The sequence below is a fragment of the Clostridium sp. NkU-1 genome (genome assembly GCA_001312405.1).
This window is the reverse complement of sequence record BBDR01000023.1, coordinates 1-57,671: the sequence shown is the minus strand read 5'-3', so window position 1 is coordinate 57,671 and position 57,671 is coordinate 1. Positions and strand designations below refer to the sequence as shown.

Annotated in this window: 47 protein-coding genes, 12 pseudogenes and 1 riboswitch (1 of these 60 running past the window's edge); of the genes and pseudogenes, 6 read left to right on the top strand and 53 right to left on the bottom strand. The window is 44.1% G+C overall.

Going from position 1 to position 57,671, the window contains the following annotated elements:
- The 7 genes and pseudogenes from JCM10519_RS22835 to JCM10519_RS22800 all read right to left on the bottom strand — a co-directional run.
- Window positions 1-285: pseudogene (locus JCM10519_RS22835) on the bottom strand (NAD(P)/FAD-dependent oxidoreductase) (it extends 948 nt beyond the left edge of the window).
- Window positions 286-485: 200 nt separating this feature from the next.
- On the bottom strand, window positions 486-1,064 hold the full coding sequence (locus tag JCM10519_RS22830) for an MgtC/SapB family protein (RefSeq protein ID WP_347845201.1): 579 nt from the start codon (window positions 1,062-1,064) through the stop codon (window positions 486-488).
- A gap of 130 nt (window positions 1,065-1,194) precedes the next feature.
- Window positions 1,195-2,679 carry a glycerol kinase GlpK gene (gene glpK / locus JCM10519_RS22825; protein ID WP_054742122.1) on the bottom strand — a complete coding sequence of 495 codons (1,485 nt, stop codon included), beginning with the start codon at window positions 2,677-2,679 and terminating at the stop codon, window positions 1,195-1,197.
- A 263-nt stretch (window positions 2,680-2,942) separates the two neighbouring features.
- Window positions 2,943-5,550, bottom strand: a pseudogene (locus tag JCM10519_RS22820) (cation-translocating P-type ATPase).
- A gap of 200 nt (window positions 5,551-5,750) precedes the next feature.
- A complete protein-coding gene (locus JCM10519_RS33150; RefSeq protein WP_347845200.1) occupies window positions 5,751-7,538 on the bottom strand; it encodes an iron chelate uptake ABC transporter family permease subunit in 1,788 nt (595 codons plus the stop codon).
- Window positions 7,535-8,545 (bottom strand): iron chelate uptake ABC transporter family permease subunit, encoded by a 1,011-nt coding sequence (locus JCM10519_RS22805; RefSeq protein WP_054742119.1) that lies wholly within the window; start codon window positions 8,543-8,545, stop codon window positions 7,535-7,537. The genes JCM10519_RS33150 and JCM10519_RS22805 overlap by 4 nt, the downstream gene beginning before the upstream one ends.
- Window positions 8,546-8,567: 22 nt before the next feature.
- Window positions 8,568-9,617: an ABC transporter substrate-binding protein gene (locus JCM10519_RS22800; protein ID WP_054742117.1), complete on the bottom strand. Its 1,050-nt coding sequence runs from the start codon at window positions 9,615-9,617 to the stop codon at window positions 8,568-8,570.
- A 348-nt stretch (window positions 9,618-9,965) separates the two neighbouring features.
- Between JCM10519_RS22800 and JCM10519_RS22795 the strand changes: the two genes are divergently transcribed.
- Complete coding sequence (locus JCM10519_RS22795; protein WP_054742136.1) at window positions 9,966-10,448, top strand: S-ribosylhomocysteine lyase; 483 nt, start codon at window positions 9,966-9,968, stop codon at window positions 10,446-10,448.
- A 182-nt stretch (window positions 10,449-10,630) separates the two neighbouring features.
- On the opposite strand, the gene JCM10519_RS22790 is transcribed toward JCM10519_RS22795, so the two are convergent.
- The 12 genes and pseudogenes from JCM10519_RS22790 to JCM10519_RS22750 all read right to left on the bottom strand — a co-directional run bounded on the left by JCM10519_RS22790 (window position 10,631) and on the right by JCM10519_RS22750 (window position 23,320).
- Window positions 10,631-11,341, bottom strand: a complete 711-nt coding sequence (locus tag JCM10519_RS22790; RefSeq protein WP_054742115.1) for a response regulator — start codon at window positions 11,339-11,341, stop codon at window positions 10,631-10,633.
- Window positions 11,342-11,343: 2 nt separating this feature from the next.
- Entirely contained in the window at window positions 11,344-11,691 is a 348-nt protein-coding gene (locus JCM10519_RS33145) for an ATP-binding protein (protein WP_347845199.1), read from the bottom strand.
- A gap of 8 nt (window positions 11,692-11,699) precedes the next feature.
- Entirely contained in the window at window positions 11,700-12,230 is a 531-nt protein-coding gene (locus JCM10519_RS33140; RefSeq protein ID WP_347845198.1) for a histidine kinase dimerization/phospho-acceptor domain-containing protein, read from the bottom strand.
- Between the two features lie 77 nt (window positions 12,231-12,307).
- Entirely contained in the window at window positions 12,308-12,538 is a 231-nt protein-coding gene (locus JCM10519_RS33135; protein ID WP_347845197.1) for a hypothetical protein, read from the bottom strand.
- 27 nt (window positions 12,539-12,565) lie between these two features.
- Window positions 12,566-12,613, bottom strand: a pseudogene (locus JCM10519_RS33130) (hypothetical protein); the annotation flags it as partial.
- Between the two features lie 97 nt (window positions 12,614-12,710).
- Window positions 12,711-13,907 (bottom strand): annotated as a pseudogene (locus JCM10519_RS33125) (two-component sensor histidine kinase); the annotation flags it as partial.
- A 158-nt stretch (window positions 13,908-14,065) separates the two neighbouring features.
- Window positions 14,066-14,632, bottom strand: coding sequence for a potassium-transporting ATPase subunit C (locus JCM10519_RS22780; protein ID WP_347845207.1), 567 nt, complete (start codon window positions 14,630-14,632; stop codon window positions 14,066-14,068).
- 23 nt (window positions 14,633-14,655) lie between these two features.
- Window positions 14,656-16,716: pseudogene (gene kdpB, locus JCM10519_RS22775) on the bottom strand (potassium-transporting ATPase subunit KdpB).
- Window positions 16,717-16,731: 15 nt separating this feature from the next.
- The gene (gene kdpA, locus JCM10519_RS22770) at window positions 16,732-18,417 is read right to left on the bottom strand and encodes a potassium-transporting ATPase subunit KdpA (RefSeq protein WP_054742112.1); all 1,686 of its coding nucleotides are present in this window, start codon (window positions 18,415-18,417) and stop codon (window positions 16,732-16,734) included.
- A 400-nt stretch (window positions 18,418-18,817) separates the two neighbouring features.
- Window positions 18,818-20,653 (bottom strand): alpha amylase C-terminal domain-containing protein, encoded by a 1,836-nt coding sequence (locus JCM10519_RS22760; RefSeq protein ID WP_054742106.1) that lies wholly within the window; start codon window positions 20,651-20,653, stop codon window positions 18,818-18,820.
- Between the two features lie 65 nt (window positions 20,654-20,718).
- Window positions 20,719-22,533: pseudogene (locus JCM10519_RS22755) on the bottom strand (ABC-F family ATP-binding cassette domain-containing protein).
- A 30-nt stretch (window positions 22,534-22,563) separates the two neighbouring features.
- Window positions 22,564-23,320: pseudogene (locus JCM10519_RS22750) on the bottom strand (exodeoxyribonuclease III).
- Window positions 23,321-23,472: 152 nt separating this feature from the next.
- On the opposite strand from JCM10519_RS22750, the gene JCM10519_RS22745 reads away from it, so the two are divergent.
- Window positions 23,473-23,784: a hypothetical protein gene (locus JCM10519_RS22745; protein ID WP_054742105.1), complete on the top strand. Its 312-nt coding sequence runs from the start codon at window positions 23,473-23,475 to the stop codon at window positions 23,782-23,784.
- A 235-nt stretch (window positions 23,785-24,019) separates the two neighbouring features.
- Here the strand turns inward: JCM10519_RS22745 and JCM10519_RS22740 are convergent, their stop codons facing one another.
- The 13 genes and pseudogenes from JCM10519_RS22740 to JCM10519_RS22690 form a co-directional block, all read right to left on the bottom strand.
- The gene (locus JCM10519_RS22740) at window positions 24,020-24,352 is read right to left on the bottom strand and encodes an energy-coupling factor ABC transporter substrate-binding protein (RefSeq protein WP_054742104.1); all 333 of its coding nucleotides are present in this window, start codon (window positions 24,350-24,352) and stop codon (window positions 24,020-24,022) included.
- A gap of 1 nt (window position 24,353) precedes the next feature.
- Entirely contained in the window at window positions 24,354-25,079 is a 726-nt protein-coding gene (locus tag JCM10519_RS22735) for an energy-coupling factor ABC transporter permease (protein WP_054742103.1), read from the bottom strand.
- 283 nt (window positions 25,080-25,362) lie between these two features.
- A riboswitch (cobalamin riboswitch) is annotated at window positions 25,363-25,549 on the bottom strand.
- 26 nt (window positions 25,550-25,575) lie between these two features.
- Window positions 25,576-26,412: an ATP-binding cassette domain-containing protein gene (locus JCM10519_RS22730; protein WP_054742102.1), complete on the bottom strand. Its 837-nt coding sequence runs from the start codon at window positions 26,410-26,412 to the stop codon at window positions 25,576-25,578.
- Between the two features lie 107 nt (window positions 26,413-26,519).
- The gene (gene cbiQ, locus JCM10519_RS22725) at window positions 26,520-27,227 is read right to left on the bottom strand and encodes a cobalt ECF transporter T component CbiQ (RefSeq protein ID WP_347845196.1); all 708 of its coding nucleotides are present in this window, start codon (window positions 27,225-27,227) and stop codon (window positions 26,520-26,522) included.
- 168 nt (window positions 27,228-27,395) lie between these two features.
- A pseudogene (locus JCM10519_RS22720) lies at window positions 27,396-29,035 on the bottom strand (ATP-binding cassette domain-containing protein).
- 233 nt (window positions 29,036-29,268) lie between these two features.
- A complete protein-coding gene (locus JCM10519_RS22715; RefSeq protein WP_054742100.1) occupies window positions 29,269-29,904 on the bottom strand; it encodes a hypothetical protein in 636 nt (211 codons plus the stop codon).
- Window positions 29,905-30,166: 262 nt separating this feature from the next.
- A complete protein-coding gene (locus JCM10519_RS22710; RefSeq protein ID WP_054742093.1) occupies window positions 30,167-32,161 on the bottom strand; it encodes a hypothetical protein in 1,995 nt (664 codons plus the stop codon).
- Window positions 32,162-32,405: 244 nt separating this feature from the next.
- Window positions 32,406-32,897 carry a carbohydrate ABC transporter permease gene (locus JCM10519_RS33120; protein ID WP_347845195.1) on the bottom strand — a complete coding sequence of 164 codons (492 nt, stop codon included), beginning with the start codon at window positions 32,895-32,897 and terminating at the stop codon, window positions 32,406-32,408.
- Window positions 32,898-32,961: 64 nt separating this feature from the next.
- Window positions 32,962-33,291 (bottom strand): hypothetical protein, encoded by a 330-nt coding sequence (locus JCM10519_RS33115; RefSeq protein ID WP_347845194.1) that lies wholly within the window; start codon window positions 33,289-33,291, stop codon window positions 32,962-32,964.
- A gap of 15 nt (window positions 33,292-33,306) precedes the next feature.
- Window positions 33,307-33,594 carry a hypothetical protein gene (locus JCM10519_RS33110; RefSeq protein WP_347845193.1) on the bottom strand — a complete coding sequence of 96 codons (288 nt, stop codon included), beginning with the start codon at window positions 33,592-33,594 and terminating at the stop codon, window positions 33,307-33,309.
- Between the two features lie 147 nt (window positions 33,595-33,741).
- Entirely contained in the window at window positions 33,742-34,245 is a 504-nt protein-coding gene (locus JCM10519_RS33105; RefSeq protein WP_347845192.1) for a hypothetical protein, read from the bottom strand.
- Window positions 34,246-34,355: 110 nt separating this feature from the next.
- A complete protein-coding gene (locus JCM10519_RS22695; RefSeq protein WP_054742091.1) occupies window positions 34,356-34,799 on the bottom strand; it encodes a hypothetical protein in 444 nt (147 codons plus the stop codon).
- Entirely contained in the window at window positions 34,756-36,066 is a 1,311-nt protein-coding gene (locus tag JCM10519_RS22690; protein ID WP_054742089.1) for an extracellular solute-binding protein, read from the bottom strand. Before JCM10519_RS22690 ends, JCM10519_RS22695 begins: the two co-directional genes overlap by 44 nt.
- 1,312 nt (window positions 36,067-37,378) lie before the next feature.
- Between JCM10519_RS22690 and JCM10519_RS22675 the strand changes: the two genes are divergently transcribed.
- From JCM10519_RS22675 to JCM10519_RS22665, 3 genes are all read left to right on the top strand, one after another.
- Window positions 37,379-38,185 carry a histidine kinase gene (locus JCM10519_RS22675; RefSeq protein ID WP_347845191.1) on the top strand — a complete coding sequence of 269 codons (807 nt, stop codon included), beginning with the start codon at window positions 37,379-37,381 and terminating at the stop codon, window positions 38,183-38,185.
- Window positions 38,157-38,873 carry a response regulator gene (locus JCM10519_RS22670; protein WP_347845190.1) on the top strand — a complete coding sequence of 239 codons (717 nt, stop codon included), beginning with the start codon at window positions 38,157-38,159 and terminating at the stop codon, window positions 38,871-38,873. Before JCM10519_RS22675 ends, JCM10519_RS22670 begins: the two co-directional genes overlap by 29 nt.
- A gap of 133 nt (window positions 38,874-39,006) precedes the next feature.
- Window positions 39,007-39,336, top strand: a complete 330-nt coding sequence (locus JCM10519_RS22665; protein ID WP_347845189.1) for a PH domain-containing protein — start codon at window positions 39,007-39,009, stop codon at window positions 39,334-39,336.
- Between the two features lie 110 nt (window positions 39,337-39,446).
- Here the strand turns inward: JCM10519_RS22665 and JCM10519_RS22660 are convergent.
- The 11 genes and pseudogenes from JCM10519_RS22660 to JCM10519_RS22615 all read right to left on the bottom strand — a co-directional run bounded on the left by JCM10519_RS22660 (window position 39,447) and on the right by JCM10519_RS22615 (window position 48,021).
- Window positions 39,447-40,207: pseudogene (locus tag JCM10519_RS22660) on the bottom strand (amino acid ABC transporter ATP-binding protein).
- Between the two features lie 12 nt (window positions 40,208-40,219).
- Window positions 40,220-40,871 (bottom strand): annotated as a pseudogene (locus JCM10519_RS22655) (amino acid ABC transporter permease).
- Between the two features lie 67 nt (window positions 40,872-40,938).
- Window positions 40,939-41,784 carry a transporter substrate-binding domain-containing protein gene (locus JCM10519_RS22650; protein WP_054742079.1) on the bottom strand — a complete coding sequence of 282 codons (846 nt, stop codon included), beginning with the start codon at window positions 41,782-41,784 and terminating at the stop codon, window positions 40,939-40,941.
- Window positions 41,785-42,119: 335 nt separating this feature from the next.
- Entirely contained in the window at window positions 42,120-43,496 is a 1,377-nt protein-coding gene (locus JCM10519_RS22645; protein ID WP_347845188.1) for a hypothetical protein, read from the bottom strand.
- Between the two features lie 52 nt (window positions 43,497-43,548).
- A pseudogene (locus JCM10519_RS22640) lies at window positions 43,549-44,839 on the bottom strand (dihydroorotase).
- A gap of 62 nt (window positions 44,840-44,901) precedes the next feature.
- Window positions 44,902-45,318 carry a threonine/serine exporter family protein gene (locus JCM10519_RS22635; protein WP_054742075.1) on the bottom strand — a complete coding sequence of 139 codons (417 nt, stop codon included), beginning with the start codon at window positions 45,316-45,318 and terminating at the stop codon, window positions 44,902-44,904.
- Window positions 45,315-46,127: a threonine/serine exporter family protein gene (locus JCM10519_RS22630; RefSeq protein ID WP_054742073.1), complete on the bottom strand. Its 813-nt coding sequence runs from the start codon at window positions 46,125-46,127 to the stop codon at window positions 45,315-45,317. The genes JCM10519_RS22635 and JCM10519_RS22630 overlap by 4 nt, the downstream gene beginning before the upstream one ends.
- A 172-nt stretch (window positions 46,128-46,299) precedes the next feature.
- The gene (locus JCM10519_RS33100) at window positions 46,300-46,767 is read right to left on the bottom strand and encodes a hypothetical protein (protein ID WP_347845187.1); all 468 of its coding nucleotides are present in this window, start codon (window positions 46,765-46,767) and stop codon (window positions 46,300-46,302) included.
- A complete protein-coding gene (locus JCM10519_RS33095) occupies window positions 46,703-46,888 on the bottom strand; it encodes an MBL fold metallo-hydrolase (protein ID WP_347845186.1) in 186 nt (61 codons plus the stop codon). Before JCM10519_RS33095 ends, JCM10519_RS33100 begins: the two co-directional genes overlap by 65 nt.
- Before the next feature lie 149 nt (window positions 46,889-47,037).
- Entirely contained in the window at window positions 47,038-47,295 is a 258-nt protein-coding gene (locus JCM10519_RS22620; RefSeq protein WP_347845185.1) for a hypothetical protein, read from the bottom strand.
- A gap of 396 nt (window positions 47,296-47,691) precedes the next feature.
- Window positions 47,692-48,021 carry an MmcQ/YjbR family DNA-binding protein gene (locus tag JCM10519_RS22615; protein WP_347845184.1) on the bottom strand — a complete coding sequence of 110 codons (330 nt, stop codon included), beginning with the start codon at window positions 48,019-48,021 and terminating at the stop codon, window positions 47,692-47,694.
- Between the two features lie 105 nt (window positions 48,022-48,126).
- On the opposite strand from JCM10519_RS22615, the gene JCM10519_RS22610 reads away from it, so the two are divergent.
- Window positions 48,127-48,696, top strand: a complete 570-nt coding sequence (locus JCM10519_RS22610; RefSeq protein WP_054742071.1) for a nitroreductase family protein — start codon at window positions 48,127-48,129, stop codon at window positions 48,694-48,696.
- A 91-nt stretch (window positions 48,697-48,787) separates the two neighbouring features.
- On the opposite strand, the gene JCM10519_RS22605 is transcribed toward JCM10519_RS22610, so the two are convergent.
- The 10 genes and pseudogenes from JCM10519_RS22605 to JCM10519_RS22565 form a co-directional block, all read right to left on the bottom strand.
- Window positions 48,788-49,168, bottom strand: coding sequence for a zinc-ribbon domain-containing protein (locus JCM10519_RS22605; RefSeq protein WP_054742069.1), 381 nt, complete (start codon window positions 49,166-49,168; stop codon window positions 48,788-48,790).
- 614 nt (window positions 49,169-49,782) lie between these two features.
- On the bottom strand, window positions 49,783-50,061 hold the full coding sequence (locus tag JCM10519_RS33090; RefSeq protein WP_347845183.1) for a flagellin: 279 nt from the start codon (window positions 50,059-50,061) through the stop codon (window positions 49,783-49,785).
- A complete protein-coding gene (locus JCM10519_RS22600) occupies window positions 50,042-51,286 on the bottom strand; it encodes a flagellin (protein WP_347845182.1) in 1,245 nt (414 codons plus the stop codon). The genes JCM10519_RS33090 and JCM10519_RS22600 overlap by 20 nt, the downstream gene beginning before the upstream one ends.
- A gap of 113 nt (window positions 51,287-51,399) precedes the next feature.
- Window positions 51,400-51,603, bottom strand: a complete 204-nt coding sequence (locus tag JCM10519_RS22595) for a carbon storage regulator (protein ID WP_054742067.1) — start codon at window positions 51,601-51,603, stop codon at window positions 51,400-51,402.
- Between the two features lie 375 nt (window positions 51,604-51,978).
- Window positions 51,979-52,452 carry a tyrosine-type recombinase/integrase gene (locus tag JCM10519_RS33085; protein WP_347845181.1) on the bottom strand — a complete coding sequence of 158 codons (474 nt, stop codon included), beginning with the start codon at window positions 52,450-52,452 and terminating at the stop codon, window positions 51,979-51,981.
- A gap of 537 nt (window positions 52,453-52,989) precedes the next feature.
- Window positions 52,990-53,201: pseudogene (locus JCM10519_RS33080) on the bottom strand (DUF378 domain-containing protein).
- 54 nt (window positions 53,202-53,255) lie between these two features.
- Window positions 53,256-54,770: an AAA family ATPase gene (locus tag JCM10519_RS22580; RefSeq protein WP_054742130.1), complete on the bottom strand. Its 1,515-nt coding sequence runs from the start codon at window positions 54,768-54,770 to the stop codon at window positions 53,256-53,258.
- A gap of 14 nt (window positions 54,771-54,784) precedes the next feature.
- On the bottom strand, window positions 54,785-56,104 hold the full coding sequence (locus JCM10519_RS22575; RefSeq protein WP_054742058.1) for a VWA-like domain-containing protein: 1,320 nt from the start codon (window positions 56,102-56,104) through the stop codon (window positions 54,785-54,787).
- 67 nt (window positions 56,105-56,171) lie between these two features.
- Window positions 56,172-57,152: a leucine-rich repeat protein gene (locus JCM10519_RS22570; RefSeq protein WP_054742056.1), complete on the bottom strand. Its 981-nt coding sequence runs from the start codon at window positions 57,150-57,152 to the stop codon at window positions 56,172-56,174.
- A gap of 89 nt (window positions 57,153-57,241) precedes the next feature.
- A partial coding sequence (locus JCM10519_RS22565) for a glycosyl hydrolase family 18 protein (protein ID WP_347845180.1) occupies window positions 57,242-57,671 on the bottom strand: 430 nt, incomplete at its 5' end.

The following is a 57,671-nucleotide window of genomic DNA, read 5'->3' as shown; positions in this document are numbered from 1 at the left end:
CTCCGAAAAACAAAGCACCAGAGAGCCATTTTGAATCATTGAGAAATCAAGCTCCTCTGAAAGCTCTCCCATCATTCGGTTGCCTTCTACATTGAATCTTGCCTTTAAAGACCCGGGCGCCGCATCAAATCCTGCGTGGACAATGGCGCTGTTGGCCTTTGACGTGCCGGAGCAGACATCCTCCTCCCGTTCAATGACACAGATGCTAAGGTCATAGCGCGCCAGTTCTCTCGCAATTGCACAGCCGACTACGCCGCCGCCAATGATCGCTGCATCGTAATTCATTTCCATCATGTTCTTCTCCTCCATATCTGTAATGGTCACCCTAATAAGTGGCAAATCATATAAAAAAAGTAAGGAAAACAAACGGATCACTCCGCTTTATTCCTTACTCTTTCATCTCAAAGGTTGTATATTTAATTGTCTTAATGCTAGCATAATCCCGACTGGATTGTCAAGATTTTTCTGCCGGGTCCTCCCCCCTCCTATTCGCTGACTGCCATGACGGTATTCTCCTCTGCCAGCTTGGAAAGCAGGACTCCCTTGTTAAAGCCCGGCGGATAAATGACTTCAAATTCCAGTTTGATCTCATCCTTTTTATTCTTGTTGATCTTCACAGAAGCAATCTCAACCTTTTCTTTTTCCAGAAACTCTTCCATGTTTTTTACTGCCCCGGATTTTTGCGCTATGGTCATCCGCAGACAGCCGCAGGAAGGCACCTGGCAAAATAGTTGATCCGGTGAGTCAGAGTCTGCATGGCAATGATGAGAACCGCAGACAATATGCCCACAATGTACTGGCCCGCCCCAAGAGCCAGCCCTACCCCGGCGGTAGCAGATCCCGGCTGCCGTCGTTAAACCATTTACCAGATTGTTCCGGACAAATATGACCCCTGCTCCTAAAAAGCCCACTCCGCTTACCACCTGGGCCGCAACTCTGGCCCCATCGCTGTTTTGGATGTCAGGGAATCCATATTTGGAAACCACCATCATGAGTGCTGAACCGATCGCCACAATGGCGTGGGTCCGGATTCCAGCCGATTTGTTCCGGTTTTTTTCTCTCACTGCCGATTAAAAACCCCAAAAAGCCTGCTGTTATAATGCGAAGCATAAATTCCAGCTGAATCATGACGTATGTTAAGGTAATTCCCCCAAATAATAAATATGTACCCTCCAAATCCTACCCCTCCACGTTCTACTCTCCTTCTTGTGACCAGTAGAGCGCGCATTTAACTGCCCTCTTCCAGCCTTTTACCAGCTTATTCCGGCTTTCCTCCTCCATCTGGCTGTCAAAGGCCCTGGATACCTTCCAGTTTGCCTTGATTTCTTCCCGGCTCTTCCAATATCCGACTGCAAGTCCGGCCAGGTACGCGGCTCCAAGGGCGGTTGTCTCAATGCATTCCGGCCTTACGATCTCCGTGTTTAACAGATCAGACTGGAACTGCATGAGGAAATTATTGGCACAGGCTCCCCCGTCCACCTTTAGCTGCTTTAAATGAATGTCCGAATCCTGTTCCATTGCCTCAATGAGATCACAGACCTGATAGGCCATGGATTCCACCGTGGCCCGGATAAACTGTTCCTTGCTGGTCCCTCTGGTCACCCCCACAATGGTTCCTCTTGCATACTGGTCCCAATAGGGTGCTCCAAGCCCTGCAAAGGCCGGTACCACGTAAACGCCCCCCGTATCCGCCACAGCCTTGCAGTATTCTTCTGTCTGGGCGGCAGTACGGACCATCCGCATCTCGTCCCTTAACCACTGCACCGAAGCACCTGCCACGAACACACTTCCTTCCAGGGCGTACTGAATGCTCTCCTGGTCACTTGCAGCTATAGTGGTCAAAAGTCCATGTCCGGACCTCACCGCTTTTTCCCCTGTATTCATAAGGAGGAAACAGCCGGTTCCATAGGTATTCTTTACTTCCCCCGCCTCAAAGCAGCACTGGCCGAATAACGCAGCCTGCTGGTCGCCTGCCGCTCCTGCAATGGGGATCTTTCCTCCCATGACATCCGAAGAGGTGTAGCCGTAAATACAGCTTGAGGGCTTTACCTCCGGCAGCATGCATCTGGGAATGTGGAAATAGTTGAGAATCTCCTCATCCCAGCACTTCTTGTGTATATCGAACAGCATGGTTCTGGAGGCATTGGTATAATCCGTCACATGGATGCAGCCCTTGGTCAGATTCCAGATCAGCCAGGTATCCACGGTTCCAAACAGCAGTTCCCCGCGTTCGGCCCGTTCTCTTGCCCCCTCTACATGATCCAGGATCCATTCGATCTTGCTTCCTGAAAAATAAGCGTCAGGGATCAGTCCGGTCCTTTCAATAATAAGCTCCTCCAGACCGTCCTGCTTTAGCTTCTCGATCCTGTCCGAAGTCCTGCGGCACTGCCACACGATGGCATGATAGACCGGCTCCCCTGTCTCTTTATCCCAGACCACCGTAGTCTCCCTCTGGTTCGTGATCCCGATTGCAGCAATATCGCTGTAATGAGCCCCGATCTTTCCCATGGCCTCCATGGCCACGGAAAACTGTGAAGACCAGATCTCCATGGGATCATGCTCCACCCAGCCCGGCTCCGGAAAAATCTGTGTAAACTCCTTTTGTGCTGCACTGCAGATGTTCCCCTGCTCATCGAACAGGATACATCTGGAACTTGTCGTGCCCTGATCTAAGGCAATGACATATCTCCCATAGTTTCCTCCTTCTCGCCTCTACTCTTTTGTCATACAGATATGCCTAAGGGTGCCCCTCCCCCTTCCAGCAGCTGCCACTGATTTTACCCTTTGTTAATTTTTTCTCAAGGGATAAAGAAAGAGCCTTGGAAATGAACGGTTACCCGCACTCATCACCCGGCTCTGTCATCTCTTAGGCTATCTATTTATGTATACTTAATAGTACCACGGACCAAAAAGTATGTCAAGATTTCAGGGTATTTTTTTTCTTAATGAAGACTCTCTCTTATGGTCTTAAATGCCTGAATTACAAGCGTAGGAATAAATGCAAATATGAAAATGGTAATAAACTGCCTTACATTTAAATCTGCCACATAAAAGAAGGTATGAAGGCCTGGTATAAACAGCACGGCTGCCAAAAGAATTGCTCCTGCTTCAAAGGCCATAATGCTCCACAAATTACTTTTAAACCCGATCTTTAAAATGGAATGGCCGCTTCTGCAGTTAAAGCCGTGGAACAGCCTTGCCAGAGTCAGGGTGGAAAATGCCATGGTACTGGCGGCCACCTCGCTTCCGGTCACCATGCCTGTGTGGTAGGAGGTCATGGTACAGGCAGCTATGAGGGCCCCCTGAAGGAGGATCTGAAGTACAAACCGCTTTGTTAAGATTCCTTCTTTGGGATTTCTGGGCTTTTGGGCCAAAAGGTCTGCTTCCGCCTTTTCCATTCCAATGGCAATGGCAGGAAGAGAGTCGGTCAAAAGGTTGATAAACAGCAGATGCACCGGTGCAAAGGGAGGGGGAAGGGCCCGGAAGGATGTGTACAATACACACAGTATCCCTGCCATATTTCCTGATAACAGAAATTTAATGGCATTCCGGATGTTCCGGTAAACATTACGGCCGTTGGCAACCGCCTTAATAATGGTTGCAAAGTTATCATCCGTAAGGATCATGGCAGAAGCATCCTTTGACACTTCTGTCCCCATTTTTCCCATGGCAACCCCGATGTCAGCCTGCTTTAAGGCAGGGGCGTCATTGACTCCGTCTCCTGTCATGGCTACGATATGGCCTTTTTTTCTGCCAGGAGCGGACGATTCGTATCTTATGCTCCGGCGAAACCCGGGCATAGACGCTGATATGCTCCAGCCTGCGGCTTAATTCCTCTTCCGGCATATCATCAAGCTCCGGTCCGCTGACCGCCAGGTCATCTTCACCCAGAATGCCAATTTTCTCCGCAATGGCGGAAGCGGTGATCTTATGGTCTCCTGTAATCATAACCGGACGGATGCCCGCTCTTTTGGCGCTTAATACCGCATTCTTTGTCTCCGGACGGGGCGGGTCCATCATTGCGGTCATTCCAAGAAAGGTATAGCCTGCCTCCGATTTTTCCGTCAGCTTCTCAGCCTCATGCATTTCCCGGAAGGCAAAGCTCAGAACCCTTAGCCCCTGCCTGGAAAACTCCATGTTCTGATCCATTAAAGTCTGCCGGTCCCCTTCCCTCATAGGACGGATCCCTTCCCCTGTCCATATATGGCTTATCCGGGGCAGCAGCACATCCACCGCTCCCTTTGTGAACAGAACCCTTTTACCTTCGATCCTGTGCATGGTGCTCATAAGCTTTCTCTGGGAGTCAAAGGGGATTTCCCCTGCCCTGGGGTAATAGGATTTCATGGCTTCCTCTTCCATGCCCGCCCTTTCGGCCATCTGTATCAGCGCGGCCTCCGTCGGATCCCCCACCAGCTTTCCTTCTATGTAGGCGGAATCATTATTTAAAACAGCATCATACAACAGATATTTATGTACTGGAACCTGTTTGTTTAAGAGTTCCGGAGGATAAAGGCGGCTGTTTACATAGATTTGCTGTACGGTCATGCGGTTTTGGGTCAGAGTTCCCGTCTTATCGGAACAGATGACCGAAACACAGCCAAGGCTTTCCACTGCCTTTAAATCCTTTATGATGGCATTTTCTCCTGCCATTTTCTGTGTGCCCATTGCCTGAACGATGGTGACAATGGAGCTTAACGCTTCCGGAATCGCCGCAACCGCCAGGGCTACTGCAAACATCAGGGAATCCAAAACCGGCATCCTGCGGTAGATGCTCAGACCGAAAATCACTGCACAGATAAACAGGATGGCTGCTGCCAGCTTGCTTCCAAACTGGTCTAAGCTCACCTGAAGAGGTGTCTTCTTTTCCCCGGTGTCATTCATGAGGGAAGCGATCCTGCCGATTTCCGTATCCATTCCGGTACCTGTTACCAATACCTTTGCCCTGCCCGCTGCCACCAGGGAACCGGAAAACACCATATTTGTCTGCTCTGCCAAAGGCACCTTTTTTTCCCGTATCCTCCCCGTCCGCTTATCAACATTAACGGATTCTCCGGTCAGAGAGCTTTCATTGACCAGGAGAGAATAATTTTCCAGAATCCGGCCGTCTGCCGCCACCATATCCCCTGCTTCCAAAAGCAGGATGTCCCCCGGTACGATTTCCCCTGACAGGATTTCCTGCCTCCGCCCCTCTCTTACCACCTTTGCTACCGGCGATGACAGGGCCATAAGGCTGTCTATGGACTTTTCCGCCTTCTGATGCTCTACTGTCCCCAGCACCGCATTCAGCAGAAGCACCGCAAAAATTACCCCTGTGCTCTCTACGTCACCGGATATCATAGAAATTACTGCAGCTATAATCAGGATGATGACCAATAAGTCTTTAAACTGGTCCAGAAATACCTGGAAAGCGCTTTTGCGTTCCGCTTTTTTAAGTCTATTTGGACCATATATCTGTCTGCGCTTCAATACTTCCCTGGAATCCAGTCCATTCTTTCCTGCGCCAAGCTTTACAAGGGCCTCATCCTCTGATAAACGAAACCATTCTTCCATTCTGACGCTCCTTCCTGTTTCTCATATTACCGGAAGCTGAAACTGCTTCCGGTAATCAGATGGACGGGCTGAAAAGCAGCCCTTCTATCAGAAATCTAAAAGGCGATTTCTGATAACCTATACTATGTTATGAGACAGGAAGTGAATTTCATGAATGATTTTGCCTTGCTATTGACATGGACCGGACAACAGGCACTAAATCAATAAATTGCTATTGGCCCATACGGCCCTTCGATAATTTCTATTTTGGTTTCAAAAATATCGGTCAAAACGTTTGAATCCATAATCTGGTCTACCGTGCCAAAAGCGGCAATTCGTCCGTCTTTCATCGCACAGATTCGATCAGAATATTTGGCCGCAAAATTAATATCATGCATAACAGCCACAATTGTTCTTCCAAATTCATTGGCCGCATGCTTCAAATGCTCCATCATCTGAACAGAACGGGCAACGTCAAGATTGTTCAAAGGTTCGTCCAAAAGTACATATTCCGTCTCCTGGCACAGAACCATTGCCACATATGCCCTTTGCCTTTGGCCGCCGGAAAGCTCATCCAAATATCTGTTTTCCAAATCAGTCAACTCTAAAAAATCAATATATTTAGAAATAATGGCTTCATCCTCTTTCGTTAATCTTCCTTTTGAATAAGGAAAACGGCCAAATCCAGCCAGCTGCCTGACAGTAAGCCTCGTTACAAAATGATTTTCCTGCCGCAAAATGGTCAAAACTTTTGCCAAGTCCTCTGATTTCGATTCAGTCACATCCATATCTGCCACCTTAATATGGCCTTCTTCCATATCCAAAAGCCTTCCAATCATCAAAAGTGTGGTAGATTTTCCAGCACCATTGGGCCCGATCAAAGAAGTGAGACCTGCTTTTGGTATTTTAATATCCAAAGGTCCTATTTCTACCTCATCATAGGACTTTCTGGCATTATCTATTATTATCATAAGGTACCTTTCCTTAAAATCACGATTAAAAATACTATTCCGCCAAACATCTCGATAATAACCGAAACTACACCTTGAGCCCTGAATATATGGTACATAAAAAAAGTATGCACCTGTTATTATCAAAAATCCAATCGCAAGAGCCATTGGAAAAATATATCTGTGATCATAGGTTGACGCTGCCTGATAACTCAAAGTTGCAACTAAAAATCCATAAAAAGTAAGCGGTCCAACCAAAGCCGTAGAAATTGACATCAAAACAGATACTAAAACCAGAGCATAAATCACGTGAACCTGATGTTTGACGCCTAAAGAAGTAGAGCAATCCTTTCCAAGTGACACAACATTTAACTTCTTAGAATAAGCCAGAAGAAGCAGTGCTGCAATTATTACAACCGGAATTGCAAGAGGAAAATATTCCGAATCCGCATTGTTGACAGAGCCAAACAATCTTGCCTGTAAAATATCAAACTCTGACGGCGCAAGAAGTTTTCTCATAAACGATGATAGAGACTTCAGACCAGTTCCCATAATAACGCCAACTAAAAGCATAAGCTGTAAATTTCCATATTTTCCGGAAAGCAGCCAGCCATAAAGGATCAGGCACATCAAGACCATAACAACAACTTGAAATACAAAGGATCCGATCCCACTAAAATTAATAAAGGCACTGGCACCAAAGAAAAATATGGTACTGGTATGAATGGTTGAGTAAAGTGCTTCAAAGCCTAAAAGGGAAGGGGTTATAATCCTGTTGCTCGTAATCGATTGGAAAGTGACTGTCGATAGACTCTGGCAAACTGCAGAAATGATCATTGCCACAAGAGCGAACATCCTTCTTCTGACAACCGGGAGAAAAGAAGGAGAATCAATTGGAACCGGATTATTATAAACCAAAAGCCCATAGGAAGCAAAAACGCCCAAAACAATCAAGGTTATCAACAAAATCCAATATTTTTTTTCTTCCTTCTTAGAACGAAAAGCTCTCGCTGATCTGTGTTCATGACGAAGGCCGGTATTGTATTCTATTCCGTTCATCTTAGCCTCCTTTGCCTTAATAAGATAACAATAAATACAATTGACCCCACTGTTCCAAGAATCAAAGAGACAGGAACTTCAAAGGGCATTATAATTGTTCGGGAAATTATGTCACAAAGAGTTATCACACCCATTCCCAGCACACATACCCAAGGCAGATTACTCCTAAGATCATCTCCTCTGTACATGGAAACTATATTTGGTACAATTAAGCCTAAGAAAGGTAAATTTCCAATAACAGCTGTTACAATTCCAACTGCAAAAGAAATAAGACCGGTCCCCAAAATAATTATCTTATTATAATTTACTCCAAGACTTGTAGCGACATCTTCCCCCAGACCGGCTAAGGTCAGCTTATCCGCATAAATAAAAATAAGGCCGGTAACTATAATAATCAGCCATAAATATTCGTATCTTCCGATTTGAACGGCTGCAAATGAACCTACAAACCAGCTTTCAATATTTTGCGTCATTTGGAAGGTAAGTCCTACAAAAGTAGAAAATGCTGAAATAACTGCTCCAAGCATCATCCCAATGATCGGTACAATCAAAGAAGAACGGAGCTTCACTCTTCTTAAAAACAGAAAGAAAATCATAGTTCCTATAAAAGAAAACATGATTGCCCCGGTCATTCTTAAAACTAAAGTTGGTGCCGGAAATAATAAATAGACAATGAGAAGTCCCAAACCCGACCATTCAATCGTCCCTGTTGTTGTAGGTTCCACCAAACGATTTTGTGTAATAAGCTGCATGACCAGTCCTGACATTGACATTGCAGCTCCGGTAAGCATGAGTGCAGCTGTTCTAGGTACCCGTGTTATGAAAAACATATCCCTTCCATCCGCTTGACCCTGTATATCATAAACTCCGGTAAACAGTGATATAATACCTAAAATAATAACAACGATAATCGCTGATATAAAAGGTTTTGTCCATTTCTTATTGTTATAATAACGTTGGGGCTGAGAATTCCCAGCCCCAATCGTTTTTTTCGCTGTATTTTTCAACTCTAAGCTATACTCCTATATACTATTCAGCCAAAGCCTTTGCAAGGTCTCCAAATAACTCCAGATAGGTTTGTATGGATTCATTTGTGTAAGTATCAGCTGGTGCATAAACGATATGTCCTTCAGAAACAGCAGTTACGTTTTGAAGAGCAGGTGATTGATCGATAACGTCCTGAGCAGGAACCGCATCAGTTGCAGAAGATACTGCAGCATCACGGTCTAATACGAAAATCCAATCCGGATTACTTTGTGCAACCGCTTCAACAGAAATATCATCCCCTTGATGATCGGAAGTGGTATTGTCAATATCTAATGCCGGAACCCAGCCGAACACTTCATACATGGGCCCCCAAACACGACCGGAATGAGGAGCTGAAAAACCGATATTTCCACCGGAAACCACAACACTCATAATGGTATCCGTTCCATTATATGAAGATTTGACAGATTCAATCGCCTGATCAAAGTCAGCTGTCAATTGTTCAGCTTCTTTATTTTTATCAAAAATTTTTCCAAGTGCAACGGTGGAATCCTTAAGTCCGTTTACTAAGTTTTCTCCAGGTGTATCCGTTTCCTCAGAAACATCAAAGTTTAAATCAATAACTACTGCATTTGGCACTAATTTTTTTATTTCTTCATAATAGGACGCAAATCTTTGACCGACTATTACGAGGTCAGGGTCTGCAGCTGCTATAATTTCAAGATTCGGTTCGCGGTGATTTCCGATATCCAGAACAGACTCATCGGCTACATATGGGGAACCCGCCGGCATTACGCCCTTTGGAGCAGCGACTAATTTAATTCCCCAGTCTGATAATGTTTCAAAAGTTCTATTATCCAAAGAAATTACCTTTTGAGGATTTACAGGAACTGTAACCAGTCCATGAACATCTTTAATTTCAACCGTTAAAGCTTCCCCGCTCTCAACAGCTGCAGTGGTTTCAGCAGCTTGAGCCGCTTCAGCTGCAGTGGTTTCAGTAGTTTTTGTAGTGCTTGGACTTGAGCAGGCTGTCATCATTAAAACGGCCGCCGCCATAATGGTAGTTAATTTTAATACGTTGTTTTTTTTCATTTCATCTCCTCGTTTAATAAATGTATTAAGTTAGTTGCGACTAACTTTTTTCATTATATTATTATAAATGGTTATTGTCAACAGCTTTACTGATTTTTCCGCGGCAAACGCATGAAGGTGTTCCATCAGACTGGTATTCAGACCAGTTAAGCGGAGGGCAGGGGCAGATGGCAGATATCACCGTAAAGCCCTTATGAAAACTATTTTTTTCCATAGAACTTAACAACTGCAAGCTAAAGAATATCCATGATTTCTATTGCATGGGACCGTTTTATTTATTATAATTTGACCATGGGATAAGCAACCCGCAAATCGTAAGCAACCATGTTAAGAAAGGACATGATAACCATGGAAAAAATAACAAGCTTTACCATCAACCATTTAAAACTTCTTCCAGGCATCTATGTCTCCCGCAGGGATCAGGCCGGGGACTCTGTCATTACCACCTTTGATATCCGCATGACCCGCCCTAATTTTGAGCCTGTTATGAATACAGCAGAAATCCACACCATTGAACATCTGGGAGCCACCTTCCTGCGCAACCATGAATTCTTTTCTTCCCGGATCCTGTACTTTGGCCCTATGGGCTGCCGCACCGGCTTTTACCTTCTGCTGTCCGGTGATTACAAGTCCAGTGACATTGTTCCATTGATCACGGAAATGTATGAATTCATCCGGGATTTTGAAGGCGAGGTACCAGGCGCAGCCGCAAAAGACTGCGGAAATTACCTGGACATGAATCTTGGAATGGCTAAATACCTGGCTGGAAAATTCCTTGATTCTGTGCTGTACGGAATCGATGACGACCAGCTTATTTATCCTGAGGACTAAGGGACGTTTATACCTGGTGGCCGCGTTTCTTTATGACAAAGGCCCCCTGTCTGACAATATTTCATTGTCAGACAGGGGGCCTTATCCCATGATCATACCCGCTCTTCTCTTTGCTCCAAAGTCTCATATTCTATTTTATTTGACTTGCCTATTCATGTTTCTGGCTGCGATACCATACCCATTTACCCTTCATCCAATTCCTCCACCATCCGGTATCCAACGCCCATTTCCGTGAGAATATACTGGGGCGCTCCTGGATTTTCCTCTATCTTACGCCTTATATTCGCCATGTTGACGCGAAGGGTATGGCTTTCATCGGTATAAACCCCCCATATTTCCCGTATGATGAAATCATGGGTAAGCACCTTGCCTGCATTCCTGGACAGTAAAACCAACAGCTTATATTCAATAGGCGTTAAATGGACTTTTTCTCCATCTTTGTATACGACCCGTTTATTATAATCGATTTCCAGCTTCCCAGTGGTAAACCTTTCATCTCCCAGAGCTTCTGCGGCAGCCGATTGAGTGCTGTGCCGCATTGCCGTCCGTATACGGGCAAGGAGTTCTGAGGTTCCAAATGGTTTTACAATATAATCATCAGCACCAAAGTCAAGGGCAGCCACCTTCTCACGTTCGTGACCACGGGCGGAAACCACAATCACAGGCGTTTTTGACCATTGACGTATCGTTTTAAGGATCTCTACACCATCAATATCCGGCAGGCCAAGATCCAGAAGGATGATATCGGGAACACGGGAGGTAAACAGGGAAAGCCCTTCCTTTCCTGTTTTGGCTTTAACCACCTGATAATCATTTGAAGTCAGAATGGCAGATATAAAATTGCAGATCGCATCTTCATCTTCAATGATCAGCACCATTGGTTTTATATCCATATTTATTCACTTCCTTTCAAGGGCAGAGTGAAGCAGAATACCGTTCCTCCATCCTTTCTGTTTTCAGCCTCTAAGTTTCCCTGATGGGCATTGACAATGGTTTTGCAGATGGACAGGCCGATCCCCATTCCTCTGGAGGAATCGGCGCTTCTGTTTTCGCTGGGCTTATAGCCTGAAAACAGATGGGGCAGATCCTCATTGGGAATCCCCCTTCCCCTGTCAAACACTTCAAACCTGGCCCATATTCCATCTCTCTCCAAGCGGACTTCAATGGAGGAATCCTCTGGAGAATATTTTATGGCATTCTCAAGAAGGTTGATCAGCACCTGTACGATCAAGGTTCCATCCATCGGAACCTCTAAGAATTCCTCCGGAACATGAACAAGGATTTTACTCTGAGGGAATCTCCGCTTGATACGGCTGACAGCCTCCCCCACAACCTCTTCCGCTGCCTCCGGGCTTTTCTTAAGATTGGAGCATTCTCATTGATCCGTGTCACGGAAAGCAGATTTTCCACCATGCGTATAAGCCACTGTGATTCTTCCTGTATGTTGGCGACCAGGCTGTTCCGGGTATTTTCATCAAGCAGATCTCCATTTTCACGGATTACAGAGCTGGCCCCCAGAATGCCTGCAAGAGGCGTGCGCAGATCATGGGATATTGCCCGCAAAAGGGTGCTCCTCATCTTTTCCTTTTCCGATTCCACCATAATGTTCCGCTGCTCATCGGAAAGATGCTGCCGCTCCAGGGCCATTGCCACCTGGGAAGCGATCATGCGCAAAAACAGGCGGGCATTGTGGTCAAGGTTTTCTTTCCTGCAGGAAATTCCCCAGACGGCAAGAACCTTTCCCTGAGAGATCACAGGCATATAGAATGCTGCCGCTCCCATTAAGGTATCGGTTCCTGCTCCCGCCCGTTTCTGGTTTAAGAATACCCAGTGGGCAACCGCCTTTTCATCGGCGGAATTTAAAACAGAAGAACCGATGTCATCAGCGCCTGCCCTACTTCCCCATCCTCTCCATGTTCCGGATCAGTGGTGAAAAAGATTATAGACCGTCCAAACAACTTCACAACATAGTCATTTGTAAGAGCTACGATCCGGTCAAGGCCCCTTGTGGCAAGGAGCTTTTTATTGATCTCATACAGGATCTCCGTACGGTGTTCCCTCTTTACTGCCAGCCTCGCTTCCGCTTTCATGCGCACAGTCAAAGCGCTGGTGATCAAAGCTACTAAAAGCATAATGGCAAAGGTAAGGGGGTAGCCGGCTTGAATTGCGTTTAAGGTAAAATAAGGCTCTGTAAATAAAAAAATTAAAGGTCAATACGCCGACTGCGGAGGCAAGGATCCCGTATCCATATCCTTCTGTCATCCGGGAAACCAGCAAAACGGAGAAAATATAAACCATAATAATATTCTGGTTCATGACGTCAAACCTTCGAAGCCCAAGGGACAGCAGGGTGGTAGCCATCAATATAGAAAGGGTCTTTCCGGTATCCGCCCAGGTAAAGCGGAAATTCTCATGCTTTATATTTTTCCCCGGCTTCTTATAGCTGCGTTTGATGATATTCCCTGGTATGATGTGTATTTCTATGTTAGGCAAAAGAAAGATGAGCTTGTCTTCAAAATCCATATCAAACAGATTTTTAAGGGTTTTCTTATTTCTGCTTTTGCCCACTACTATATTGGTGATACCGGAAAGCTTGGCATATTCCGATACGGTGGCGGCAATATCATGTCCGGTCAGGTTCACGATCTCAGCCCCCAGCTTTTCTGCCAGATCCAGGTTCGCCCGGATCGTCTTCTGTTGTTCAGCAGTAAAATCTTCACTTTCTATATCTTCCACGTATAATGCGGCCCAGCTTGCGTGAAACGCCTCCGCCGCCCGCGCAGTCCACCGGATGCATTTTGCCGATGAGGGTGACGGGCCGATGCAGACAAGCAGCTTGGTATTAGCCATTTTATCAGATAAGCTCCGCTCGCTCTGATTCTCCGAGCTGATCTTATCCGCAGCGCAGCGCAGGGCGATTTCCCGCAAAAGCCGCAGGTTCTCCTGTGTGAAAAAATTCCGCATGGCCGTTTCCGCCCGGTCAGAGCGATATATTTTTCCTCCTTCCAGGCGGAGCAGCAGTTCATCCGGTTCAATATCCACCAGTTCGATTTTTTCCGCCCGGTCAAAGATATAATCCGGGACAGTTTCCCGGATCCTGACCTTTGTGATGTTCTCGATCACGTCATTTAAGCTTTCCATGTGCTGGACATTGACTGTTGTATAAACATCGATCCCTGCTCCCAGAAGTTCCTCAATGTCCTGATACCGTTTTTTATTCCTCCCGCCCTCTGCATTGGTATGGGCCAGCTCATCCACAAGAATCAATTCCGGTTTAAGTTCCAGAGCCTTATCTAAGTCGAATTCCTTTAACTCTATATTGCGGTATGACACGGTTTTGGGCGGAAGCAGCGGCAGACCATGCAGCTTCTGCATGGTCTCAGGACGGGTATGAGGCTCGATATAGCCGACTAAAACGTGGATCCCGCTTTTTAGGCGTTCCTGGGCGTCGTCAAGCATTGCATAGGTTTTTCCCACACCCGCAGCATATCCAAAAAATATTTTTAACCTGCCCGGCCTTTGGTCCCGGTGCGTCTGAATATCCTCTAAAATGGCATCAGGGTCAGGTCTGTAATCAAACACTTCCATCCATGTACCACCACCTTACTTTTTAGATATCATACCACCTTTTTTATCTGCAGCAAACCATCAAGAGCTAAATTCACTTTTAAAACATTGACGCCCGGTTCACCGATAAATCCAAGAAAGCGCCCCTTTGTACAGGTCTTAATAATGCCTCTCACTTCATCCTCTGTCAAATTCCTGGCGGCTGCAATCCTTGCCACCTGGTATTCTGCCGCTTCAGGGGAAATGTGAGGATCAACGCCGCTTCCTGATGCCGTAACCAGATCCATGGGAATATCTTCCTGATTGCCGGGATCAAAGGAATGCCACCAGTTTATGCGTTCCAAAACAAGGGTCTGCTGCTCTTTGCTGACAGGAGAAAGGTTTGACACGCCGGAGGGCCTTCCAATAAGATATTGGGGCTTTGTAAACTCCTGGGCCAGCAACTGGGATCCATATTCCTTTTGTGTTCCATCCTTTTGGGCGGCAAGGATCATGCTGCCGTTTGCCTGATCCGGAAACAGCAGCTGGGCAGCCTCCGTAACTGCAGCCGTATAAATGATACCGCACAATATGGTCATTATGCCAAAGCATACAACAGCGGTTCTGAATAATTTCATGATTTTCATAGTTTCTATTTACCTCACACAAGACCGCACGCGGCCAGAATCATATCGATCAGCTTGATTGCGAAAAAAAGGCGCGCAGATCCCGCCCAGGCCATAGACCAACAGGTTTCTTGTCAGCAGCTTTTCAGCCGGCAGCTCCCGGTATTTAACCCCTTTAAGAGCCAGAGGAATCAGTGCAATAATGATCAGCGCATTATAAATGATCGCTGAAAGCATGGCACTTTTGGCGCTGGTCAGGCCCATAAAATTCAGGGCTTCCAGCTGTGGATAAATGCCGAAAAACAATACAGGAATAATGGCAAAATACTTTGCCACATCGTTTGCCACACTAAAGGTCGTCAAAGAGCCCCTAGTCATCAAAAGCTGCTTGCCGATCCGGACAATATCGATGAGCTTGGTAGGACTGGAGTCTAAATCCACCATGTTTCCTGCCTCCTTGGCAGCCTGGGTCCCTGAATTCATGGCCACCGCAACATCAGCCTGTGCCAGGGCAGGAGCATCATTCGTACCGTCTCCGGTCATGGCAACCAGATGGCCTTTGGCCTGGTAATCACGGATGAGGCCAGTTTTGCTTCCGGCGTAGCCTCCGCAAGAAAGTCATCAACACCCGCTTCTGCAGCGATAGCCGCTGCCGTCATGGGATTGTCACCGGTGATCATAATGGTCTTGATGCCCATTTTGCGCAGATCTTCAAAACGTTCTTTTACACCGTTTTTCACGATGTCCTTTAAATAGACCACGCCCATCACCTGATTGTTTTTTTTGCCACCACAAGAGGAGTACCTCCTGCCTCAGCAACACGCTTTACAAGCTTCTCACATTCCTCCGGGTAATTTCCTCCCTTTTCCAGCACATAGGCTTTGATGGTATCAGCAGCGCCTTTCCGGATCTCGTTTCCCTGATAGTCGATGCCGCTCATCCTTGTTTTTGCTGTAAATTCCACAAAGCTTGCACCCAGGCTGAAAGCTCCCTGCCCCGTATCCCAAACCGTTCCTTTGCCAGAACCACAATGCTTCTTCCTTCCGCTGTCTGGTCTGCAAGAGAAGAAAGCTGGGCCGAATCGGCAAGCTCCTGCTCCGTGACGCGGGCCACCGGCAGAAATTCGCTTGCCTGGCGGTTTCCCAAGGTAATGGTCCCAGTCTTATCAAGTAGCAGTACATCCACATCCCCGGCAGCTTCAATGGCCCGCCCGCTCATTGCCAGAACATTTGCCTGATTTAAGCGGCTCATGCCTGCAATGCCGATGGAGGATAGGAGCGCGCCAATGGTAGTAGGCGCAAGGCATACCAAAAGGGCAATGACATTGGTGATGGAAATGGCGGAGCCAGATCCTGCCTGAAGGCTTGCAAAGCCGGTAAAAGGCCGCAAGGCTGCCGTAACCACAAGAAAGATGATGGTAAGGGTTATGAGCAAAATCTGCAAAGCCACTTCATTAGGAGTTTTCTTTCTGGATGCACCTTCCACCATGGATATCATCTTATCAAGGAAGCTTTCTCCTGCTTCCGCCGTTACTTCGATGATCAGCCAGTCAGACACCAGGGTAGTTCCCCCTGTTACAGCACTTCGGTCGCCGCCGGATTCCCGGATGACCGGGGCTGATTCCCCGGTAATAGCGCTTTCGTCCACAGAGGCTGCCCCATCCATCACTTCCCCATCCATTGGGATCTGCTCCCCTGCCCTGACATATACAATATCTCCCTTTTTCAGGGTATTGGAAAGAACCTCAGTATAATCGTCTATATTGGATGGCGTTTTCAGTTTTCTTGCCTTTACGTCTTTTTTTGGCACTGCGCAGACTGTCTGCCTGTGCCCGTCCACGCCCCTCTGCAATGGCTTCCGCAAAGTTGGCAAACAGAACAGTAAACCATAAAATCAGGGATATGGTTAAGGTATAACCCGAATTTTCTTCCTTAAGACCTGCAAAGGAAAAAAATATACAAAACACCGGTCAGGACCGCTCCTGTAAAAACTACCAGCATAACAGGATTTTTCACCTGCACCCTGGGAGACAGCTTAACAAAGGACTGTCTCAGCGCATCATAAAAGATGCTCTTGTCAACACTCTTTTTTTCCATTTTAATCACCTTCTGTCACTGCATTGTAAAGAAATCGGCAATCGGGCCAAGAGCCAGCGCCGGTAAAAAGCTCAGCGCGCCTATGATGAGGATAACTCCGATCAAAAGTCCCACAAATATGCCATTGCTGGTGGATAATGTGCCCTCGCTGACGGCAACAGCCTTTTTCTTCCCCATATTACCAGCAAGGAAAATGACAGCTGTCATGGGAATGAACCGGACCATCAGCATTATGATCCCGCCTAAAATATTTGTAAACGGGGTGTTTCCGTAAAATCCTCCAAAGGAGCTGCCGTTGTTATTAGCCATGGAAGAAAAGGCATACAAGATCTCCGAAAATCCATGAGCTCCTGAATTGGTCAGCCATGACCGGGCACCTGGCATGGAGACGGCAGCGGAAGTCCCCAGAAGCGTTAATAGCGGGGGGACAAGGACAATTAAGCAAACCATTTTCATATCAAAGGGCTCTACCTTTTTCCCCAGATACTCCGGGGTCCGGCCAACCATCAAGCCTGCAATAAATACTGTAAGGAGCACAAAGGCAAGCATTCCGTAAAGTCCGCTTCCCACGCCGCCAAATACAATTTCCCCAAGCTGCATGAGAAACATGGAAACCATTCCCCCAAGGGGAGTAAGGCTGTCATGCATGGCGTTCACAGAACCGTTTGATGCCGCCGTGGTCACCACCGCCCATAAAGAGGAAGCGCCGACGCCGTGAACCACCTCCTTGCCCTCCATGCTGCCGGAGGCTGCCGCGTGTTCAAACACAGGCGCCCCAAACTGTTCGCTGATGGTTGTTGCAGCAAGGGCAGCTATAAAGAAAATCATCATAGTCATGTAGATCGACCGCCCCTGCCTTCCATCTTTTACTGCCCTTCCAAAACTTACGCAAAGGGCCGCAGGAATCAGCAGAATGGACAAAGCCTGAATCAGGTTGGAGAAGGCGGTTGGATTCTCAAGAGGAAATGCAGAGTTCATCCCAAAGAAGCCGCCCCCGTTTGTACCAAGCTGTTTGATGGCAATCTGGCTTGCGGCAGGGCCTAAGGGAATGGTCTGCAAGGCCCCATTTTCCAGCATGGCAACTTCTTTATAGGGGCCAAATGTCTGAACAACACCCTGGGAAACAAGCAGCAAAGCCACGAGAAAGGAAAGCGGGATCAGAATGTAAAGCGTGGACCTTACCAGATCTGCCCAAAAATTCCCAATGGTCTTTTTCTGCTTCAAAACAAATCCTCTGATCAGGGCAAAGAGAACGGCAATTCCCGTTGCCGCTGACACAAAGTTCTGGACGGCAAGACCTGAAAACTGGGTGAAATAGGACAGAGTGGATTCACCTGAATAGGATTGCCAGTTGGTGTTTGAAATAAAGCTGGCGGCTGTGTTAAAAGCCAGATGCCAGCTGGTTCCTTTCAGCCCTTCCGGATTAAATGGCAAAGCTCCCTGAAGCATCAATAAACCAAAAAGAAAAACAAATCCTGTTCCGCTGAATAATAAAACAGAAAGCACATACTTTCCTGCATTCATCTCTTCCCCGGAGGAAATGCCCATAAGCTTATAAATCCCTTTTTCCACAGGGGCAAGGGCAGGAGTCAGAAAAACCTTTTGCCCTGTCATAACCTTGTATATATAAATCCCAAGAGGAATGGACAATCCAACTAAAACAGCAATATAAAATATATCCTGCATAACAATATGGCTCATAACCGGTCACCTCGAAATAAAATGTAAAATAAATAAATTAACAATAAAACACCGATAATGCTTACCAGCATCAAAACAGCTCCCATGATTTCATCTCCTGATCCTTTTATTTTTCTTATCCCTATGCTCACAATCATATCAGAGAAAAAAATCAAGACGGTGTCAAAATGAAAAGGGACCATGTCAAGAAGTTGTCAAGAATATACGCTGCCATGCAGCCTTCTCTGAAAAAAACGCAGAAGAAAACACACCAGGGAATAAACTGTCCTCCAAAAATCAGACTTAAAAATCTAACGAACGGGTTGCTCATGCCAGGTAAAAAAAACAAAAAATGAGGGCAATCTGATTGACTGCCCTCAAAAACATCGTAACCGTAAATTAACTTTTCAAATACCACTGTTTATTTCTTACCCATAAACACCACAATGGACCTTGGCGGAACCAGAAACCGTTTCCCTCCTGCCGCAGGCTCCTTTCCTTCCGGGTACATGCCGTTTGCTTCTCCTTTATCCGTATGAAAGACCACATGCCATTGTTCCTTCTTAGGCAGGTTGGGAAGATCAAATTCATGAGGTTCCCAGTGCATGTTATAAGCCACATAAAAGTTGTCATCAGCGGTTCCATCCGGTTTTCTTCCATATTCCCCGCAGTAAAAGATTCCAAGCTGGCGCCGGAAATTATCAAATTCCGGGCACCATGCCTTTACTCCATGATAGGAAACATCCGGAAACCCGCACGCCAGATAATCCATGATCCTTGGCTCCTTCGGCATATGGAACACCGGATGGGCCTTTCGAAAGGCGATCACTGCTTTTACAAACTCCAGGAGATCCCGGTTTGTCCTGACCAGATTCCAGTTTAACCATGACACCTCATTATCCTGGCAGTATGCATTATTATTGCCTGACTGGGAATTGCCGAACTCATCTCCAGCCATAATAAGGGGCGTTCCCTGGCTCAGAAGCAAAAGAAGGAATGCGTTGCGCAGCTGCTTTTTCCGAAGCTCCATCACCTTTTTCCGCTTTGTGGGACCCTCAACTCCGCAGTTCCAGGAATAATTATAGGGACTGCCATCATGGTTCTTCTCTCCGTTTTTCTCATTATGTTTGGTATCATAGGACACCATATCCATCATGGGAAACCCGTTGGTATTGGCCATATAATTGACGACGCCGTACCCGGCCGGATTTCTCCTGGTACGGAAGGCAAGATTATTCATCTGTTCCTCGTCCCCCTTTAATACCCGGCGCATATCCACCAGAAAGCCGTCATTATACTCGCCCAAGTGCTTAATCTTACCTTCAGAGGCTGTATCCCAGGATATGGCAAATAGCTTGATGCGGCTTAAATAGGGATCCCGGCGGGGGAGGTCTAAGGGCAGGGTCCCCACCAGATGAATCCCGTCCACATGGAATTCATCCGCCCAGAACCGGACCGCGTCAAGAACCAAAGAAGGCGGTTCCTTTCCGGTAAAGAAAAGCTCCACGATCACTTCCAGCCCCTCCTTATGAAGTGCCTTTACAAGGCTTTTAAACTCCAGGGCCGGATTCTTCTTGGAAGCGTAAGAAGCCTTTGGAGCAAAATAATAGCCTGAGGTATATCCCCAATAATTCAATTTCCCAACAGGTTTATCCACACCAAAAGGATTTCCATACACGTGTTCTGGCATAATGACCTCGGAAAACTCATTTACCGGCATCAGCTCCACCGCTGTAATACCCAGTTCTTTTAAGTAAGGGATCTTCTCCCGCAAGGCATCAAAGGTTCCTTTATGCTTTACTTTGGAAGAGGCATGCTTTGTAAATCCCCGGTTATGGAGCCTGTATATGATACTGTCCTCATATGGAATCTGAGGAAGCTTGTCCTCTTCCCAGTCAAAATCAACAAACTCAATGGGAGTTCTTAAAAGGGTTGACGCGTGTTCAAAATCCCCCCATACCTCCCGTCCGGTAAAACGCTTTCCATAAGGATCAGAAAACAGCTTTCCATCGATTTCATAGCAGTATTCCAGATTGTTAAAATCCTCTCCCAGAACAGTCATGCTCCATACATCGCCTTTTCTTAACTCTGCCGGAAAGGAAATGGTCTGGACCGGCGTTTCCTCTCCTGCCTTAAAAATAAGGACCCTGCATTTCTCCCCTTCTGCAGCCACACAAAGGCGGATTCCGCCGGATACCTTTGATAGCCCCATAGGATAGGTTCCCATCTCATGCTTTGCAATCCTGTACTGTTCCATATCGCTTGTCTCCTCCGTCTCTTGATCCGATTCCGGGTTAGCTTCTGCTCCTTTTACTGTGATTCTTATTGATTCTCAATCTGTTCTGCCAGGTCGTTTAAATACATCCACCGCTCCATCTTCTCCTCCAGCAGCCTTTCCTGCTCTGTCTTTTCCTCCATCAGCGCATTCAGCCTGCTGTAATCGCTGGCAGCTTCTCCCATCTGCTTGTCCAGAGCCTCGATCTTCTCTTCCAGAGCCGCCAGATCTTCTTCAATGGTTTCCCATTCTCTCTGTTCCTTAAAGGAGAATTTAAGCTTCCGCTCTCCCTTTGGTTTTTCCTTGCCCTTTTTCTCAGAAGCCTCCGGACTTTTTGAAAATTCCTCATCCTGGCCTGGAAGGCTTCCGGATATTTCTCCTGAAAAGCCGCCTGATAATCGGTAAAGCCACCCTCATACTGGGCCACCTGACCCTGTCCCTCAAAGGCAAAGATCCGGCGTACCACCCGGTCCAGAAAATAGCGGTCATGGGAAACCGTTACCACAATCCCCTGGAAGCTGTCAAGATAATCCTCTAAAATAGTCAAAGTCTGAATATCCAGATCATTGGTCGGCTCGTCAAGCAAAAGCACATTGGGCGCTTCCATCAGGATCCGGAGCAGATAAAGCCTTCTTTTCTCCCCGCCGGACAGCTTGCTGACAGTGGTGTACTGGACGCTTGAAGGAAACAGAAAGCGTTCCAGCATCTGAGAAGCGCTGATGCTTCCATCCTTTGTTTTTACGTACTCCGCCACGTCCCGGATATAGTCAATGACCTTTACGCTGCCATCCATGTCTTCGCTTTCCTGTGAAAAATATCCCATTTTTACGGTCTGCCCTATGGTGACCGTTCCGGCGTCAGGATCCAGCCACCCTGCAATGATCTTCATCAAGGTGGATTTACCGCTTCCGTTAGGTCCAATGATGCCGATGCGGTCATTTTTTTAAGAAAATATAGGAAAAGTCCTTCATCAGCACCTTTTCCCCAAAGGCTTTGGTGATATCATTAAGCTCCACCGTGGTACGCCCCAGGCGGCTTGAAACGGAATCCAGTTCCACCGTCTGATCGATCTCAATTCCCTTCTGGTCACGAAGGGCCTCATAACGCTGGATATGGGCCTTCTGCTTGGTAGAACGGGCCCTGGCTCCCCGCTGCATCCATTCAAGCTCCACCTTAAGAAGAGACTGCCGCTTCCGCTCTGTGGCCGCTTCCATGTCCATACGCTCTGCCTTCAGCTTTAGATAGCCTTCATAATTCTCCTGATAGTTATAAAGCTTCCCCTTATCAAGCTCCACAATCCGGTTGGTCACGCTGTCTAAAAAGTACCGGTCATGGGTCACCATTAAAAGCGCCCCTCGAAAGCGCCTCAGATAATCTTCAAGCCATTCCGCCATACTGCTGTCCAGGTGGTTGGTAGGCTCGTCAAGGACCAGTAAGTCGTTATTCCCAAGGAGGACACTGACTAATGCCACCCGTTTTCTCTGTCCCCCTGACAGGGTCTCCACCTTGGAATCAAAGTCCGCAAATCCCAGTCTGGTCAGCATAGCCTTTGCCTGGCTTTCCAGGTCCCAGACGTGCTCATGCCCTTCATTGTCCCGGACAATGCTCTCTAAAATGGTATCGCCTTCATGAAACACTGGATTCTGGGACAGAAAACGGATATCTAAATTCCTCCCCTTTACCACGGTCCCCTGATCCGGCTCCTCAAGACCTGCCACGATCCTAAGCAATGTGGATTTTCCTGTTCCGTTAATGCCGATCAGCCCGATCTTTTCTCCTTCATTGATGCTGAAGCTGGTATCGTCAAAAAGCAGACGTTCCGTATATGATTTAGTTAAATGTTCAATGGTCAGTAAATTCATTCCTTATCGTTCTCTCCTGTCTGGTTCTCTCTATCGGATCACAAGCTCCACAGGGCAGTGGTCGGAGCCTAAGACCTGGGTATGGATGTCCGCGCTTAAAAGCCTGTCCTTTAAGCTTTCTGAAACGCAGAAATAGTCAATGCGCCAGCCTGCATTTTTCTGTCTGGCACTGAACCGGTAAGACCACCAGGAGTATATGCCTTCCTGCTCCGGATAGAAATAACGGTACGTATCAATAAATCCGTTTTCCAGAAGAACGGTAAATTTCTCCCTTTCTTCATCGGTAAAGCCTGCATTTTTCCGGTTGGTCTTAGGATTTTTTTAAATCGATTTCCTTATGGGCCACATTTAAATCACCGCAGAAAATTACCGGTTTTCTCTCCTCCAGCCCTTTTAAATAGGCAAGGAATGCCTCCTCCCAGGTCATCCGGTAAGGCAGACGGGCCAGTTCATTCTGGGAATTGGGGGTATAGCAGGTAACCACATAGTATTCCGGAAATTCGGCTGTGATCACCCGGCCTTCCCTGTCATGCTCCTCTGCGCCGATTCCATAATCCACTGACAAAGGCTCCTCCTTCGTAAATATGGCAGTCCCGGAATAGCCTTTCTTTTCCGCATAATTCCAGTACTGATGATATCCGGGAAGATCAAGGTCGATCTGTCCCTTTTGAAGCTTGCTTTCCTGGATACAGAATACATCCGCATCCACTTCGTTAAAATAATCCAAAAAGCCCTTTTCCACGCAGGCGCGAAGGCCGTTTACATTCCAAGAAATCATTTTTTTCATTTTTTTCACCTCTGATAAAAGATAGAAATAGTATATCATTTTCCCGTAGAATAAGAAAGGGATGAATTTATTTACCGGCCTTTGTGAATTTAAAATGGGTAATGCAAAAGGAAGCAGCTCTTCTGCATTTTTAATGATCGGAACAGGCACCGGTGGGTGTTTATGGTAAGGATGGCTATGCAGGAGAATTTCACAGCCTGTCATTTATGAATTTTAAGACTGGAAAAATTGACCAGCAAGGAAATGATTCCTCAATGACAGCTTTAATTGAAATTTATAATAATAAGATAACCTCGGAAGATAAAGCGATCTATGGGAGCGAAGTATGTGATAAATATTTAAAGGGAGACAAAACAGCCAAGGAAGCGATGGAGGAATATCAGAAGAAGCCTGGTTTATCGAAGCTGTCAAAGAAAAGTTTAAAAGCATATGCAAAAGCTATTTGGGAGACCAAGGATTTATAACGACTAGAATTGATAAATGTAACTATAACAATGATTCCAATATATTGGGCGCAATTATTAATGTAAATGAAATGCTTACATAATAAATATTGCAATCAGGAAATTTCAGTGCGGGTTGCCCTGGAAAAGATCTTAAGAATCTGGTGGAAGAGGGTGCCTCAAAGACGATTTTTCCTCTGAGACACCCTCAATCAGGTTCTTATCCTGGTCAAGCGGATATTCGCAATCCGCCTCGCTACCTGCTCATAACCGATTTCCCTTTTTCCTGCCACTTTTTCCGTTCCACGAACCGTCCCATAAAAAAGGCCAGGATGCCTACCCCGATACCGGTCTGGATACAAAAGAGCAGACTTTCCACTTCTCCGGGAAGCTCTCCGTCGATGAAGGTTTCCATCACCGGCGTAAACCATGGCTCATATGACCTTCCCTGGATCTCCGATATCATCTGGCTTCCTGCATCATCAGAACCGCCGAATTCGGCTCCCTTTAATGCAAAGAGGGGGACCGCTGCAATCAGAAAGGCTAAAATCAGGAGAGTTACTACGATCTTTTTATTTTTACTGGTCATATTACTGAACCTCCTTTGAAAATCCAACTGCTTTCAGCTCCGGAAGGGCATAAGTTTCAAGGGTGATAATGATCACTGTGGTAAGGATTCCCTCAATAATTGCAAGGGGAAGCTGAGTCGGTGCGAATACCCCTAAAAATTTAACAGCAGAAGCAAAGACGCCGCCTGTCTCCGACGGGTAAGCCAGCGCAAGCTGAATGCTGGTCACACAATATGTAAACAGGTCACCGATCATCGCTGCCAGGAAAATGCTGACCATTTTGTTTACCTTCAGCATTTTTAATAATTTATAAATTCCAAAAGACACGAAAGGACCTGCAATTGCCATGGAAAAGGTATTGGCACCCAGCGATGTAAGACCGCCGTGAGCCAGTAATATGGCCTGAAAAATCAGTACGATCATTCCTAGGATGCTGACCGCTGACGGCCCGAATAAAATGGCTCCAAGGCCGGTTCCTGTCATATGGGAACAGCTTCCTGTTACGGACGGGATCTTTAAGGATGATATGACAAAAATAAAGGCTCCCGACATGGCCAGTATGGTGATGGTCTTCCGGTTCTCCTGAAGCCTCTTCCTGATGGAGAAAAATCCTGCTGCCAGAAACGGCAGACAGACGGCTCCCCAGGCGATACAGTATCCCACAGGAAGGTACCCCTCCATAATATGCATTCCATAGGCGCTTGGAACAATTCCAAAGGCCAGGGCAAATGCGACGACAAGTTTCATGACTCTTTTTTTCTTTCTTACTCATTTTCATTCTCCTTTCTGTTTTCCCACCCAGCTTTATCAGGTGTAAAGGTATACCCGAAGGGTGTTCCAATAAAATAAGCACCAAATTCCGATGATTCCCACACATCAGACCGGCGCTTACGAGGCAAATCTTTGTACAACAAAAAGACTTCCCGGCATCCGGTCATCGCTCGTAACCGGATGCATCGCAGGCATAATTTACTTAATAAAGGCGCAGCCTGAATTTCGTAAATCAGCCGTTCGATGAGCCAAAGGCAAATCGAACTTCCTTATGAAAGGCAGGTCTTCTGACTCGTGCATCAACACAGCAGCTCCTCTTCCCGGTTTCCCAGTGATTTATTGAGCCCTGCTCCCCACTTACAGCGGCGGGACCGTAAGGGATTTACACCCTTTTCCCTATTATCCTGCGGAGAATTTTCACAGGCACCTTTCACATAATACTTTTGTATTGTAGCTGTTTAATAGCTTTCTGTCAATTTCTTTGTGCCTCCAAGAGCATTTCCAGCTCTCCGGCATCTTTAGGAGAGCTCCCGCCTGCTGCTAAAATGCGGTGCCTCACCAGACTGTTATAAACCTCCAGGAGGATGGGCCTTTTTAAATTGGCCTGACTTAATACATCCTCATCTTCAAACACTTCTCTCACCGGCCCATCGGCAATAATGCGGCCACCGGCAAAAATCACCGCCCTGTCTGCAAAACGGTATGCGAAATCCACATCATGGGTGGAAATCAGAAGAGTTTTCCCCATTTCATTCATCTTATCCAGAACCCCTTCCAGCATTTCCACATTGACCGGATCCAGGGAGGCCGTAGGCTCATCGAATATGATCACCTCGGATTCCATGGCAATGATATCCGCTATGCTGACCCGCTTTTTCTCTCCTCCGCTTAAATAATGAGGCGGCCTGTCCCTCATGGAACTTAAATTCATGTATTCCAGGGCATCCTCCACCCGTTTCTTCACTTCCTCTCTTGGAAGCTTTAGATTCATAGGGCCAAAGGATACCTCTGCAAAGACCGTAGAAGCGATGATCTGGTTGTCCGCATCCTGAAAAACGATACCCACATTTTTTCTCAGCTCATTTAAATCCTTTTTCCCTATTTCTTTCCCGCGGTAAAGGATTCTTCCGGAATCCGGACAGTATACCCCGTTTAAATTGAGAAAGCAGGTGGATTTTCCCGCACCGTTAGAACCGAGAACAACGATTTTTTCTCTTTTTCTTACGGTAATATTGATTTCCCTTAACACCTGTTTTCCCTGTCCATAAGAATAGCACAGGTTTTCTGCCTGCAAAAGAATTTCCTCCATCTTCCCGCACCTCCTTCGTCTGTAATCTCTGCCACACAATTAAACCAGCAGACGCACCCATACCAGGATCAGAAAATAACCGGCTGCAGTCCAAAGCTGCCACCCCTTTACCTTCTTTTCCTCCTCCAGAAACAAAAGTTCCCCGTCATAGCAGCGGGCGGTAAGCGCATCATAATAGATATTGGCCTTTTTTTTAAGGAAACAACGAACAGATTTCCAGCCGTATTTCCAAAGGAGCGGCAGGAGGTCTTAAAATCGCAGTAACCAAGCCTTGACTCGGCTGCCTGCTTCATATAACACTGGGTATCCATCATCACGAAAATGAACCGGTAAATCATGTTCATCAGCTCCAAAATTATTTTGGGAACATGAAGCCTTCGGAATACACAGATGATCTCACTTGCAGGAGTGGAAAGCACCAGCATGTACATGGCGCTTAAGGCTGCCAGCGCCTTTAAGATCAGTCCCAGGGCCAGCTCCGGCCCGCCTTCCGTCAGATACAGGTAAACCCCATGAACAGAAGCAAGCACCCGTCCATGGGGCACCGGCGACAGGTCAATGACAATGGCCGCTGTCCCCAAAAAGAGAAATGCAAGAGGGATCTTAAGCAGGCCCAAATAATTCTTCCAGGGAATCCCGCCTGCCAGTATGGTGACTGCGGCCATGGTCAAAAGCACCAGTACCGACACCTTTCTGTCATTTGCCCCGATACAAAAGAGCAGGGAAGCCACCGCCGTCACCGCCTTAAACTGGGGATTCCAGTCTCTCATAGAGGACGCATAGGCATAATAATCTATGGTATCAATGATTTTCACCTCCTTTCCAAGTCTGATTATACGTCATGAGGAAAAAATACGCAATAATTCCCGAAAAACCGGCAAACACCGGCACTTTCTATTCCAGGCAAAAAAAACAGACGCCCAAGTTCCGGCCTGATATTTCTCCTGCCAAAACTGCGGCGTCTGCCTAAATATTTATTTCTGCTATTCGTTCTCTTCGACCTGTTCTTCCGTTAAGGTAAATACCTGTCTCTTACGAGCCATTTCATCACTTGCCAGGTACTCGTCATAGGTGGTGATCTTATCGATCAGCTGTCCGTTTACGATCTCCATAATGCGGTTAGCCGTTGTTTCAACGATCTGATGGTCACGGGAGGAGAAAATCAGAACTCCCTGGAATTTTACCAGACCATTGTTAAGGGCTGTGATAGACTCCATATCCAGATGGTCCGTAGGCTCGTCAAGCATCAGCACATTAGCGCCGGAAATCATCAGCTTGGAAAGCATGCAGCGCACCTTTTCTCCACCGGACAATACCCGTACCTTTTTCACTCCATCCTCTCCGGCAAACAGCATACGGCCAAGGAATCCGCGCACATAGGTGGCTTCCTTTTCCGGAGAATACTGGGTCAGCCAGTCAACGATGGTGTCATCGTTATCAAACTCCGCTGTGTTGTCCTTCGGGAAAAAGCACTGACTGGTGGTAAGGCCCCATTTGTAATCGCCCTCATCCGGCTCCATTTCTCCTGCAAGAATCTTGAACAGAACGGTCTTTGCCATCTCATTGGGTCCCACTAAGGCAACCTTATCCTCACGGGTTAAGGTAAAGGAGATATTGTCTAAAACCTTTACTCCGTCAATGGTTTTTGATAAATTATTAACACTTAAAACCTCATTGCCGATCTCACGGGCCGGACGGAAATCAATGTATGGATATTTCCTGCTGGATGGTTTGATGTCATCCAGTTCGATCTTCTCCAGTGCCCTCTTTCTGGAAGTCGCCTGCTTGGATTTGGAAGCATTGGCGGAGAAACGCTGGATAAATTCCTGGAGCTCCTTGATCTTTTCTTCCTTTTTCCGGTTGGCTTCCTTCATCTGCTTTACCATAAGCTGGCTGGACTCATACCAGAAATCATAGTTACCTGCATAAAGCTGGATTTTTCCGTAGTCAATGTCCGCGATATGAGTGCAGACTTTATTTAAGAAGTAACGGTCATGGGAAACCACGATAACCGTATTTTCAAAGTTAATGAGGAATTCCTCAAGCCATGCGATGGCATCCAAATCCAGGTGGTTGGTAGGCTCGTCAAGAAGCAGAATGTCCGGATTTCCGAACAGAGCCTGGGCAAGAAGCACCTTAACCTTTTCTGCACCGTTTAATTCACTCATTTGTTTGTAATGAAGATCTGTCTCGATTCCAAGGCCGTTTAAGAGGTTCGCCGCATCGGATTCTGCCTCCCAGCCGTTCATGGTAGCAAATTCACCTTCCAGATCCGCTGCCTTGATGCCGTCTTCATCGGTGAAATCTTCTTTCATGTAGATGGCATCTTTTCTTTCATGATCTCATAAAGTCTGGCATTTCCCATGATAACGGTGTCAAGCACCTGGAAGCCATCGTATTTAAAGTGGTCCTGTTTTAAAAAGGAAAGCCTCTGTCCCGGCGTTATGACGATATCGCCGTTTGTAGGCTCCAATTCACCGGAAAGTATTTTAAGGAAGGTGGACTTTCCCGCGCCGTTGGCGCCGATCATCCCGTAGCAGTTGCCTTCGGTAAACTTAATGTTCACCTCTTCAAACAATGCCTTCTTCCCGAGTCTTAATGTTACGTTATGTGCACTAATCATCTTAAATTCCCTTTCTGCAATCTGGTTATCGTTCGCTGCGCCCTCCGGCTGCTTTCCCTTCCTGTTTCCAGTCCGCCTCCAGATAGCCAAAATCATCAAAATAGGGGTCCATTGGCCCCTTCTTCTGTCATCTCTATTATTGTACATGAAAATCCCGAATTTGCAAGCTTTTTCTACTCTTTACTTGACTTCCTTAAGTAAATGATACCTGCATATTCGGGATTTTAATCTTTTTACTTTACGGCTTCCACCCTTAAGGGGAAGTTGGATTTGCTTCCTGCATCATAGGTCACAGTCACATAGGTCACTTTTATCATAGCTCCGCTTCCGTTGCTGTCATCGGCAGCGGTTCCAAGCACATCGCTGTCCAGTCCCTCACAGTTGTCCTTTATAAACCCGATCTCTTCGCCGGATTCCGTTTTAATGGTAAAGGTGCTCATGGCCTGGTCTGTCACACTTCCGGTCACCTCCTGCACCTTCATGTTCTGCTGCCCGTCCAATACCAGGACAGGCTTGGCATTTGAGGCATCGGAACCGGAAATCTCTCCTTTATAGATAACGGAAACCTCCACCTTTGACTCCGACTCCAGCGCATAAGAGGTCTCCACTACCGTACCGCTTAAGTCGAAACTCATTTCCTTGCCGCCGCTCTCCACAGTCAAGCTCTCTAAGTTATCTCCAACCTTTTTGACCGTGCCCACCAGTATCTTAAATTCTGCCCCATTGCCCGGCGCTACCTGGCTTACCTCTTCTGTATTCTCAGAGCTGGGAGCTGTACTTTCCGTTACAGTATTTGCCACGCTTTCCGTATTCTTTGCCGATTTTCCACAGGCCGTAAATAAAACTGCTGCACAAACAGCCAATGCCATAATCCATGTTTTTTTTCATAAGCTTCCTCTTCTTTCTTTCCTAAATCACCTATGATTTCACATTAAGTATACCATCCGATTGTGAAAAATCTTTATCTTTTTTTCTTAATAAATTTTATAAATTGCCTAAAAATGGTAATTTATATGCTTATAGTCATGGGATTAGAGACTTTTGGCTTCACCAGCTGCGACTGCTTATGCAGCAGCCCATCTCCAGGTTAGAGATAACATATTATGAACTTAATGACATTCACGATATAGGTCAATGCTTTTCTTTATCTTCCCACAGATATTTCAAATTAAAATAAAGTCCCCAATCTTGATCATTGGCCCACGGATCAGCATAATTTGCTTCTATTCCATTTACTTCCATCAGATATAGGTATGCACAACTAGCACCTCCATCTTCATGAATCATACTTAGTACACCACGAAATGTCTTTTCTATCTTATCTCTATAATCTGCTTTTTTTACAGCCTTCATATCAGACTCATCATCTTTCATTACTGCCTTACTTCTTAGATACGCTATAGCCGAAAGCGCACTCCAATAGTGGGGAAATGTATCTCCATACAGCCTCTTCTTACCAAACCAAAATCCATCCCAATGTCTTATAGCTACTTCATTTAAATGATAATCTGGTTGTGAACCTTGGAATAAACCTAACACTTCCAATTGTTCTAGTGCTGCTTTCCTATATCTTTCATCACCAGTTATCATATAAAGTTCACACATATATATAGCGGCAGGTGCCACGATACTTTGCTCATACTTTACTTCATGGGAGGGGTAATGTTTCCCTGTTATGGCAATATTCATCCCATGTTCTTCATAATGTTCCAGAAGTTCTCCCGCCTTATCCTCCATGCCATTTTCTCTAAAAAGCTTTATAGATTCATACATAGGTATACCTATCGCATAAAACTTCGCTCCATCATCTTTATAATACGCCTTTATTACTTTATAAGCCAGTTCCAGATAGTACTTATCTTTCTTTAATTTAAATGTCTCTATAAACAGCAGGCTAATCCAGGGAAAGTTATATGGTCTTCTATAATCCGCATTACGTTGCGCATCATTATAGACAACACCTGTCTCTTCATCCATCAGCTCTCTTTTTACAAAAGTCAGAAACTTATCTAAACTTTGTTCTAATTTTTCATCTTTATAGTGTTGCAGATAGAGTGCCATTGCTACTCCCATTCCTACTCTCTCACGCCCTGCATTGTGATCTGGGAAATAACCATAATACTGGCAATTTTCTTCTGTATCATAAACCAGATATGCGCCATCCAGATAACTATTTGTATCGTAACATTGCTGCTTATCTGCTATATATTCTAATCGTTTCTTTGCCAATGTCATAATATCGGAGCATATTAAAAATCTAGCTCTAGCAGTTTTACCATTCCATATGATATCATAAATATATTCTCCAACTTCTGTGGGTTTTTCTTCTATCTTAAATACTCCATCTTCAAATATATATGGAATTTTTTTATTATTTCTGATAACTTGAATACTTTCAAAATTATCAGAAATTCCAATAATGCTACTCTCCTGCGAACCAGTGCCTACTTTTAAATTAAATCTTATACATTCATCACCTAATACTACAAAATGATCAGAAGAAATAGTGATAAAATCTTTATAATCACTGATTTTCTCCTCGAAATTTGCTTTATCTTCAAACCAGAATAATTCCCATGATATCGTATACGACTGCCCTGGTTTTAGATGAATATTGTCTGGGTGAAGTATAAAATCCCCGCGTTCATTACTGCTATTTTTGATATCTCTTTCTACACTATATCCTTTCAGAGAACCTTCTACTAATACTAATCCTAAATTTATATCCCCTCCACCCATTCGCAGTGCACAGATATAGCTGCTGGCACCACCACACCAAATATGAGTATTGCAGCACGTAGTAGTGCAGATAACCGAATCTGTATAATAATCTGGAAATGTCGTATAAATTCCCAGCATAGTCCCTACCGCGCATATATCATATTTAGTGTCATTGGTAAATGTATATGTTTCACGAAATGCTCCTTTTTCCGTAAACTTACGTGTTATGTCTACACTTAAATCTAATTCAGTCCTGATACTCCCCCAAGTATTCGTTCCCCTTACCCAGTTCATTTGATATTTATCTCTTGGATGCAATAATGATATTATTTTACCCCCGTTATTTAATTCAATTTTAAAATTTTCAGATGTATTTTCTATTTTATTATATTTTATACCTCTCATTCTATTACTCCTCTTCTTATCAATGCTTTTAAATTACCCACTCCTGTATATCTAAATAAAGGTACTTCTCCTTTATAAGGCGGTTTTTCCTATGTATTACAACCATACCAATGATGTGTTTTATATACTTAACTTTGTAAGATTATAGCTCCACACGAAGCTTATACCTTTTAATGTTCTCCATATCACTAACAGAATGATCTGTTAAAGAGAAATGTTTAGAACGTTTAAGACAGAATGGCATCTATTCCTTCACACCGCCCAGCGTAATTCCAGATACAAAATATTTCTGTAAGAATGGATATATACATAATATAGGCACCATGGAAATGAATATCTTCGCTGCATTTAAAGTAGTATTTGACATAGTAGACATTTGTTTTACTTCTTCTGCTGTCAAGGTGGAAGTATCTACCTGAAATACTAATTGTTTGATATAAGTCTGTAATGGATAGTGATCTGCACCTGTAGAAAGCACCAAGCCCTGGAAAAATTCATTCCACTGTCCAACTAAAGTAAATAATGCTACTGTAGCGATAACTGCTTTAGATAATGGCACTACGATTATAAATAGGATATACCATGGTCCGGCACCATCTACCATGGCAGCCTCTTCTAATTCTTTAGGTATTCCCTGAAAGAAATTGACCATGAGAATCAAGTTAAATACTGGTATACCACCACATACTGCCAGACCAAATACACGATTGGTCAAACCATAATCTTTCATGACCATATACCAGGGTATCGTACCACCTGAGAACATCATACAAAATATGAAAGTCCACATAAGCATATTTCTAGGCGCAAATTCTTTCTTTGACTTTGCAAGTGGATATGATGCTAATATAAGCACACTCAACGATATAATAAGCGCCAATCCTACTCTTTGAATCGATACCCAAAATGAGTGAAAAAAAATTCTTATCTTTCATAATCTCATCATAAGCATACGTAGTAAAATCTACAGGTACAAATCCAACTAATCCTGCTTCTGCTGCTGATTTAGAACTAAAAGAAAGTGCCAGCGTATATAAAAGTGGAAGGATGCAACTAAGCGCTAATATAACTAATATGACTACAAATAAAGCTTTAACTAAAAATGAGCCCAACGTTTTCTTTTCGACCACTATGTCTTCCTCCCCTTAGAAGATTCTATAATCTGCTTTCTTATAAGCGATATAATATGATGTAGATATAAGTAAAAATCCCACTACTGATTTTAGAAGACCCACTGCTGTGGCGAGTGAAAATTGAAGATTATTAAGACCCACTCTATAAACCCATGTATCTATTATATCACCAGTTGAATATACCGCTTGATTGTATAAATTATATATTTGGTCAAATCCAGCGTTTAATATATTGCCAAGGGCCAGTACGCTCATAAGTACGATAACTGATTTAATACCTGGAAGCGTGATATGTAACATTCTCTGCCATTTGCCGGCTCCATCTATGCTGCCGCCTCATATAGATTAGGACTTATTCCTGTGAGTGCTGCCAGATATACAACTGCATTAAATCCAAACTCTTTCCATACATCTGTACCTACAGCCATACCTCTAAATAGAGCAGGTTTAGTAAAAAAATACTGTCCTTGTAAATCCCAGACCCGAAAATATATTATTCACTGGACCATACAGCGCAAATACGTCTAATATGATACCTCCCATTACGACCCATGAAATAAAATGCGGCAGATACACTATGGTTTGTACCATTTTCTTAAAGAGTGCATTTTTAATTTCATTAAGTAAAAGTGCAAATGATACAGGAACTATGATATTGAGTACTAATTTCCATACAGCTATTATAATAGTATTTAAGAATATCTGCCTTACATCCCTCATCTCAAACATATACTTAAAATTTTCTAAGCCTACAAATTCCGAACCCAATATCCCCCTTCCTGGTTTAAAATCTTGAAATGCCATAAGAGCACCGAACATAGGCACTATATTGATGAATACCATCCATATAACTGCTGGAAATACCATTACCCAATATGTCATTGTAACAGGCTTTAATCCACTCTTTTTCCTATTAGTGACTTTTACAGCTGCTGCATTCTTTTTATCCATGCTGCCTCCTTATAAAGTAAAGTCCCAGGCATTGATTCAATTCATCAAACACACTGGGACTTCACATATCATATAGCGTTTAACTCATTCATGCAAATATCTTTGACGAATTATTTCGCTGCGTATTCTTTAACTTCTTTGGTGATTTCGTCTCCGCCTTCTGCTTTCCATTGCTCTACAAATTTATCAAATTCATCGACAGAAGATTCCCCAATGATAATCTTTAAGAATGTTTCATCTTCTAACTTCTTTAAGTTAGCCCATTTCTTTTCCATAGTAGTCGTTTGATTGTAGATCTTACTATATACTCTTTCGATATTGCCTGCTTCATCTGCTTCATTTACTCTTGCAGAGCCACATAGCATACTATAAATTCTGCCAAAGTTATCATCATCACGATTCCATGTAGCAATTCTTAAATCATCATAAGGTTCTAATTTAACATTCTTTAAAGAATCAAGATCTTTTGTCAGATTCTTATAGATCGTTTTATCATAGTCATCGGGTGCTTCACCATTTAATACTTTTTTTGAGCTGTGTAACAGTATATGCATTCTCATCCGCCGGAGACATAACTACACGCCCTGGATAATATTGTGGATCTACTGCCGTAGTATCAAAAGTAGCTTCATCACGAAGCAGATAGTTGTTTAAAAGCACTGCTGCTTCTGGATGTTCATAACCTTTTCTAACTACTAAAAAAGTAGATGTAGAATTGGCCATTTTAGGATACCATTTCCCATCCTCTGCCAGTGGCAATGCATATGCGATCCATGATGCTTCCGGATCATTAACCAATGCATCTTTTATGCTATATCCCTGCCACCAAGGAGTGAATAGTATACCTGCTTTTCCAGATTTCCATGCTTCATCTGCATCTTTTCTGGCACCTAACTCTTGATCAAGGGCTCCACTTTTATACATTTCCTGAAGCTTTGCCAAAGTCTCCTTTGTCTCTGGCGTTATAGAACCATATATAGGATCCCCATTCGTATCTTCGATCCAAAAGCCTGGCCATGCTTTGTAAGCTGAGAATATAGCATCAAATGTCAAAAGATTGTTTGCTGGTGAGAGGAAATTGTTGTAGAGATTATTATTAGCCGATGCTCCAAGGATACCTACTGTTTGTTCTCCACCCATCTTATTATCTACGAATGCTTGCGCTACCTTTTGTAAATCCTCTACAGTTTCAGGAACTTCAAGGCCAAGCTTATCCAGCCAATCTTGACGAATCCACATAAGATTGTAGCTATCTGCTTCTGGCGTAACTCCAGGAAGTCCATATAACTTACCATCCATTGTTGCAGTCTCGATCGCCTCGCCTTTCGTTGTATCTAAGACATATTTCATCGTATCAGAGGCATATTTTGCATATACATCTGTCAAATCTTCTATAAGATCAGAATCTGCCAGCTCTTTAAACTGAGTTTGGCCTACTCTCATGATATCTGGTAAATCATTGGAAGCTATTGCCAGATTTTGTTTTTGAGTATAATCATCACCATTTGCAGCCTGCCATTTGATCTTTATATCTATATTCATAACTTCTTTGACATACTTGGTATATTGATTATCTTCTACGGTTTGACCTGCTGGAAACGATTGCGTAGGATTGATACTTTGTACTATCTCCACAGTTACAGGCTCTTTATACTTACCCAATGCACTAGGATTACCACTCTCATCTACCGGTAGATTGGTACTTTCTGCGGTTTTGCCACTATTAGCAGTACTTGTCCTGCCTCCGCAAGCAGCCAGGCTTAAAACTGTCAGACTACCTGCAAACATCAATGCTCCATACCTTACGATTTTTTTCCTCATACATTTCCTCCATTCAAGATTAATGTTTTCTCGGAATCTTTCATACTTATTCCCAGAACCCATGATTAAATTTATTGCTATTGACCAATCAATGTATAAATAACGACCTTTACTCATACAAATACTTTACAACTTTTTCACAATTTTAACACTGTTTATTTTGATTTCATAGTGGATTTTTTTAGTTATATTTCTTTTGTTTTTATTCAAATTTTACTTTCAAAGCAAAATAGTCCACCTTTTTTTATTGTTTATGTCCAAACAATTGACTTAAAATATAGATTTTTGTATAATATAGGCAGTAATTTGATAACAGTTCAGCCTGATTTATAGCTTACAGACTGAACTGTAAAATGATTTATACTGCTTCCAGTCAAAATGCTGTATAGTATAAGGATTATTTACCATGAAGATCTTGCAGGTTTCTCTTAAGAGGCGCATTTTTATTTTTTGTTCATTACTGATATTGCTTAGTATCTCTACCTATATTTTTATCACATATCAGTTTATTAATAGTATGCGAACTAAGATAAATGATAATTATAGCCGTACTCTTTATGAAGCTTCCAATTCGCTGGAAGATGTGATATGGCAGCTAACTCTTACTTCTGAACAGTTATCACAAAGTAATGACATTAGGTCCAATCTTTTAGACTATATAAGTTCCGCTAATATTATAGATAAGAATAATTATTATGTAAATTTACGTAATACTATTAACTTGCTTACTATGCCAATGAAGACATTGGCCTTATATATATCTATGATACCAAAGATGATAAAGTAGTATTTTCCAGCTTTCCACTTAGCGAGGATTTGACCGTACGCACAGATAATGACTATTTATATCGTGGTGACGAATTATCCTTTATAGCACCAAGGCAAAGTCAAAGTCATTTTATTAACAGACCTGTCATTATTCTCAACAGAAGATTAAAATTAGATTCTGAAGATCGGTATATGATATCTATAGAATCTGGTTTCTATTCAATTTCTAAAATTTTAGGCAAAGCATACAGTTCCTTTGACGATATATACTTTAGGTCTTCCGATCAATCCAAGAATAATATCCAAAATAATACAAATATAAAGTATACCTATACCCATGCAGCTAATCAAGGCTGGATTATATATGGTACGATTTCCTATGATACTTACAATAAGGAATTGTCTTCTATTACCATTAACTTTTTAATTTCCAGTATACTGCTGCTTATTATTGTATCTATTGTAGGAATTGTATTTTTTTAAGAGTACTTATAAACCACTCACTTTAATAGAAAAGCAGTTAAATAGTTTTCTTTCTGATGATATGCAGAGCGGCGAACTGCAAACTAATATTCCTGAATATCATAATTTATTTGTACGTATTAAAAGTTTACAGAAAGAAGTAAATTATCTTTTAAACAAGACAAAAGAAGAGGAGAAAATCAACTACACGATACAGCTTGAAAAATTACGCAGCCAAATCAATCCTCATTTCATTATGAATACACTCAACACTTTGCATTGGCTGGCCTTGATTAATGATGAACCAGAGATAGATAATATCACTCAATCTTTATCTCATTTACTTAGTTATAATTTAGATAAAGATAATATAAGTACCACATTAAATAAAGAACTAATCACTATTACTTATTATGCCGATTTACAAAAAGTCAGATATAATTTTTCCCTCAATATAACCAAAGAACCTGATGATGATCTGCTAGATTATGCTTGTCCCAAGTTTATACTGCAGCCAATTATCGAAAATTCCATTTTACATGGATACAAAGACAATATGCAAATAAATATTCATGTAGTTGTACATGATCATATTACCATACATATTAATGACAATGGCACCGGAATAGGTGCAGATACCCTTAACAAACTAATCATCTTATATAATAGCAAACAGTATTGTAACAGGCCGTATATAGATTTAAAAGATGAGCAAAGCGACGAACACTTTGGTATCGGCTTATCATATATATTTCAATCGCTTGATGATTTCTATTCTGGCCATTATTGTTTTAATATTAGCAGTGTATATGGGGAAGAAACTCATATAGAAATCACCATACCTCAAATGAAAGGAGACTATGATGATCAAAGTTTTAATCGTAGATGATGACCCTATTACTCGTAAAGGGATCAAATTACTTATGCCATTTTCTTCTTATGCCATGGAAGTAGTCGCAGATGTATCAGACGGAAAGAAGGCATTAGAATTATTAAAGGATATCACAGTTGATTTAGTACTAGTAGATATCGAGATGCCTGTTATGGACGGTGTGACTTTTATAGAGACCGCGCGGCCACTCTATCCACATTTAAACTACGTTATTCTCACTATGCACACTGAATTCAATTTACTTCAAAAGATGCTTAGACTGGGGGTTATTGATTATATAGTAAAAACAGAGTTTGACAAAGAAAACTTTCACAGTATATTAGAAAGAATTGCAGGTAAAATTTCAAAACCTGATCTTGAACTTCCTGATAATTCTTACTCAAAAGAAACTACTCATGACATATTAAAAATCAAAAATTATATAGATAATCATTTTTCCAAGTCTATCATCGTATCAGATATGGCCCAAAAAGCCAATTTAAGCTATGGATATTTTAGCCATAGTTTTCGCGATATAGTAGGCGTTTCTTTTAGTGATTATTTAATTAATATCCGTATAGAAAAAGCTAAAGAATACCTCACTACGACCCATCAGTCCATCAGTCAGATATCCAAAGATGTGGGTTATACTGATGAGAAATACTTTAGCCGTGTTTTTAAAAAAAGTGACTGGTTATACACCTAGTGGTTATAGGAATAAATGTTTTTGATGTGTATGAATACTTGAAGAAGAATACAGGCTTAATCACAAACAAAAGAAAAAGGAGAAATGAGTATGATTGATTTTAAAAATGGTTCTTTTGCAAAACTAAAAAAAGGTGGATAATTCTACTGCAAGTGACGTTGCTAATCTTTTTATTCCTGGCGAAGAAATAATAGGATGCTATAAAGGAATCCGTGATTACATCGTTTTTACAAATAAGCGCATTATCTCTGTAAATGTTCAGGGAATGACCGGTAAAAAGAAAGACTATACTTCTCTGCCCTATTCCAAAATACAGGTATTTTCCGTTGAAACTTCTGGAGTATTTGATCTGGATAGTGAGTTGGAACTTTACTTTAGCAGTGTTGGAAAAGTGAAGTTTGAATTCACTGGTACAAGCGATATAGTGCAAATTGGTCAGCTTATAGCTTCTTATGCCTTGTAATATTGTAAATTGAAAAATAATACCCCCATATAGGAATTGTTATATTTCAATGTCCTATATAGGGGCAGCATTTCAACGGGTTCCTTGGGTTTAATAAAATTTTCTTATTCTCACCCTTCCCCATACCTCCCCAGAAAGCTCTGTCCGTACATTGCTTGAGGAAAATACTTCTTCCGGCCTTCCCTCTTCTACGATCACTCCGTCAGCCATAAAAATAATCCTGTCTGATATATCCCTGGCAAAGGCCATCTCATGGGTCACAATGACCATGGTAATGTGCATGTCCGCAAGGGACTTAATGACCTTTAGTACCTCTCCCGTAAGCTCCGGGTCCAGAGCGGAAGTCGGCTCATCAAAAAACAGGATCCTGGGGTTTAAGGCCAGAGCTCTTGCGATGGCTACCCGCTGGCGCTGTCCTCCGGAAAGCTGGCAGGGATATGCTTCTGCCTTATCTTCCAGTCCCATCTTCTTAAGAAGCTCCATTGCCTCAGAAAAAACCTCTTCCTTATCCCGTTTCTGCACATGGATCGGTGCATCGGTAATGTTTTTTTAAAACCGTCATATGGGGAAATAAATGAAAGTTCTGGAACACCAGGCCGTAATTCTTCTGTATTTCCTTACGCTTTTCCCCTTTGGCATAGACAGCCCTTCCATCAGGCCCGTCCCATGCGGCCTTTTCTCCAAGATAATTTAGTTCCCCTCCATCCATCTGTTCCAGCATGGTAGCGCACCGAAGCAGGGTGGATTTTCCCGAACCGGATGGACCGATGATGGATACGATCTCGCCTTCCTCTACCGACAGGGAAATATCCCGAAGCACGCCCTGGCCATCAAACGCTTTTTTCACATGGTTCATTTCCAGCAAGTACATCTTTTCTTCCTCCTATTGATAATAGTTCATCCGCTTTTCTAAGTATTCCATCCCTACTGCCACAATAAGGTTGAAAATATAATAAAACAGGCCTGCCGCCACAAAAGGAATAAGGCTGGTCTGGGAAGAGGCCAGGGCCTTGGCAGTCGCAAACATCTCTAAAACACTGATGGAAAAAGCCAGAGAGGTATCTTTGACCAGGGTAATGACCTCATTGGTCACAGACGGCAGAATCCGTTTCACCACCTGGGGAAATATGATGCGGAAAAAGGTCTGGGTCTTTGTATAGCCTAAAAGCTTTGCCGCTTCATACTGTCCCACCGGCATGGACTGGATCCCGCTCCTGTATATTTCTGCAAAATACGCCGCATAGTTGATGACAAAGCCGATGAATGCGGCCCAGAGGCGGTATCCATTCCCCACCTTTATGCCAAACAAATAGTAGGGGCCGAAATACACCACCATCAGCTGCAGCATCAATGGAGTCCCCCTCATGACAGAAATATAGAATTTAACAATGGCCTGTATGACAGGATTTTTTTGACATCCTTCCAAAGGATATTAAAAGTCCCAGGGGCAGAGAAAAGACCAGCGTTACCACAAATATCTGGATGCTGACCCACATTCCCCCTGCCAATTGTGAAATTATCTTCGTTAAAGCCATGATTTCTCCTCCATGTTTTCAAAATGAGGTCCGGCCCATAAATGCGGGACCGGAACCCATTTTATCTTTATTTATTAACCTTGGTTACATCCTTGCCGAACCATTTTTCCGAGATCTTTTTAAGAGTCCCGTCAGCCGCCATGGCGTCTAACTGTTCCTGAACCTGATCCCTTAAGGTATCATTGCTTTTCTTAAAGCCTACGCCGTATTCTTCAGCAGCAAGGGCTTCATCCAGTATAATAAAATCCGCTTTCCTCTGTTCGATCTGATACCCTGCCACAATTACATCCATTGCAATGGCATCCACCGCTCCCATCTCAAGATCCATAAACGCAGTGTTGTAATCCGGCGTTGTCTGAAGGGTTCCAAAGGTTCCGGAAAGCTTCTCATCTGCCTGCAGTGCCTTTTCTGCAGAGGAATCCGCCTGAACTTCTACGATCTTTCCTGATAAGTCAGCTAACGTTTTGATGCCGGAATCCTTTCCCACTACAAACACCTGGCTGTTTTCCATATAGGGCTTTGACCAGGTATAGCCTTCCTCACGTCCTGTAATAGTAAAGCCATTCCAGATGCAGTCAATATTTCCGGATTCCAGCTCCATGTCCTTGGCATCCCAGGCAATGGGCTGGGGAACAAATTTCCTGCCAAGGCGGTTTGCCACCTCCTGAGCCAGTTCTAAATCAAAGCCCGTGTATTCTCCATTGTCTCCAACAAAGCCCATGGGCGGGAAATCCTGATCAAATCCAACGGTAAATGTATTGGCAGCTGATTCTGTTTCTTTTCCAGTCTCTTTTGCTGTTGATGCTGCGGTATCAGAAGCCGTGGAAGCCGTAACTTCGCTCTTTTGCCCGGAACAGCCACTAAGCAGGACTGCCGCTCCCAACACTGCCGCTATTAAAATCTCTTTTTTCATAATTGCATCCTCCTCTTGTTTTTCATGTGTTACCATGGTAGCACACTAAAGTGTTTCTGTAAAGAAGAAATTTGCATTTATAAAAACAGTTTTAAAAAAAAGAACAAAAATAAAACCAGAATAAGAATTACGGCCAAAGCTCCCGCCAGGAAAACAGGGCCTGTTACACCTCCCTTCCTCTGGCAGTATGCTCCGGTTCTGCAAGCATTCCCCAGGGGCTTAACTCCAGGATTCCCAGGGGAATCCCGCCTAAATCCTCTCTTCCCATAAAAGACAGAAATTCCTTCCAATCCCGTTCTACAATCCGCTTTCCCTCTTTCCAGTCCTCCCTTGGATCATTTTTTTCCTTTGTAAAAAAAGGATCCGGAATCTTCCCTGTTTTCCAAATATTCCTTTTTCTTTAAGAACTGCTGATAGGCATGTCTTATTCCTTTGTTTGCTGTTTCAGCCAGATCCCTGGTGGTCTGATAGAGGTTCATCATATAATAATAGACCTTGTAAGCAGCTCTTGGCTGAAAGAGTGTATTTCTTCCTCCCTGCCTTTTCATAACGCCCTCAGACTGCTTAAACGCCTCCTGTATGTAAAAATCAATCATACGGTCTACCGACTCCCTAAGGTCAGAGGCAAGCCCTTTATTGATCCCGGAATAAGCTCCAAAGGTCTGGGATTTAATTGCCATCAATGCGGCCAGAAACCCATAAAGCTCCTCACTTCCTCCGGAAAGACCGGAGGTCCTTAATAAATTTCCCCTGTTGTTCATATACCCGGCAAATCCCTCAGCCGCTTCGAGATCAGCAGGAGAATAAACCGTATTTTTCCCCATGGAGGAAATGGAAGCCTGGGCGCCATGAGCCTTATCTGTCTTACTGCCGGGCATACCCCTTCCTTCCAGCACGGACAGAGGAGTCTCTCTTCGAATCCGCCAGGTATACCGGGGATCATTCTTTATCCGTCCTTCCCCGGCAGGCTGATAGATCATTCCCTGTTCTGCTTCATTTCCAGATTCATTTACCGGAGTTCTAATGCTGCCAGGCGTTAATTTAACTGTATCTCCGGCATTTTCCGGCTGTTCCTTAAAAACCCTTTCCAGCTCCCCGCTGCTTAAAGTATTTCCTGTTACACTGCGGTAAAGGGCAGCCTTTAAGGCCGATATGGAGCTTTGGGATCCGAAATTACCAAAAAGGGTTTCCAATTCTCCCATGCGGCCCTCAAGTACCTTTATAAGGATATCCGATAAAGCAGCTTCCAGGGCGGCAAGCTGATCCTCTTGCACTCCTGCTGTGGTATTCAAAAGAATGGCCTGGAGCAGCTCCTTATAAAGCGCTGCAAGGCCCTCCAGTTCCTCAGGAAACGGCTTTACAGCAGACGGACTCCACGCCAGGATGTCCTCCCATGCCAGATCAGCCTCTTCCTTCCCCCACATTTTATCAAGATCAGAAAGCTCCTCAGGGCTTAGTTTACAATAGGCACTTTCATCTGACAGGGCGGCAGTATCCCGGGGTGTCCTGGTTTCTCTCCTGTTTTCGCTGCCTTCCTCGTTCTTTTTCTCACGGTTTTCCTCGACGCTCCGGCTCAGTTCTTCCACAAACCGTTCACCGGCCTGGATCCTTCCCTTTATGTCCGCTTCCACCACAGCCCGCTGAATGTCTGCAGCCGCAGATTCACCTTTAGCAGCCGCGGCAGAGGGCGGGTCCTGTGCCTTTATCTCCATGTTTTCACCCCCTTTGGATCTTTTCTCAAAAGGTCTTATTGATCCGGTAAATTCAGTCTTTTTCATCCTGGTAAACGATCCGGCCGCCGCAGATGGTATATTTCACCTTTCCAAACAATCTTTCTCCCGTAAACGGGGAATTGGAAGACTTGGATGCATATTCTCCTACCGTCCATTCCTCATTGGGATCAAAAATCACCAGATCCGCAGCGTTTCCTTCCTCTATGCAGCCAAACTCCAGCCGGTACAGCTTCGAAGGATTTAAGCTCATCTTTTCCATCAGCTCCATCATAGTCAGATGTCCGGGCCGGACTAAGTTTGTCACACCCAGCCCCAGTGCGGTTTCAAGTCCTATTATCCCGCTCGGAGCCTCGGTCAGCTTCTTTGACTTTTCCTCTGTACTATGGGGAGCGTGGTCCGTTGCAATGATATCAATGCTCCCGTCCTTTAATCCCTGGATAATGGCCTTGCGGTCCTCTTCCGTCCGAAGGGGAGGATTCATTTTTGCCAGGGTTCCATGGGTTAATACCGCTTCCTCTGTCAGGGTGAAATGATGGGGCGTCACCTCTGCATATACATTGGCCCCAAGCTCCTTTGCAAGCTTCACCATCTTAACGGAAGCAGCGGAGCTGATATGCTGGATATCCACCGCCGCACCGGTGTGAAGGGCGATCATGCAGTCTCTGGCAACAAGGCAGTCCTCTGCCAATGCAGGGGAACCAAAGATTCCAAGCTGATCAGATACCTTACCATGGTTGATCCCATTATTTATGATAAAAGCAGGGTCCTCCTCATGAAAGCTCAATGGAACATTCAGCTTTGCTGCCCGCTCCATGGCTTCCTTAACCAGCTTCTCATCAAGGAGAGGAATCCCGTCATCAGTAAACCCCACCGCTCCATTGGCCTTTAATTCCTCCATGTCCGTCAGTTCTATCCCATGAAGGCCCTTAGATACGGCTGCTGCCTGCAGCACATGAATGCCTGTTTTTTTCCCCTTCCCGCTGCACATATTGAAGGATTTCCACATTATCCACAGGAGGCCTGGTATTTGCCATACAGACAACCGCGGTAAATCCGCCTTTTGCCGCCGCTCTGGCTCCAGTCTGGATATCCTCCTTATAAGTAAGACCAGGATCACGGAAATGAACATGGACATCAACAAACCCTGGGGCAACGATAAAACCGGAAGCATCGATTACTACATCCTCCTTTGAAACAGGAACGGCATCCAGCTTAAGCTGTTCTCCCATACCGGCAATCTTCCCATCTGCGATGCAGATATCCATATTTCCTTCCACCTGGTTCCCAGGGTCTACTACATGAGCATTTTTAATCCAAATCATCATCTATTCCTACCTTTCTCTCTTATCTATCGTCCACTTTCTCCTGTTTCTTTGCAGCAAATTTAAAAAAATCTCTGGGGCAGCTCAAAAACGAATACAATACCAAGCACAATGGCAACCGCCACCTTACACGCAAGAAAACCGGTCCGGACAGCCAGAGCCAGTTCATCCGTCACAATATAATAAGCCGTCCAGTATATTCCCGCCCCAGGTACCAGAGGAAAAATACCGGATATTAAAAATATGGTGACAGGGCACCGTTCCCTTACGGCAAAAGTCCTGGAAAGAAAAATTACCACAATAGTGGCCGCCAAAGCGGCTGACGGAGCAGACAGGCTGTTCATAAGCCCCCCATAGACCAGCCAGCCTGCTCCGCCGATCAGCCCGCAATATGGATAAAACCTGGCGGGAACCCCAAACAAAAGTGAAAAGGCAACCGTTCCCACAACCGCAGCAGCAGCTTCCAAAACCACGCTCATAGAAGTACACCTCCCGTCAGCCGGTGGAACAGGCTGAATACCAGTCCAACCCCTATGGCAATACAGAAAAATACCAGCAGTGCATCAAGCATCCGGACAGAGCCGGAGATATAGTCCCCGTCTGCAATATCCCGGATGGCATTGGTAAAAGCAACCCCCGGAATCAAGGGCATGATGGAACCAATGATCATAAAATTCAAATTCTCCCCAAAATGAAGCAGATAAAGAACCGTACATAAAAAGGTGACCAGAGCTCCTCCTCCGATGTTTCCTACGATCTTAGAGAGATGGGGCGCGCTTAGAAAGATCACATATACATATAGAAGAATCCCTGAGCCAAAAGCTGATAAGCTGTCTCTTAAGTTTCCTCCAAACAGATAGCAAAAGCAGGCGCTTCCAAGGCCGGAAGCGAGGATCTGCATGGTTTTGGGTTTTCCCGGCATGACCCGGATCTGATCCAGCAGGCGCTTCACATCACCAGGACTTAAAAATCCTGTCTCAATTTCCCTGGAAAGCTGATTTACCGCCGCAACCCGGTCCAAATGGGTCCCGCTCACCGGAATATGCTGGACCTTTGCAAATATTTCTTCTATCTCATTGCCTGAGGTCATAAAAATCCCATTGCTGAGGACAAAGAAATTCCCGGATTTGATCCCATAGTGGAGGCAGATACGGTCCATGGTCTCCTCCACCCGAAAGATCTCCGCCCCGTTTTCCAATAAAATATGACCTGCTTTCATGGCGGCCTCTAAAACATCTCTCTGCTCCTCAGGGGTCAGCCCCCCTGGCTGTTCCTTCTCGTTTTCCATAAAACCCTGTCTCCTACCCGATTTCAAAGCTCTCCCCGCCTTCGCGGATCTCCACAATCCGTTCCCGGTAAGGGGCTGAAATATCCATGCCCTTTAACCTGCCGATCACAGAAAAATCCCCCAGAAGTGCATGGGAAATGCATGGCTTACCCGGACTTTTCTCATAAATTCGTCAAAGCCCAGCAAAAAAAGCCTTCTCCTGTCTGGGATCCAAAGGAAGAAAAGCTGCATCTATATGCATGCCTGACAGCTTGTCCACTTCTTCGGAATACTGCTTTGCCATTTGGTCGTTCCAGCTTTCCGGCTCCCCTTCCCATCTCCAGTTGTTTAAATCTCCGGCATGGTAAATGGTCTTTCCCTCCGCTTTTATAAGGAACGCAACACCTTCATCAGTAGAGCGGAGAGTGAGAACCTCTGCATCCGCCTTTTCTTCCTCCGTGACAGGGCCTGTGAAATTCCCTTCTGAAACGGAAAAACCAATCCTTTCCCCAGGCTTCATAAAGACCACTTCATCGAGAAGCTCTTTGGGCAGCCGTCCCTTTGAAATATCATCAGAAAGAATATACCTGGTTTTCTCATGCTCCTTTATAAGCTCCAGAATTTTTTTCAGAATAATGATCTCCGTGCCGGTGGCTTGCAAAAACCAGCAGAGGTTTCTTAACACTGATCTTTGGCAAAGTCCCCTCTGTATAATCAAACAGCAGGCTTACTGTCTCAAGCTCCGCCAGAAATGCGCTGTGATGGATATAAGTGATTTTCATTGGAAAAGGCCTCCTTATTTTATAGCTATTTGGGAGAATTATATCACAACAGCTATCACTCTGCATAGCAGGTGAACGCAAAAAGAGCGGGGACAATTGTCCCCGCTCCGTAAATTTGGCATTCCTGACCGATCCGGTAATCCTGCCGATTAGTTAGCAGCTTTTGTAGATTCTACTTCTGCTTTTGCAGACTCTGTTTCTGCTTCATCTGCTGCTGCATCTTCGTTGCTCTCTTCTTCAGAAGATTCTTCTAAAGTAACATCTTCTGCATCAGACTCTTCTACAACTTCTTTAGATTCGTTCTCTGTTGTAACTTCTTCTGTTGTAGCCTCTGTTGTAACAGTAGCCTCTGTTGCTGCTGTTGTTTCTGCAGTCTTAGTGCTTCCACATGCAGAGATAGATGCCATTGTTAATACGGCTACGCCTGTAAGTACCAGTTTTTTTTGCTGTTAATTTCATAATTATTCTCCTCCTTGCGACTACATAGGTATTATTGTTTCATGTATCTGTCGCGGTTTCATGTTGTCCTATGACCCTGAAACTGAGTCTCAGTTTAACACCTTAGGAAAATAAAGTCAATGATTCCAACTTGCTTTTTTCCCCAGTCAAAAACTGGCAGAATCTAAAAATTAATTACAACTTGCACCGTGTATTTTCACAATAAATTATGAAATTATGCTCTTGAACTTTTTTTTATTTCACAGTTTTTCATTTTGTCCACTCTAAAAACTTAACAATAATTATATATAAATCAATATTTTTTTGTTTAATTTAACTACTGTTTTCCCGGCAAAGCAGGATAGTCAGATGGTCAGATCAAAGCTTTCCCCAATCATTCTCCTGATGTCTTCTTCCGGTACGGATCCGTCAAGAAGGATTGTGTTCCAATACTTTTTGTTTAAATGGTAACCTGGAAGCACGCCGGAAAATGCATTTCTCCAAAATTCCACCCACTCAGGATCACATTTTAAATTAATGCAGGCCAGTCCATCCCGTTCATAAATCCAGGCAAATACCTTTTTGTTTTTTCTGTGCCGGATAACGGCCCACTGGTGGTCACGAAAGGGATAATCTTCGTAAACATCAGCATAGCTTAGGCAATAAGCAATCAGTTCCGCTTTGGTTTTCATCATATTCTCTCCCTTCCTTCCCCTTGTCCATTGCAGAACAGACCAATACCTGCTATACTTTTATAATAAGAAAACGGATAAAATACAGACAAGACAGGAGGAATTTATATGTTAAAAGAACTGGTTTTAAAATGCCGCACCTGCCGCCGGTTTTATGAGGATGAAGCAGTTTCCACGAAAGACTTGAGGGAGCTGGTGGATTTAGCCAGGCTCACCCCCTCAACAGCCAATTCCCAGGCGTTAAAGTTCCGGCTTTGCAACACCCCGGAAGAAAATGCCAGAGTGTTCGATACCCTTAGCTGGGCCGGTGCTCTGCCGGACTGGGACGGCCCTGAAAAAGGGGAACGCCCATCTGCCTACATCATCATTCTATGCGACTTGTCCCTTGGGAAAAACAAGCTGTATGATGATGGAATCACTGCCCAGACCATCATGCTTGGAGCAGCGGAAAAGGGATATGGCGGATGTATATTTGGGACTGTACGGAGAAATGATCTGGCAGACGCTCTTTCCATTGATCCTTCCCGGTACTCCATCGACTTAGTTCTTGCCCTTGGAAAGCCCAAAGAACAGGTGGTCATTGTCCCGGTGAAAGAAGACGGAGATACCCGCTATTACCGGGATGAAAATCAGGTGCATTATGTTCCCAAAAGAGCCCTTGATGATATCATCATTTAGCTGAAACAGGAACGGCTCATTCTTCTTCTCTTTAAGCTCCTTTGCTTGGGCTGGAGCCAAACGGCGGGGAGGGGACATTCTTTCCTCCCTCTTAAAGCCTCTGTCCGCATTTGGGGCAGTACTCAAAATCCTCTGCGGTTTCATAGCCGCAGTGAGAGCATTGCTTCCGGTTCCAGTCTGAGGTCCTGCGGCCTGACTGCACCAGAGTTAAATCCTGCTCGCTAATATCCACGGATTCCCCATGGTTCAGTCTTTTCCCTTTTTCCGGGTCCAGCTGGTAAATAGTATTACAGCAGGACATCTGGACGTAATAACGTCTGTCCCATTTTATGAGGGGAATGAAAAAAATACTGAAATAGCTGTAAGTCATAAACACCTGATATCTGCCATAGCCTCCGCACAGGCCGCAGATCACTGTTTTGGTGTAATCGAGTATTTTCTTTCCCTGGCTCATGCCGCATATGAAAAACATAATTTCCTCCTGAAATGAAACGTTGATTTTTTATGTGTATTATGCTACAATACAGTTAGAAAAGGAACAACCGTCCACAAGGCGGTTGACCGTTATAGAAGAAGAAATTCCACCCTCTCAACTGCCAAGTATCAGGGTGGTTTTTCTATGTATGGCTACTTACAAAATGTAAAAACGAATGTAAGTAATGCTAAAAGGAAAAGGCCAAAGGTCAATAAATCCTTAAAATCAAAATTATTTTGACTTTTCATAGACATCATCTCCATTCTTATAGAATGAAGGACAACACACCCTGTAACACGATTGTTCCATGTTAATATTCTAGCATAATTCTATATAGCTGACAACTTATAATAGTCCAGGTACATGGCAATCAGCTAAGGTGCTTTCGTACTGCTATAAAACACTTATCTATTAAAACCTTTCTATATAAAAGAGGATTAAACGGTCTATAGATCTATAAACATAGATATAAGTCACAATATGTGGGATAACGATTGTATCATTGCCCCATAAAGGAGAAATTGCAAAGCCAAAAATGCCGCAGAACGACTAGATTATAGTCATTCTGCGGCACCTTTCTTATTATGCTATCAGATACAGAACAAATCTGATTACTTTAATAACTGCAATACACCTTGAGGTACCTGATTTGCCTGAGCCAACATTGCCTGGGATGCCTGAACAAGAATATTATTCTTTGTATATGACATCATTTCCTTAGCCATATCAACATCTCGAATACGGCTTTCAGCCGCAGTCATGTTCTCTGAGGTAACACTTAAGTTATTTATTGTATGTTCCAAACGGTTCTGAAGGGCGCCAAGGTCACCACGGGTAGAAGATACTGTGTTAATTGCATTTTTAATTAAATCAACCGCGTTTTTTTGCACCTGATTGAGTACCGGCATCAACAGCACTTAATCCTAAAGAAGCGGTTGACATAGAGCCGACCTTAACGGTGAGCTGGTTAAAACTCTCTGCACTGTCACCAATCTGCAGTGTTAAACCGCCGCCTGCGGAAAGTCCTGTACCGCCAGCAAGAACATAATCTGCAGTTCCAAATGTATCTGCGGCTGCAGCCCCTGCCTTTCTGGTTCCTTCAAAGCTGACAGACATATCTGCTCCTGATTTAGCCAGCATGTTGTTGATTTCTGCTGCCGTATATTCCTTATTAGAATCCAGACCAAGTGTTATATCTCCAGTGGCATCTATAGAAACTCCCTGATTTCCAGCAGTAGAAAATGTAAGTTTTCTTGTATCTGCTCCTGCATGATTTGATGTTATGGTTACCCCCGTAGTGGCATTAGTAAAGCCAGCTTTTTTTGCCTCAGCTGCTGTACCAGTACCAAAAGCTGTAGTCTGAGCACCACTGGCAGCGGAGAATGTAATATCATCATCCAGTTTTACCTTAATGTTCTTTGCCGAATCTGGTGCACCGCTGGCATTTTTTATTGCATTATTAATATCTTCCTGAGTAATTGAATTATCTCCTGCTGTGTTGCTCTGTAATGAGAAAGTAAGCTTTGAACCATTCCATGAAGCAGTAACTCCAGCACCTGCATCTGCACCTGCTGTTGCTACAAACTCCACGGCAACTCCGATATCAACTCCGCTCAATTCATATTTAAATGCATTATTCTTTGCTGTACCATCAGCAGTAACAGTAACACTTGCTCCCGTTGTCCCTGTTCCCATAGAACCATCCAGCAATTTAATGCCATTAAAGTTTGTTCCCTCAGAAATACGATCAATCTCATCTTGCAAAGATCTTACTTCCTTTTGAACATTTTCGCGATCCACAGCATCCTGATAAGTGCCATTTGCAGACTGGTGGGCCAACTCTATCATACGATTCAACATAGAATGAACCTCTGTCAAAGCCCCTTCTGCTGTCTGAATCAAAGAAATACCGTCATTAGCATTCTTCTGAGCGGTCTCAAGACCTGTAATCTGTGCTCTCATTTTTTCAGAAATAGCAAGGCCAGCCGCATCATCGCCTGCACGGTTGATCCTGTAGCCAGATGATAATTTCTCCAGATTTTTGGAAACGGTATTATTGTTTCCTGTTAAGTTCCTATAAGAGTTTAAAGCCGCAATATTGTGTTGAATTCTCATATGTATTACCTCCTTGAATTATGCCGGGGACTTCCTTTTCCCCCGTGTTTCTTTTTATTTATTCCAAACTTCCCATTCGGGCCCTGAATAAGAAGCTGAAACCAGTTTTCCTTTTACCATCTCATGCTCTTTTCTTTCAAACGCTTTAAGCATTGGGGCATTGGATGGCGTTTTTCATATATCTCTCCTCTGACAATGGAAATATCCTTGGGGGCATCAATAGCAAGTCTTAAATCCCCCTCCACAGAAACTACCTGAATGACAATATCCCCATTGATGACAAGATACTCTCCTGGATTCCTTCCTAACGATAGCATTCGCATCGCCTCCTTGTTATTCTGCAAATTACAGTTTGTTTAAAAATTAACATATTTACAAATCTTCCCAGAATGTGTATTACAACAAGTGCCTTATAACGATGAAATGACGGATATTTGCAGGAAAGTAAAAAGAATTTTCAAAAAAACGCTTATGAAACCTTTCGGAATGACGATATATGAAATAGTACAGAAATTATGTGTTTATAAGGACAAAATAAAGCAAATCAACTTTCTTTATGTTCTTATAATACACATTATCAGAACATACCGATCCTTTTTATGAATTATCCCGTAAGAATTACAAATACTTTTTATAAAATCAAAGGCGCAGCATCATGACCATACTTTGCCATGATGCTGCGCCTTGTTTTTTTACCATGTAACGATCCTGTCAATGAGGCTTTGCTGCTCCGTTGCCGTTCTTCTCAAATAAATACGGGTAGTCTCGATGCTTTCATGCCCCATTAGATCCGCCAGCAATGCGATATCATTGCACTTATCCAGAAAATTCTTTGCATACCGGTGGCGAAAGGAATGAGGATAGACAAACCGTGGGTCAATCCCGTATTTTTCCGCATAGCGTTTCAATTGCAGCCCAATCCCTCTGGTTGTAATCCGTTCTCCAAAACGGTTTAAAAACAGATACCCGGAGGTAATATTTACCTCCTCCAGCCATTTTATAGTCTCTTCCTTTAATTTCTCAGGAATATAGAGTCTCCGGATTTTTCCGCCCTTTGAATAAAGATCCAGATATCCCATTTCCACATGCTCCACCTTGATCTGGATCAATTCACTCACCCTTGCTCCCGTAGCAGCCAGATACCATACAACAAAATACCATTGCATATTCCCATCCTGCTTTAACCGCTTTTTTAAAAATTTATAATCCGCATTGCTTATCACGTTTTCCAGAAAATTCTTTTGCTGTATTTTGACATTTTTTTAACTGCAGCGGTTCCTGCCTGATATAAAGCAGATATTTATTAATAGCCTGAACCCTTAAGTTTACTGTCTTCGGCTTATAATACTCCATTAAATATCCTTTATAAGCCAGAAGATTTTCTTTACTTATGTTCTCGTAATGGGAAAAATAAAAATTTATTGCAGACATATAAGAGAATATGGTGCTTTCTGATAAATTTTCTTTATGAAGATATGATTCAAACTGCGTTTGTATTTCCATCTGTGATCCTCCGTTCAGTAAAATTTGGTTTTAATGAGCCTTTATATTAAGGATATCATAAAATCCAAATTTTCCTTATTCTTATGTAAATAATGAAAGGCTCCCCGGCAAGCCCAGGGAATATCCCGTAAAATGAGCGAAGGCATTGCAGCATGATAAATGGTCCGCCCATGCTGCAATGCCTTTGTTTAAATCATCTGCTATCCTCTGCGCCTGCTTCTGAACGGCCAAAAAAAGGTAAGCAGGTACAACCCGCAAATTCCTACCAGAGCATACACGATTCTTGTAATCCATGTCATGCTTCCGAAAATAAATGACACCAGGTTGAAGTTAAAGAAACCTACCAGCCCCAGTTAACCGCGCCGATAATGGCTATGGTCAGAGCTGTATAACTCAATGCTTTATTTCCCATGGCACTACCTCCTTTTCTTTCTTTATTATGGAGAAGCTTTCTGGTTTTTATACATTATTTTCCCAAACTATCGATCCTGGCCTTTATTTCATTCTCCTGGTCCTTGAATAAAAGCCGCTCATTATATTGATAATATCGTTCACAATCGTACTCTTTTAAAAATTTAACGCTGTAATACCCGGTATTTAGTTCCGTTATAAATACCACCATTTCCTGCCCGTCCCCAAAGGCAGCTTCCATGAAATCAAAGGCATGCTCCAGGGCTTTTCCTCCCTCTGCCAAAAGCGTCTCATACCTGGCGTTTTCTTCCTCAAACATCTCCCGTATCCGGTTCCAGGCCGACTCATTCTCTCCGGCTTCTTCCATTCGGAGGGTTTCCTCATACTTAAGGAGAATGGCTTCCACATCCCGGCGCAAATAATCTTCTCTTCTGTTTAAAAGGCCGGCTTTTCTTTTTCTGTCCCAATCCTCATTCCAACGATTCCTTAAGTCTGCAAGGCGGGCTAACATGGAGGTATCCGGACCGCTGCCGGTTTCCGGGCTTATTTTCTTCAATTCTTCCATTAAAAAGCCGGTTCTGTCTCCCTGATCGGACACAGAGCGAAAGCTCTGACCCAGCCTGGACAATAGAAGGCCGATGACATTCAGCTTCTCATCAAAAGGCGCCCGCTTCAGCCTGTTGCACAGGCTCTCTCTAATAATGCCGGACAAAATCTCATCAATCTGATAATCATCCCGGTACTTATAGTATAGCTCCAGATAGTTTGTGAAATCCTTGGCAATCATAGGAAACTGGATATACTCTCCCACCACATCCCGGTCCACCTTTTTGCCCAGGCGTTCATAAATTTCAATAAATTTTGATAAGTCTTCCCAACCCCTGGGAGTGGCGAAAAACTTTCCATCAACAGTCGTTTCAATCCGGCAGAAGTATTCGGTTCTGGTATTCAGATAGGAAATGACCGCCGGATGCAGGGCCTGCTCATAGGCGTAGGCCTTCCATACCTCAAAATCAGGCTCCACATAGATAAGCTTAATACGGTCTAACGTAACCACATCAAAATCCCGGACTGACTTGTTATATTCCGGCGGATTTCCCGCAGTAACGATGATCCAGCCTTCGGGAATCTTATGGTTTCCGAAGGTCTTATACTGGAGAAACTGGAGCATGGTCGGCGCAAGGGTTTCGGACACACAGTTGATCTCATCGATAAAAAGGATCCCTTCCTTAAGGCCGGTGCTCTCGATCTTATCATAAATAGAGGCCACGATCTCGCTCATGGTATATTCTGTTACACGGTAAGTATTTCCTCCATATTCCTTTTCGTTTATAAAAGGAAGTCCTACCGCACTCTGGCGGGTATGGTGGGTGATGGTATAAGCCACCAGTCCGATCCCGCACTCCCTGGCTACCTGCCCCATGATCTGGGTCTTTCCCACTCCCGGAGGTCCCATGAGAAACACCGGTCTTTGCTGGACCGACGGTATCTCATAAGCGCCGTATGCATCCTTTAGCAGATAGGCTTCTATGGTATTCTTAATTTCTTCTTTTGCTCGTTTAATATTCATATTAAAATCTCCTGTCATGTAACTTCCAGATCCTCTTCTGTCAGGATCACCTTCATCGCCCAGCCCGGTACGGAAATATCCTCATACTGGTCCTCCATAAAGACAAAGGCCGTATCATAGGGCGGCATTTTCACCGGATATATTCCTTTTCCGTCGGTAAAATACAAAAGACCCCGGAGCTTCTTAAAAGCCCCTTTGCTTAAAAGTCCGTTCACATATTCGAAAGCCGGACGGAAATCCGTCCCTCCAAATCCGGATAATGAAAAATTTTCCATATAATTTTCCATCTCCTCCCTGCTTGTAATGGTCACATCAGAGCGGATCTCCTCGTCACACTGGATGATATGGATATTGACCTTACGGAAATAGCTTTCCGACTCTCCAAGGACGCCGTAGGTTTCCTGAAGGAAATGCCGCACCAGATCCCCGGATACGGACATGGATGTATCGATCACAATTACAAAGTCCTCAATTCTATAAACTTCTTTTGTTTCCAGGGGCTCAATAAGAGGCATATTCCGGTAAAGAGACATGCCGTAAGTATAAAACACGGGATCAAAGGAATCCGGGTCGATCTCGGCCTCCTCCCTTAACACTGCAAACTTTCTTAAAAACTGCTTGTAATCATATTTTTCCCGGTTTTCTATCCTCACTTGTTCCAGAAGGTTTCTTGACGAATCCTCATTTTTCTCTCCAAAGGACTCCATTTCTGTCTGCATCGTTTCCCTGATGTTCTGCCATTTATTCTGGCGCTCCATCTGAAATCCCGGAGGAGCCTCATCTTCCCAACGTTCATGGTTGTCCACATAAAATTCTGCCGCCATTCGTCCATATTGTTCTGCGGTCAGTTTCATATCCTGAAGCTCCTTATAAATCCCTTCAGCCGTAAATACCTTTCTCTTTTCTGCCAGCCTGCCGTATACCTCCCTTCGGTAAGAAGTCTGGTGCCGGTAAACGGGTTTTACATAAAATCCATCCAATATGGATTCAATGGTGATATCACATGCCAGATCCCAGTATTCTTTTTCCCGTTCCCCTTTTCCATTCAAATGGCAGAACAGGCAGTGGAAAAGCATATGCAGATAGGCCCTGTTCACCAGGGCCCGGCTTCTTTTATATATGGAAAACAAGTGCTCCGGCTGATAATAGATCACAAACCCATCTGTCCCCACACCCCGGCCTGTCCAGTCAGCCTCAAATCCAAAGCTGCTTAAGGCCACATCCAGATAGCGGAAGCTTAAATAAAGTTCGTTGCGGGCATTGGTCAGGATCTCATGGCCCAGTTCTACCTCTGCCAGCTCATCAAGCTGCCTTTGTCTCACCGGATCGATCATGTTTCCACCCTCTTTCTGTTTTATTCTATACAAGGAAGGACGATTCACCTTGCCTTCATTAAGTAAGTTATGTCAGGGAAAACTTCCGTTTCCCTGCCGTAAAGCGTTGGCGGCGGAGATTCATAAGGATACTTAAAAGCTCAGGCTTATCTGCACTTGCCGCCATATCGACCATTCCATCGAAGTCCTCCTGCTTATGACCATACTCCATGGCAAGCCAGAGGAAAAGGGACGGGTCCTTTTCCTTAAGCGCCAGTCCCGCCGCTCCTATAAAGTGCTCCTTCAGGTAAGCCTCGTACACCTCCCTGTCCCTTTCAAGAAGTTCCACAGGAGTAAATAGCCTCCCCAGAACCAGGGCTGCGGTTACCCGCTCCGGCTCCTGCACCAGGATGTGAGGAAACAGGGCGTCGTATTTATGAAACTGAAACTCCGTCTTGTCAAAGCAGTAACGGTACATATGCCCGCAGCCATGCATTTCCCTGAGGATGATTCTGGCTGGCGTATGTTCCACAGATTCCTCAAACATTTCGGGAAAAACCAGCCTTGCATTCCCTTTACTGCTATAATAGTTTACATAAAGTTCCTGCCGCAATTCCGCCAGCAGTTCTTTCATGCAGGAGCGTTCTCCATCGATCATATGAATATCCAAAAACCGGATTCCCGTACAGCCGGTAAAAAGTCCTGAACCTACATCAAAAATGGAACTAAAGCATTCCACTTGGCTTAACTCATAACAGTTATAGAATGCATAGTTTCCTATTTTCCTAATCGTATCCGGTAAATATATCTCTTTCAGCCTTTCACAGCTTATCTCCGGCGGAATATCCTTTTCTTCTATTTCAATTGGGTTGCCTTCTTCATCGCACAGGCGTATCTCTTTTCCTGCCGATGAAAGCATCTCTTTTTTCCCCCAGCCATCAGAAAATGCATAGGCAGCCAGTGACCTCACCGGCAAACCCCCGATTTTCTCAGGGATCCGTATGGAACCATCATATCCCCGGCAACCCAGAATCCGTACATGGTCATCTGTAATCTGATATAAAAACATCCTGAAATCCTCTCCACTAACCGTTTAACAAATCAATATAACAGAAAAATGGAAGAATTGCAACGGACTTTTCATGGAAACTGGTAAAATCAGTCTCCAATCCTTTTAATATCAAACATCTGCTCCAGCAATAGCCAGTTCGCCCGGAAAAACTGCATGAGCTGCCAATATCCAGCCCCAGTCAGGCCAAACTCCTTGATTAAGTCAAACTTGGCCTTATAGCTTCTCACATCCTCAAACCACACCTCATGCTGAATTCCATACTGCCAATAACGGAAATATGGGGACATGGCAACTTCGTCAAACTGGATCTCCACGCCATGGTCAATGGCAATCTGGACCGCCTCCAAGTTATTTATGGTCCTTGCCCTTGTCACCCCTCTCTCATAGGGCAGTGGCCAGTCATACCCGTAATTGGGGATTCCAAGACTGATTTTTTCTGTGGGGATGGCTGTCACAGCATATTCTACCACTCTTCTGACCATGTTGATGGGGGCAACGGCCATTGGGGGGCCGAAA

Coding starts and splice junctions, on each gene's coding strand:
- JCM10519_RS33150 (WP_347845200.1), bottom strand. CDS start 7,538: ATGAACGGAATAGAATACAATACCGGCCTTCGTCATGAACACAGATCA.
- JCM10519_RS22800 (WP_054742117.1), bottom strand. CDS start 9,617: ATGAAAAAAAACAACGTATTAAAATTAACTACCATTATGGCGGCGGCC.
- JCM10519_RS22795 (WP_054742136.1), top strand. CDS start 9,966: ATGGAAAAAATAACAAGCTTTACCATCAACCATTTAAAACTTCTTCCA.
- JCM10519_RS22790 (WP_054742115.1), bottom strand. CDS start 11,341: ATGGATATAAAACCAATGGTGCTGATCATTGAAGATGAAGATGCGATC.
- JCM10519_RS33145 (WP_347845199.1), bottom strand. CDS start 11,691: ATGGATGGAACCTTGATCGTACAGGTGCTGATCAACCTTCTTGAGAAT.
- JCM10519_RS33140 (WP_347845198.1), bottom strand. CDS start 12,230: ATGGGAGCGGCAGCATTCTATATGCCTGTGATCTCTCAGGGAAAGGTT.
- JCM10519_RS33135 (WP_347845197.1), bottom strand. CDS start 12,538: ATGAAAGCGGAAGCGAGGCTGGCAGTAAAGAGGGAACACCGTACGGAG.
- JCM10519_RS22780 (WP_347845207.1), bottom strand. CDS start 14,632: ATGAAATTATTCAGAACCGCTGTTGTATGCTTTGGCATAATGACCATA.
- kdpA (WP_054742112.1), bottom strand. CDS start 18,417: ATGAGCCATATTGTTATGCAGGATATATTTTATATTGCTGTTTTAGTT.
- JCM10519_RS22760 (WP_054742106.1), bottom strand. CDS start 20,653: ATGGAACAGTACAGGATTGCAAAGCATGAGATGGGAACCTATCCTATG.
- JCM10519_RS22740 (WP_054742104.1), bottom strand. CDS start 24,352: ATGACCAGTAAAAATAAAAAGATCGTAGTAACTCTCCTGATTTTAGCC.
- JCM10519_RS22735 (WP_054742103.1), bottom strand. CDS start 25,079: ATGAAACTTGTCGTCGCATTTGCCCTGGCCTTTGGAATTGTTCCAAGC.
- JCM10519_RS22730 (WP_054742102.1), bottom strand. CDS start 26,412: ATGGAGGAAATTCTTTTGCAGGCAGAAAACCTGTGCTATTCTTATGGA.
- JCM10519_RS22715 (WP_054742100.1), bottom strand. CDS start 29,904: ATGGCATTGGCTGTTTGTGCAGCAGTTTTATTTACGGCCTGTGGAAAA.
- JCM10519_RS22710 (WP_054742093.1), bottom strand. CDS start 32,161: ATGAGAGGTATAAAATATAATAAAATAGAAAATACATCTGAAAATTTT.
- JCM10519_RS33120 (WP_347845195.1), bottom strand. CDS start 32,897: ATGGTCATGAAAGATTATGGTTTGACCAATCGTGTATTTGGTCTGGCA.
- JCM10519_RS33110 (WP_347845193.1), bottom strand. CDS start 33,594: ATGTTACATATCACGCTTCCAGGTATTAAATCAGTTATCGTACTTATG.
- JCM10519_RS33105 (WP_347845192.1), bottom strand. CDS start 34,245: ATGGATAAAAAGAATGCAGCAGCTGTAAAAGTCACTAATAGGAAAAAG.
- JCM10519_RS22695 (WP_054742091.1), bottom strand. CDS start 34,799: ATGCATATACTGTTACACAGCTCAAAAAAAGTATTAAATGGTGAAGCA.
- JCM10519_RS22690 (WP_054742089.1), bottom strand. CDS start 36,066: ATGAGGAAAAAAATCGTAAGGTATGGAGCATTGATGTTTGCAGGTAGT.
- JCM10519_RS22675 (WP_347845191.1), top strand. CDS start 37,379: ATGCAGAGCGGCGAACTGCAAACTAATATTCCTGAATATCATAATTTA.
- JCM10519_RS22670 (WP_347845190.1), top strand. CDS start 38,157: ATGATGATCAAAGTTTTAATCGTAGATGATGACCCTATTACTCGTAAA.
- JCM10519_RS22650 (WP_054742079.1), bottom strand. CDS start 41,784: ATGAAAAAAGAGATTTTAATAGCGGCAGTGTTGGGAGCGGCAGTCCTG.
- JCM10519_RS22645 (WP_347845188.1), bottom strand. CDS start 43,496: ATGGAGATAAAGGCACAGGACCCGCCCTCTGCCGCGGCTGCTAAAGGT.
- JCM10519_RS22635 (WP_054742075.1), bottom strand. CDS start 45,318: ATGAGCGTGGTTTTGGAAGCTGCTGCTGCGGTTGTGGGAACGGTTGCC.
- JCM10519_RS22630 (WP_054742073.1), bottom strand. CDS start 46,127: ATGGAAAACGAGAAGGAACAGCCAGGGGGGCTGACCCCTGAGGAGCAG.
- JCM10519_RS33095 (WP_347845186.1), bottom strand. CDS start 46,888: ATGAAAATCACTTATATCCATCACAGCGCATTTCTGGCGGAGCTTGAG.
- JCM10519_RS22620 (WP_347845185.1), bottom strand. CDS start 47,295: ATGGCATCTATCTCTGCATGTGGAAGCACTAAGACTGCAGAAACAACA.
- JCM10519_RS22615 (WP_347845184.1), bottom strand. CDS start 48,021: ATGATGAAAACCAAAGCGGAACTGATTGCTTATTGCCTAAGCTATGCT.
- JCM10519_RS22610 (WP_054742071.1), top strand. CDS start 48,127: ATGTTAAAAGAACTGGTTTTAAAATGCCGCACCTGCCGCCGGTTTTAT.
- JCM10519_RS22605 (WP_054742069.1), bottom strand. CDS start 49,168: ATGTTTTTCATATGCGGCATGAGCCAGGGAAAGAAAATACTCGATTAC.
- JCM10519_RS22600 (WP_347845182.1), bottom strand. CDS start 51,286: ATGAGAATTCAACACAATATTGCGGCTTTAAACTCTTATAGGAACTTA.
- JCM10519_RS22595 (WP_054742067.1), bottom strand. CDS start 51,603: ATGCTATCGTTAGGAAGGAATCCAGGAGAGTATCTTGTCATCAATGGG.
- JCM10519_RS33085 (WP_347845181.1), bottom strand. CDS start 52,452: ATGCAATGGTATTTTGTTGTATGGTATCTGGCTGCTACGGGAGCAAGG.
- JCM10519_RS22580 (WP_054742130.1), bottom strand. CDS start 54,770: ATGAATATTAAACGAGCAAAAGAAGAAATTAAGAATACCATAGAAGCC.
- JCM10519_RS22575 (WP_054742058.1), bottom strand. CDS start 56,104: ATGATCGATCCGGTGAGACAAAGGCAGCTTGATGAGCTGGCAGAGGTA.
- JCM10519_RS22570 (WP_054742056.1), bottom strand. CDS start 57,152: ATGTTTTTATATCAGATTACAGATGACCATGTACGGATTCTGGGTTGC.